Source organism: Streptomyces sp. NPDC029169, from assembly GCF_055563935.1.
Map to the genome: position 1 here is coordinate 1 of NZ_JBVHXA010000015.1, position 57,671 is coordinate 57,671.

Below are 57,671 nucleotides of genomic sequence, written 5' to 3' on the forward strand. Positions count from 1 at the left end.
CCCCCCCCCCCCCCCCCCCCCCCCCCCCCCCCCCCCCCCCCCCCCCCCCCCCCCCCCCCCCCCCCCCCCCCCCCCCCCCCCCCCCCCCCCCCCGCGCCGGTTCCCGGCCGTCCTGGGTGCTGATCGTGCCCGCCGTGCTCGCGGCCGCCCTCGCCGTCCTGCCGCTCGGCTATCTCGCCGTCCGCGCCCTGGAGCACGGCCCCGCCTACGCCTGGGACGTCATCGCCGACGAGCGCACCGGCGAACTCCTGCTGCGCAGCCTCGGCCTCACCGCCGCGGTCGTCGCGGCCTGTCTGGTGATCGGTGTCTCGCTCGCCTGGCTCACGGTCCGCACGGCCCTGCCGGGTGCCCGTGCCTGGTCCGTCCTCGTCACCCTGCCGCTGGCCGTGCCGAGTTACGTCACCGCGTTCGCCTGGCTGTCCGCCGCGCCGTCGCTGGCCGGTTTCACCGGCTCGGCCCTGGCGCTCACCCTCGTGAGCTTCCCGTACGTGTACCTGCCGGTCGCCGCCGCCCTGCGCGGTACCGACCCCGGGCACGAGGAGGTCGCCCGCTCGCTCGGGCGCGGGCCGCTGCGCACTTTCCTGAGCGTCACCCTGCCCCAGCTGCGGCCCGCCGCGGCGGGCGGCGGCCTGCTCGTCGCGCTCTACGTGCTCTCCGACTTCGGCGCGGTGTCCCTCATGCGGTACGACACCTTCACCCGCGGCATCTACACGTCCTACCGAGCCAGCTTCGACCGCACCCCGGCCGCCGCCCTCAGCGCCGTCCTGGTCCTCATGACCGTCCTGCTCGTCGCCGCCGAGACCCGCACCCGCGGCCGCGCCGACTACGCCCGTACGGGAACGGGAACCGCCCGGCGAGCCGTCCCCGCCGTCCTCGGACGGCTGAAGCCGCTCGCCCTCGCCTGGTGCGGCGCGATCGTCGCCGTGGCCGTCGGCTTCCCCCTCGCCACCCTCGCGTACTGGCTCGCCGTCGGCTCCTCCGCCACCTGGGACCCGGCCACGCTCACCACCACCGCGCTGACCACCCTCGGCGTCGCCGCCGCGGGCGCCGCCCTCACCACCCTGCTCGCGCTGCCGGTCGGCGTCATCGCGGCCCGCCACCGGGGCCGCCTCGCCCACCTGCTCGAACAGGCGGCGTACGCGGGCCACGCAGTCCCCGGGATCACCGTCGCGCTTGCCCTGGTCTTCTTCGCCGTGCGTTACGCCCGGCCGCTGTACCAGGAGACCCCGCTCCTCATCTGCGCGTACGCGGTGCTCTTCCTGCCGGTCGCGGTGGCCGCGACGCGCGCCGCCGTCCTCCAGTCGCCGCCGGTCCTGGACGACGTGGCCCGCTCTTTGGGCCGTACGCCCTTCGGCGTGCTGCGCGAGGTCACCCTGCCGCTCGCGGCCCCCGGCGTCGCGGCCGGCGCGGCGCTCACCTTCGTGGTCTGCATGAAGGAGCTCCCGGCCACGCTGCTCCTGCGCCCGACGGGCATGGACACCCTCGCCACCCGGCTGTGGACGGAGACCGGCACCGGCTCGTTCGCGGCGGCGGCCCCCTACGCCGCCGCGCTGATCCTGCTCGCCGCCGTCCCCTCGTACCTCCTCGGAAGGCACCGCACATGAGCGACCCGGACTCGGACATGGGAGCCCAGGACATGAACGACCTTCAGATCAGTGGCGTGGTCAAGGCGTACGGCCCCGGTGCGCCGGTCCTCGACGGTCTCGACCTCGCCGTCCCCGGAGGCTCCCTCGCCGCCGTCCTCGGCCCCTCCGGCTGCGGAAAGACCACGCTGCTCCGGGTCATCGCCGGCTTCCTGAAGGCCGACGCCGGCACGGTCACCGTCGCGGGCCGCGTCCTCGGCGGCCCCGGCGTCCACCTGCCGCCCGAGCGGCGGCGCATCGGCATCGTCCCGCAGGAGGGCGCGCTCTTCCCCCACCTGAGCGCGGCCCGCAACATCGCCTTCGGCCTGACGGATCTCGACCGGGCCGCCAAGCGCGCCCGCGTGGCCGAGATGCTGGAGCTGATCGGACTCCCCGGATACGGCGACCGCATGCCCCGCGAGCTCTCCGGCGGCCAGCAGCAGCGCGTCGCCCTGGCCCGCGCCCTCGCCCCGCGGCCCCATCTCGTGCTGCTCGACGAGCCGTTCAGCGCCCTCGACAGCGGTCTGCGCGGGACGGTACGGGCCGAGGTCCGCGCCGTGCTCAAGGAGAGCGGCGCGACCGCCCTCCTCGTCACCCACGACCAGCAGGAGGCGCTCTCCACCGCCGACATCGTCGCCGTCCTCCGCGACGGGCGCGTCGCCCAGTGCGCCACCCCGGAGGAGCTCTACCAGCGGCCCGCCGACCCCTGGCTCGCCTCCTTCGTCGGCGACGCCGTCATCCTCCCCGGCACCGCCGACCAGGACATCGCCACCACCGCGCTCGGCCGCATCCGCCTCGCCGCAGCGCCGGAGGGCGTGCGCGACGGCGTCGTGCTGCTCCGCCCCGAACAACTCCAGCTCGCCGAACCGGACTCCGCCGACACCGACGCCGAAGGCGTCGTGACGGATATCCGCTTCTTCGGTCACGACGCCATGGTGACGGTGGCCGTCGACGGCCTGGGCGGGACGGTCGACATCCGCACCCCGAGCCCGCTCCGGGTGGCCCCGGGGCGCAGGGTCGGCATCCGCCTGTCGGGTGAGGCCACTCTGCACAGGCCGCCCATCGGCTGACCGGAGGGGGCCCCGGATCAAAGGGCCACGGTGGTCGCCTCGGTGGCCTTGACGCTCGTCCAGACGGGCGTCCCGTCGGCGAGGCCGAGTTCGGCCGCCGCCTGCGGGGTGATCTCGGCGACGAGGTCGGGTGCCTCGTCGGAGGTGATCAGCACGCGCAGTCGGCTGCCGCTCGCCGTGATCTCCCGTACGGTGCCGGGCCAGACGTTACGGGGGCTCCCGCCCGGCCTCTCGCGGTGGACGGAGACGGCCTCGGGCGCGATGACGGCGAGGGCCTCCGTGCCGGGCGGGAGCGGGTCGGCGACGACCAGGGTGCCGCCGGCCGCGAGCGCGAGTCCGTCGGCGGTGGCGGTGCCGGGCCAGGCGTTGCGGCCGAGCATCCGCGCGACCCAGGGGGAGCGCGGGTGGCGGGCGACCTCGGCGGGGGAGTCCTCCTGGAGCGCCCGGCCCTCGTCGAGGACGAGGACGCGGTCCGCGAGGGAGACGGCCTCGACGGGGTCGTGGGTGACGATCAGACAGACGCCGCCGAAGCCCTGGAGGTGGCTGCGCAGCGTGTGCCGGACATGGGCGCGCGTGGTCTGGTCGAGCGCGGCGAGCGGCTCGTCGAGGACGAGCAGCCGGGGGCGGGCCGCGAGCGCGCGGGCGAGCGCGACGCGCTGGGCCTGGCCGCCCGAGAGCTGGGCGGGGCGGCGGTGGGACAGCTGCCCGACGCCGAGCCGGTCGAGCCACTGCTGCGCCGCGCGCCGGGCCTCGCCCCGGGGGACCCCCTGGACGCGCTGCCCGTACGCGGTGTTGGCGAGGGCCGTCATATGGGGGAAGAGCGCGCCGTCCTGGGGGACCCAGGCCACGTGTCGGCGGTGCGGCGGAAGCCCGGTGACGTCGGTGCCGCCGAGGCGGAGCGCGGCATGGGCGCGGGGGGTGAGGCCGAGGAGTGCCCGCAGGAGGGTCGTCTTTCCCGCGCCGTTGGGTCCGACGACGGCGATGGTGGTGCCGGGCTCGGCGGCCAGCGTGAGCCGGGTGAAGCCGGTGACCTCGGCGTCCAGCGACCATTCCTCCCGGGGCACCTCCGGGGCGACCTCGGCGGGGGCCGCGTCCGGCAGGGCCTGATCCACCGTCGGCCGGCTCCGCTGAGCGCGTTCGGCGGGTACACCGGTCCAGCGCCCGCGCAGCGCGATGAGCACCGCCATGGCGATGACGAGCAGCAGCAGGGAGACGGAGGTCGCCGCCTCCGGCTCCTCCTGGAGCAGCAGGTACACCTGGAGCGGCAGCGTCTGCGTGGTGCCGGGCAGGTTCCCCGCGAAGGTGATCGTCGCGCCGAACTCGCCGAGCGCCCGCGCCCAGGTGAGGGCGGCTCCGGCGATCAGCCCGGGGGCGACCATCGGCAGCGTGACGGTGAAGAAGACCCGTACCGGAGACGCGCCGAGCGAGGCCGCCGTCTCCTCGTACCGGGGCCGCAGCCCGCCCAGCGCGCCTTCCAGGCTGATGACGAGGAAGGGCATGGAGACGAAGGTCGCCGCGAGGACCGCTCCCGAGGTGTGGAACGGGAAGGTGATGCCGAACGTCGACTCCAGCCACGGCCCGAGGAGCCCGCGGCGGCCGAACGCGAGGAGCAGCGCCACCCCGCCGACCGTGGGCGGCAGCACCATCGGCAGGAGCACGAGCGAGCGCACCACGGCCTTGCCCGGGAAGGACACCCGGGCCAGCAGCCAGGCCAGCGGCACACCCAGGACCAGGGAGAGCCCCAGCGACCAGAACGACACCACCAGCGAGAGCCGCAGGGCCTCGACGGTCCCGGGTGAGCCGAGATGGTCCGTCAGTTCGCCCCACTGGGTGCGGGCGAGGATGCCGACCAGCGGCAGTACCAGGAAGGCCACGGCCAGCAGCGCGGGAATCGCCAGAGCGAGGGGCGCGCGGGGGCCCCACGTGCGGCTGCCGGTTCGTTTCATCGGTGGATCCCTGCGGTTCGAGTACGGGGGTGGGGGCTGTCCATGCCCCCCGGAACGGACAGTCCCCACCCCCTGGTTTCCGGGCTACGGCTTCTGGAAGCCGGCGTCCTGGAGGATCTTCTGGGCCTCGGGAGTGGACAGCCACGCGACGAACGCGGCGGCGGCCTCGGCGTTCTTGGACCCCTTGAGCGTGGCCGCCGGGTACTGGGCGATCGCGTTCTGGGCGTCGGGGATCTCGACGGCGTCGACCTTGTCCGGGGCCGTCGCGGCGTCCGTCCGGTAGACGAGCCCGGCGTCGGCCTCGCCCAGCTCGACCTTGCTCAGCACGCCGCGGACGTTGGGCTCCTGGGAGACCGGCTTCACCGTGATCCCCTGGGCGTCGAGGATCTGCCTGCTGTACTTGCCGGCCGGCACCTCGGGCGCCGCGAGGACGACCTTGAGGCGGGTGTCCGCAAGGTCCTTCAGCTCGTCGACCTTGTGCGGGTTGCCCTCGCCGGTCGCGATGACGAGCCGGTTCCTGGCGATGACGGCCGGTGTGCCGGTGTCGGCCCGCACCTTGTCCATGCTCTTGGTGTCGGCGGTGACCAGCGCGTCGGCCGGCGAGCCCTGGGCGACCTGCGCGACGAGCTCCTGGGAGCCGGCGAAGGAGAACGTGATCTTCGTGCCGGGGTGCGCCTTCTCGTAGGCGGCGCCTGCGATCTTGAACACGTTGGTCAGCGACGCGGCGGCCAGGACCGTGAGGTCGGTCCGGGAGGCACTCGCCCTCGTGACTCCGGCGTCCTTCGCCGTCCCGTCCTCGCCGCAGGCGGCAAGAGGGACGAGCAGAGCGGCCGTCACGACGGCAGCGGAGGCCCGGCGTCCGGTGAGGGTGACCTTGCGGGACATGGGGATGGGGCTCCTTCGGTGAGGACGAGCCGCGCCGGTGACGGACGCCGCCGCTCGGGGTGCGTGAGGGTCAGTGGTCAGGTGCGGTCGATGTGCACGCTGGTCGACTTCACGCGGGCGGTGGCCTGCATGCCGACTTCCAGTCCCAGCTCTTCCACGGCCTCGCGGGTGAGCAGCGAGACCAGCCGGTGCGGGCCCGCCTGGATGTCGACCTGGGCCGCGACGTCGCCGAGCTTGATCGCCGTGACGATGCCGGGGAACGCGTTGCGCGCCGAGGTGTAGGACGCCTCGTCCTCGCCGGTGCCGCTCTGGGCGATCTCCACGGAGAAGGCGGCCAGGTCGCGGCCGTCGATGAGACGGCGACCGCTCTCGTCGCGGTGGGTCGCGACGCGCCCGGCGTCGGCCCAGCGCCGCGCGGTGTCGGAGCTGACGCCGAGCAGACGGGCCGCCTGCCCGATGGTGTAGGACTGCATATGCGACAACGTAGAGCGCTCAGGCTCGCATCTGCAACAACTCCGTACGGCACTCCATGGTGAATGCGAGGTCGTATGGAGGAAGGCACAAGGACAGGCCTGGCGCATTACCGCCCCTCCTCGGCCACGTGCAAGGGTTTCGACGAGGAAATCCCGGTCCACGCACTAGACTTTCGGGCTGTTTGGCGCTGGACCGGAACAACCTGGGCAGACCCGGGCTCCGCCCGGCGACCCGGACGTTCCGGGAACGAGACGCGAGGGCCGATGGCAGCCACACCTGAGCGCGGCGAACTCACCCTGCTCGACGACGGGGACACGCCCGAGGGGTCCGGCAAGGCGGCGCGGTTCTCCGCCGGCCCCGCCGCCCCGACACGCACCCTCGTCGACATCCTCGACGCGTCCGTCCGCGCGTACCCCGACGAGCTCGCCCTGGACGACGGCGCCACCCAGCTGACCTACCGCGCACTGGCCGCCGAGGTCGAGCGCCGGCGGCGCGCCCTCGCCGCCGCGGGAGTGGGGCTCGGCGACCGGGTCGGCGTACGCGTGCCGTCCGGGACCAACGAGCTGTACGTCGGCATCCTCGCCGTCCTCGCCGCAGGCGCCGCCTACGTGCCCGTCGACGCCGAGGACCCCGACGAGCGGGCCGAGCTCGTCTTCGGCGAGGCACAGGTGCGCGCGGTCCTCGGCGCCGGACAGACCATCGACGTCCCCCGGCCCCCCGAGCCCGGCCACGCCCCCGCCGCACGCCCCGGGCCCGAGCACGACGCGTGGATCATCTTCACCTCCGGCTCCACCGGCACACCCAAGGGCGTCGCGGTCAGCCACCGCAGCGCCGCCGCCTTCGTGGACGCCGAGGCCGCGCTCTTCCTCGCCGACGAACCGATCGGACCCGGCGACCGGGTCATGGCCGGACTGTCCGTCGCCTTCGACGCCTCCTGCGAGGAGATGTGGCTGGCCTGGCGCTACGGCGCCTGCCTCGTGCCCGTCCCCCGCTCCCAGGTCCGCAGCGGCGCCGACCTCGGCCCCTGGCTGGTCGAGCAGGAGATCACCGTGGTCTCCACCGTGCCCACCCTGGCCGCGCTCTGGGAGCCCGAGGCACTCAACGAGGTCAGGCTGCTGATCTTCGGCGGCGAAGCCTGCCCGCCCGAGCTGACCCAGCGCCTGGTCACCGAGGGCCGCGAGGTCTGGAACACGTACGGCCCCACCGAGGCCACGGTCGTCGCCTGTGCCTCGCTCCTGACCGGTGAGGAACCGATTCGCATCGGTCTCCCCCTGAACGGCTGGGAACTGGCCGTGGTCGACGAGTCCGGCGAACCCGTGCCCATGGGCGGCAGCGGCCAGCTCGTGATCGGCGGCGTCGGCCTGGCCCGCTACCTCGACCCCGAGAAGGACGCCGAGAAGTACGCCCCGCTCGCATCCCTCGGCTGGCAGCGCGCCTATCGCAGCGGCGACCTCGTCCGCGCCGAACCGGAGGGCCTGGTCTTCCTCGGCCGCGCCGACGAACAGATCAAGCTCGGCGGCCGGCGCATCGAGCTGGGCGAGGTCGACGCGGCACTCCAGGCCCTGCCCGGCGTCGCCGGCGCGGCCGCCGCCGTCCGCACGGCGCGCAGCGGCAACCAGCTCCTGGTCGGCTACCTCGTCACCCAGGAGGGCTGGGACCACGCGGCGGCGGTCGAGCGGCTGCGCGCCGAGCTGCCCGCGGCCCTCGTGCCCCTCCTCGCGCCGGTCGACGACCTGCCGACCCGTACCTCCGGCAAGGTCGACCGCGGCGCACTGCCCTGGCCCCTGCCCGACCTGGAGACCAGCGGCCCCGCCGAGCAGCTGTACGGCACCGAGGCCTGGCTCGCCGAGCAGTGGACCGAGACCCTCGGCGTGGCCGTCACCAGCCCCGCCGACGACTTCTTCGCGATCGGCGGCAACAGCCTCGCCGCCGCCCAGCTCACCACCCGGCTGCGCACCCGCTACCCGAGCGCGGCCGTGGTCGACATCTACCAGCAGCCCACCCTGCGCAAGCTGGCCCGGCGCCTGGAGAAGTCCGTACAGGACGACGGCGCGGCGCGCACCGTCGCGCCGGTCCCGCTCCGGTCCCAGGTGACGCAGTCGCTGATCCTGCTCCCGCTCTTCACCCTGGTCGGCCTGCGCTGGACGGTGGCCCTGCTGGCCCTGGGCAACGTCCTGCACCGGTTCGGGCCCTACCCATGGGCGCCCACCGCCTCGTGGTGGCTCGTCGCCGCCGGCGCCGTCCTGCTCCACAGCCCGCCGGGCCGGCTGGCGATCGCGGCCGGCGGCGCACGCCTGCTGCTGCGCGGGGTCAAGCCGGGACGACATCCGCGCGGCGGAAGCGTGCACCTGAGGCTCTGGACGGCCGAACGGCTCGCCGAGTGCGTCGGCGCGACCTCCCTCACCGGTTCCTGGCTGCAGCGCTACGCACGGGCCCTCGGCGCCAAGGTCGGCCCCGAGGTCGACCTGCACTCCCTGCCGCCCGTGACCGGCATGCTCAAGCTCGGCCGCGGCTGCGCCGTGGAGTCCGAGGTGGACCTCTCCGGACACTGGCTGGACGGGGACCGGCTCGAGATCGGCCCGGTCAAGGTCGGTGCGGGCGCGGTCGTCGGCACCCGCAGCATGCTCTTCCCGGGCGCGCGGGTCGGCAAGCGGGCCGAGGTGGCCCCCGGATCCGCCGTGGCCGGACAGATCCCGACCGGACAGCGCTGGGCCGGAGCGCCCGCCGTCAAACTCGGCAAGGCCAAGCGCAACTGGCCGCCGGAGCGCCCGCCGCGCGCCGTCCACTGGCGCGCCGTGTACGGCGCCACCGGCTTCTGCCTCACGGCCCTGCCCGTGCTCGCCGCCCTGCCCGCGCTGCTCGTGGCCGGCCTGTTCGTACCCGCCGACGCCGGCCTGGCCGAGGCCCTGCACGGAGCGCTCCTCGCCGTGGTCCCCGGGGCGCTCGCCTTCGGATTCGCGTACGCGCTGCTTCTGCTCGTCCCGGTACGGCTGCTCAGCCTCGGGCTGCGGACCGGGAACCACCCGACGCACAGCCGCGTCGGCTGGCAGGCCTGGACGGTCACCCAGCTGATGGACCTCTCCCGGCAGACCCTCTTCCCGCTGTACGCGGGGCTGATCACGCCCGTGTGGCTGCGGCTGCTCGGCATGAGGATCGGCCGGGGCGCGGAGGTGTCAACGGTGCTCGCGCTGCCGAGCCTGACGAGCGTGGGCGACGGCGCGTTCCTCGCCGACGACACCCTGACCGCCCCCTACGAACTGGGCGGCGGCTGGATGCGCATCGGACACTCCGAGATCGGCCGCCGGGCGTTCCTCGGCAACTCCGGAATGACCGCGCCGGGCCGCAGCGTGCCCGACGACGGTCTGGTCGGCGTGCTCTCCGCCACCCCGAAGAAGGCCAAGAAGGGCAGCTCGTACCTGGGCCTGCCGCCGGTCAAGCTGCCGCGGTCGGCTGCCGACGGCGACCGGAGCCGCACCTACGACCCGCCCGCGCGGCTGCTGTGGGCGCGAGGCCTGGTGGAGCTGTGCCGGCTCGTCCCGGTGTTCTGCTCGGCCGCGCTGGCCGTCCTGACCACGGCGGCGCTCTGCGCGCTGACCGCCACCAGCGGGCTGGGGACCGGAGGAGTCGCACTGCTGTCCGGAGCGGTCCTGCTCGCCGCCGGTGCGACCGCCGCGGTGGTCTCCGTGGCCGCGAAGTGGCTCCTTGTGGGCCGGCACCGTACGGGACAGCACCCGCTGTGGAGCGGCTTCGTCTGGCGCAACGAGCTGGCCGACACCTTCGTCGAGGTCCTGGCCGTGCCCTGGCTCGCCGGATCGGTGCCCGGGACGCCGCTCCTCGCCCTGTGGCTGCGCGGCCTCGGGGCCCGGATCGGCCGGGGCGTGTGGTGCGAGAGCTACTGGCTGCCCGAAATGGACCTGGTGACCCTGGGCGACGCGGTCAGCGTGAACCGCGGCTGTGTGCTGCAGACACACCTCTTCCACGACCGGATCTTGAGGACGGATACTGTGGTCCTCCGCGAGGGCGCCACCCTGGGCCCGGGCGGAATCGTTCTGCCCGGAAGCACGGTCGGGGCCCGCAGCACACTGGGTCCCTCCTCTCTCGTGATGGCCGGGGAATCCGTCCCCGCCGACACCCGCTGGCTGGGCAATCCGATCGAGGCGTGGCGGTCCTGAAAGGGCCACGGCGTACGAGCAACAGGGCAGGGAGCGGAAGCGGCAGTGAGCGGCCAGAGGACGACGGCGTCGGACCCGTACTTTCCGGCCAACGGCGATCCCCGTTACCGCGTGCACCGGTACGAACTCGCTCTGGACTACCGCCCCGGCCCCAACCGGCTGACCGGCACCGCCCGCCTCAGCGCGATCGCCGGCCGGGCCCCGCTCACCGAGTTCGCCCTCAACCTGGCCGAGTTCAAGACAGGCCGGGTCCAGGTGAACGGCCGCGCGCCGCACTACACCCACCGGGGCGGCAAGTTGCGCATCCGGCCGGCCAAGCCGCTGCCCGCCGGCGCGGCCTTCACCGTGGAGGTGCACTGGTCGGGCAACCCCAAGCCGGTCCGCAGCCCCTGGGGCGGCCTCGGCTGGGAGGAGCTGACCGACGGCGCGCTCGTCGCGAGCCAGCCCGTCGGCGCGCCCTCCTGGTACCCGTGCAACGACCGGCCCGCCGACAAGGCCTCGTACCACATCTCGGTCAACACCCCCTCCGCCTACACGGTGGTGGCCGGCGGCCGGCTGCTCACCCGGACGACCAAGGCCTCCACGACCACCTGGGTGTACGAGCAGTCCGCGCCGACCTCCAGCTATCTGGTCGGCCTGTCCATCGGCATGTACCAGACCGTCCTGCTCGGCGATCCCGGGCTCGGCGGTGTCCCGCAGAGCGCCCATGTACCGGCGCATCTGCTGCCCCGGTTCTCCCGGGACTTCGCCCGGCAGCCCGCGATGATGCGGCTCTTCGAGGAGCTGTTCGGCCCTTACCCCCTCGGCGAGTACACGGTCGTCGTCGCCGACGAGGAACTGGATGTCCCCGTGGAGGCCCAGGGGCTCTCCCTCTTCGGCACCAACCACGTGGACGGCGTACGGGGTTCGGAGCGGCTCATCGCTCATGAGCTCGCCCACCAGTGGTTCGGCAACAGCGTGACCATCGCCGACTGGCGGCACATCTGGCTGAACGAGGGCTTCGCCAAGTACGCCGAATGGCTCTGGTCGGAGCGCTCCGGCGGCCGCACCGCGCACGACCTCGCGGCCGCCGCGCACCGGCTGCTCGCCGCGCAGCCGCAGGATCTGGTCCTGGCCGACCCGGGCCGCAAGCTGATGTTCGACGACCGCCTGTACCAGCGCGGTGGCCTCGTCGTCCACGCGATCCGCTGCGCGCTGGGTGACTCCGCCTTCTTCCGCATGCTGCGCGGCTGGGGGACCGTCCACCGGCACGGCGTGGTCACCACCATGGGCTTCACCGCCCACGCGGCCCGCTACGCGACCGAGCCGCTGGACGACCTCCTCAGGTCCTGGCTGTACGAGCCCTCCCTCCCCCCGCTCCCCTCCCCGACCGACCGCCCCGCGATCCCGGCCCGCCCCGAGTACCCGCCGGCGAACGCCTGATCCCGGAGCGCCGTCCTCTCGCGCGTCCGAGGGGTCACCTCCCGGGATCGCCCTCGGACGCCCCCATCCGCGCCTCGATCCGGTGCCGGACGATCGTCGTCAGCACCCCCAGACGCGTGGACACGGCCGGGACCGGGGGCACCGGGTCCTCGATCCGCCGGGCGGCCTCCGGCAGCTGCGCGAGGTCGGCCTCGAAGCGGGCGCGGGCGGCGTCCAGGGAGTCCGGCGGCTCCGTGCGGAGGCCGCCGCGCATCACGGTCCGCAGCAGCGGCTCCGTTCCCTCGGGCGGCTCCTCGTTCGCCAGACCGATGACATCGCGGAGGCCGGGGCCTCGGAACACCTGCTTCGGGCCCGGCGCCGTCGCCTTTCCCTCCGAGAACTTCATGATGGGCGTCCCGTCGTACTCGACCAGCTTGTACGCCGCGTCCAGGTACGGGGCGTCCGCCGCCACGCCGACCTTCGTACCGACCGCGAAGACGTCGATCGGCGCCCCGTCCCGTACGAGTGCGGCGACGGCGTACTCGTCGAGCCCGCCGCTCACGATGATCTTCACGTCCCGCAGCCCCGCCGCGTCCAGCTGTGCGCGCGCCCGGTGGGCGAGCGCGCGCAGGTCACCGCTGTCGAGACGGATGGCGCACCCCGGACCGCGCTCCAGGTCGCCCAGGACGCGCGCGGCCGTCGCGACCCCGCGATCGGTGTCGTAGGTGTCGACCAGGAAGGTGACCGGGCCGGGGTGCGTGCGGGCGAAGGCCCGGAAGGCGTCCTCTTCGGACGGGAACGACTGGACGTACGAGTGGGCCATGGTGCCCGAGGCGGGAATGCCGTACCGGACCGCCGCGGCCACGTTGCTCGTCCCGGCGAAGCCGACCAGCGCGCCGAGCCGCGCCGCCTGCATGCCCGCCTCGGGCCCGTGGTTCCGGCGTAGCGAGAAGTCCACCAGGGGCCGTCCGGCGGCGGCGACCACACACCGCGCCGCCTTGGCGGCGACGGCCGTCTGGTGGCAGAGCAGTGAGAGCAGGTACGTCTCCACGAGCTGGGCCTGCGGGAGCGGCGCGGTGACCTCAAGGAGCGGCTCACCGGCGAAGACCAGCCGCCCTTCCGGGACAGCGCGGACGGTGCCGTCGAAGACGAGCCCGTGGAGCGGTTCGAGCTCCTCGACAGGCCGCCCCAGCGCCTCGGCGAACTCCTGGACGTCGGAACGCCCCACCAGGAAGCGGGAGAGGTGGTCGAGGGCGGGTTCGAGCCCCGCGGCGACGAGGAATCCTCGGCCCGGGGGAAGCTCGCGGACGAAGAGGCTGAACGTGGCCGGTGCCCGCATGTCCTCCCGTAGGTACGAGAGCGCCATCGTGACCTCGTACAGGTCGGTGGTGGTCACCTGGGACATGCTTCGATCATGCGCGGCCGGCCGGCGCCCCGCACGGGGGCGGCCGGCCGCGCGCCCGCGGTCAGGTGATCGTCCACCGTTGCAGGGCCGAGCCGGTGTCCGGCTGCTGGGTCACCCGGGCGCCGTTCGCCGTCGACGCGGTGGTCAGCAGCAGGCCGCTGCGCACCGAGGCGACGGTGTACGCGCCGGTCGGCTGCCGCGCGACGGTCCAGCGCTGGTTGGCGCCGCCCGTGCAGGTCCACTGGATCACCCGCGCCCCGGCCGCCGTGGAGCCGCCGTCGACGTCGGCGCAGAGCCCCGACTCGGCGTTGACCAGCTCGTACGAGCCGTCCGGCTGCCGGGTGAACCGCCAGCTCTGGTTGGCGCCGCCGTTGACGGCGTAGGTGATCAGCTGCGTGCCCGCGGTCGAGCTGTGGTCCGGGTTGTCGAGCGCCTTGCCGCCCGTGACCAGGGTGCGGACACCGTCCAGGGAGCCGGGCGCCTCGCCCACCGGAGTGAGCGTGAGGGTCTGCTCCGCCGCGGTGCGTGCCCCGCCGACACCGCTGCCGGAGGTGTCGGTCCAGGAGCGGGCGGGGGTGGTCTCGGCGGGCCTGCCGGAGTCGGCGGACATGCCGATCACCAGCCCGCTGTAGCGGTTCACCAGCCGGTACGTCCCGGTCGCCGTGCCCGTGGCGGTGGTGCCGGGGATCACGAACCACTGCCGGCCCACCGCCGTCCCGCCCGCCCCGGCCGGGGTGACGGTCGGCCTGGTGCCCCAGGCGCGGCTGCCCGTGACGGCGGAGTCGACCCCCAGGAGCCCGCCGGTGGCGGCGTTCGCGACACGATATGAACCGTCGCCGAGCGAGGTGAAGATCCACGACTCCAGGGCGGCCCCGGTGCCGGCCGGCAGCGAGGTGGTGGTGGAACCGCCGGAGACCTGGGCGAGGACGCGTCCGCCTCCGGAGGAGATGCGATACGTCCGGCTCGGGTCGACGGGAGCGGCTGGAGCGGACGTACCGATCGTGATGTCGACGTACTCGCCGGACGAGCCGCCCGAGCATCCGAAGGAGCAGTACGAGCGGAAGTTCCTGCCGACGATCGCGGAGCTGGTCCGGCTCGTGCTGTCCAGGAACCAGCGGTACCACGAGGCGTTGGTGTAGGTGCCGGTGTCCCCGATCAGCCGCCACTGCTGCTTCGACAGGTCGTCGGTGGCATAGAACTGCTGGGATGCCTTGCCGCTCTGGTCGACGGCCTGCGGCTCGCCGATGTACAGCCCCAGATGGGCGTTGTACGTGATGTCCATGACGAACAGGGGAGAGGTGGGCGGCATCAGGCCGGCCGCGACCTGTTGGCTCACGGTGCCGGCGTTCGCCGGGTCGTACTCGTCGGAGACCGGGGTGTAGCCGGTCGTACTGGAGGCGTCGACGGGCACCATGTTGCTCTCGCGGCCGCCCACGCCTGGCTCGGTCCAGGCGCCGTCGTACCACTTCCGCCACGAACCGGGCGCCATCTTGCCGGATATCGGCGCCCGGGCCACGTGCGCGTGGAAGGCCTTCCAGCCGCCGCCCTTCTCCACGATCCGGGAGCCGTAGTAGACGTAGAAGTACCCGGACGCGGTGTCGACGAAGAGGCGCGGATCGCCGTCCCCGTAGTGGTACGTCTGCTGCGGGAAGGCGGCCGTGTCGCCCCGCTTGGTGCTGAACGGCGAGGTGATGACATGGGACTTGATGGTCCATGTCCGGCCCTGGTCGGTGGAGACCGCGTAGTCGATGCCGTCGTAGTGGACGCCGTCGCCGAAGGGCTGCGGGGTGAACTCGTTGTGCACCAGGCCGTACCAGGCGCCGGTGTCCGGGTCGACCCACACCCCCGCCAGGTCGCAGAAGTTCTTCTGGGAGTACCCCGAGCCGGCCGGCGGTGCGGTGGCCTCCAGGCCCGTCGGGCTGTTGTTGCACCGCCACGTGGTGTCGTTGTTCCTGTCGGCGGAGTTGGCCGGGTTGACGGCGTCGCTGATCGCGCTCGACCGGGTTGCCGTGTCGAAGTTCGTCCCGGTGAAGAAGTTCCACTGGCGGGGCTGGGTCGTGCCGTAGAGCGCATGGGCCTGCTGGAAGTAGAAGGTGCCGTCCTTGTCGAGGTAGGACGCGGCCGGGGTGTCGTCCGGGTGGGTCCAGGAACCCTTCGCGCCGACGGTGACGGTGTAGGTGGCGGCGGGAGCGGCTTCGGCCGGCGGTGCCGCCGACGCGCCACCGCCACCGGTGACCAGGGCGAGGACGACGGCGGCAAGCGTCGTGACCAGTACGGTTCTTCGAGCGAGCATGAGCACTCCTCCCCGGGACCGCGCGCGCCGCGGCGGCCCCTGGCGTGGAATCGGGCGTACCGCAGCATTCACGCCCGCGTCGGCCGGGCCCATGGACGGGCGGGTGGGAGGGCTTGGACTTTGGAGTCGTTCAGGGGGCGGGGGCGGTCAGCCACCTACGGGTCCACCGCGTTGCGGGGAAGGGGTCGCGCTCACGCGCGCGTGGACGGATTATTGAGAGTAGGAAGGGACGCGCGTCGATCGTACGCGTCCCGACGGCACGAGGAGGCAGACCATGACACGGACACTTGAGTGGACGGTCGGCCTGGAACTGGTCGAAGAGGACGGCAGGACCGAGGCCGAGGCGCATCTCGACACCGGCACGTCGACCCTCACCGGCCACGGCACCGCACGGTGCAACCCGTCGGACGTGGACGTACCGGCGATCGGTGACGAGCTCGCCGCGAGCCGGGCCATGAAGGACCTGGCAAGCAAGTTGATGCGCGAGGCCAACCGGGAGATGGAGGCGGTGGGCGCGGGGACCGTACCCCAGCACACCGGCCCCGGATACGGCTGGCCGGAGGCGGTCCAGTAATGGGACCGCCCCGCGTAACGGGCCCGCGGGCATCGCGCCGGCGGGCCCGGTCCCGTGTCACGCCCCGGGCGACCCGATGCCCCCGGTAGGGGCGACCGTGTCCCGGTCCTCCTCGGCGCCCTGGCTCTCGCCCTCGCCCTCGCCCTCGTCCTCGTCCTCGTACGCCAGCCGGTCCACGACCTCCACGACGCCGTCCACGCTCTCGCAGAGCCGCAGGAAGACCGGCGCGAGGCTCCGGCGCTCCAGCGTGCCGCTGAGCGTCACCCGGCCCTCGTCGACGTCGACGTGGAGCGACGCGGGGGAGAGGCCGAGGATGCGGATGACCACGTCCTCCAGGATCTCCTCCTGGATCGAGCGGTCGCGGCGCAGGAACAGCTGGAGCAGATCGCTCCGGCTGAGCACCCCGATGAGCTGCCCGCCCGAGTCCACCACCGGAAGCCGCTTCACCCGGTGCCGCTCCATCAGGCGCGCCGCCTCCACCGCCGTCCAGGACGGCCTGGCGACTACCACGGGGCTGGACATCATCGCCTCGGCGGTGCTGGGGCCGTCCTTGGCGGTGTGGCGGCGGAGCAGATCCGCCTCGGACACCACGCCGACCGGCCGGTTGGCCTCGTCGACCACGGGCACGGCGGTGATGCCGTACTCGTCGAGCAACCGCGCGATCTCCTTGAACGACGTCCCCGGCTGCACGGCCACCGCGGTCGGCGTCATCAGGTCCGCGACACTGCGGTTCCGCATCGTCCGTCCCGTCCCTTCTCCCGCTTCTCCGCCCATGATCCCTCACCTGGCGGGAACGCTCGTGACGCGGATGTTCCGCTGCGCGTCGACGTACCCGACGCGACCGCCGAACCGGTCTTCGGCTGGTGGACGTAACCGTGCGTGCCGGCGCGGAGACGCGCCGTGACGGCCGTTCGCCGGCCTAGTGCAACGGGTCGAGCCGACGGCTTTGCCGTTGCTGTGCCAGTGGCCGAACGGGTACGCGGTACCCGTCACCCGGCACTGGTGCGTGAACTGCTTCCGGTCGTCGTCGCCCCAACTGGCCCATGGGGTTTGCCTGGTTCACTCCAGGTCCAGGATCTCCCGCAGGGCAGCGACCGCGTGGGCCCGGTGGTCGTCGAGCCAGCGCACGGCGGCCTCCTCGTCGCCGTTGCGTACCGCCGAGATGACCGCGCGGTGCTCGCGCACGGCCAGCTCCCGGTTCGGTACCTCCGTGTAGTACAGCGAGCGGTACGCGTCGGTGGCGTCCCACAGGGTCGTGATGAGCCGGACAAGGCGCGGCATCCCGGACGCCTCGATCAGGGTGAAGTGGAAACGGCGGTTGGCCGCGGCCATCGCCGTCACGTCACCGGCGTCGGCCGCCCGCTCCACCTCCCGCTGGATCTTCTCCAGGGAGGCGAGCAGCCCGTCCTCGCCGCGGCGGACACCCATGCGGACCGCCTCCGTCTCCAGCAGCTGCCGGATCCGGTAGATCTCCTCCAGGTCCGCGAGGGAGAGTTCGGCGACGAAGTAGCCCCGGTGGATGTGGTGGACGACGAGACCCTCGCCCTCCAGGATCTTCAGGGCCTCCCGCAGGGGCACGCGGCTGACGTCGAGCCGGGCGGCGAGCGCGTCCTGGCGGATCTGCCCGCCGGGCCGCAGTTCTCCGGCCGTGATCGCGCGCCGCAGCTCCTGAAGGACGAACTGCTGGGCGGTCTGCGGCCGCCCCTTCTGCACCGCGCTGCTCATCGACTGTGACCCTTCCGTCGTTGATTCGGTGATGTCGTCGACGGCGTCTCTTCCGTCGTTGCCGCTCGGCCCGCGCCTGTGCGGGTCCTGGCACTGATCCGTATATCTTCCTACGGCGTGCCGGGCGCCCGTCCCAGCTCGGTCAGCAGGGACGCCGTGTGCTCCCCGAGCCGCGGGGGAGCGGCGCGATAGGAGGGTGGGGTGACGCCGAGCGTGATCGGGTTGACGACCTGGCCCGGTCCGGCCGCGGCGACGGGGACGCGGGGTGCGAGGCCCAGCCGGTCGGCGAGGCCGAAGGCCGCGGCGAGATCGTTGATCGGACCGCAGGGCACTCCGGCGCCGGTCAGCTCCTCGAACCAGCTGTCGGCGCTCCGTTCGGCGAGGGGACCCGCCAGCGCCGCGACCAGTTCCTCGCGGTGGGCGACGCGGGCGGTGTTGGTGGCGAAGCGGGGGTCGTCGGCGAGACCGGGCAGGCCGAGGCGTGCGCAGAGCGTGCGGAACTGGCGGTCGTTGCCCACCGCGAGGACGAGCGGCCTGTCCTTCGCCTCGAAAACCTCGTACGGAGCGATGCTCGGATGCCGGTTGCCCATGGCCCGCGGGACGACACCGGCGCCGAGGTGGGCGGCCGACTGGTTGGTGAGGGCGGACAGGAGCGAGGAGAGCAGGGAGACCTCGACCCGCTGGCCCTCGCCCGTCCGCTCCCGGTGCCGCAGCGCGGCGAGGACGCCCATGCCCGCGTGGAGGCCGGTGATCACGTCGACGAGCGCGACGCCCGCCTTCGTCCCCTGCCCGCCGGGCTCGCCGGTCACGCTCATCAGCCCGCCCATGGCCTGGACGAGAAGGTCGTAGCCGGGCAGATGGGCGCCCTCGGCGGCGCCGAAGCCGGTCACCGAGCAGTAGACGAGGCCGGGGTTGGACGCGCGGACGGCCTCGTAACCGAGCCCGAGCTTCTCCATCGTGCCCGGCCGGAAGTTCTCCACGAGGACGTCGGCGCGATCGACGATCGCCCGGGCCGTGTCCAGGTCCGCGGGGTCGGTCAGATCCAGGGCGACGGAGCGCTTGTTCCGGTTCACCCCGAGGAAGTAGGTGGCCTCGCCGTCGGCGAAGGGCGGACCCCAGGCCCGGGTGTCGTCACCGGTGCCCGGTCGCTCGATCTTGATGACATCGGCACCGAGGTCGGCCAGGAGCATCGTCATGTACGGCCCGGCGAGAACGCGCCCGAAATCGGCCACGACGATCCCGGACAGGGCACCCGGGGCTGGCGTCACCTGCTGATCTGCGCGCATCCGCTCTCCTTCGCCGGCGGTCGGATCCAGCTGGAACGTACGCATCGGAGATCAGATATTCAATACTGGATCCAAAATCCGATCTCCCGCTACGCTTCGGCACGCCGAGTAGCCGCACCAGCCTGGAGGCCGTCAGTGAAGCCGTCCCCGCAGTCGCCGAACGCGTCGAAGTCGACCCCCGTCCACCCCTTTGATCTGCTGGTGATCGACGGCCTGTTGACCGACGAGGAGCGGGAGATCCGCCGCACCGTTCGCGCCATGGCGGACAAGGAACTGCGCCCCCACGTCGCCGAATGGTTCGAGCGGGGCGCCATCCCCGCCCGCGAACTCGCCCGGCAGCTCGGCGGTATCGGCGTCCTCGGCATGCACCTGGAGGGCTACGGCTGCGCGGGCACCAACGCCGTCGCGTACGGCCTGGCCTGCCTGGAACTGGAGGCCGTCGACTCGGGTCTGCGCAGCCTGGTCTCCGTGCAGGGCTCCCTCGCGATGTACGCGATCTGGAAGTACGGCTCCGAGGAGCAGAAGCAGCAGTGGCTGCCCGGGATGGCGGCCGGCGAGTACATCGGCTGCTTCGGCCTCACCGAGCCGGACGCCGGATCGGATCCCGGAGCCATGCGCACCCGCGCCCGGCGCGACGGCGACGACTGGGTGCTGGGCGGCACGAAGATGTGGATCACCAACGGCTCGGTCGCCGACGTGGCCGTCGTCTGGGCCCGTACCGACGAAGGCGTCCGCGGCTTCCTGGTGCCCGCGGGCACCCCCGGCTTCAGCGCCCCCGAGATCAAGCAGAAGCTGTCGCTGCGGGCGAGCGTGACCAGCGAACTGGTCCTGGAGGACGTACGGCTGCCCGCCGATGCGATGCTGCCCGCGGCCCGCGGACTGTCCGGCCCGCTCGGCTGCCTCAACGAGGCGCGCTTCGGGATCGTGTTCGGCGCGCTCGGCGCCGCCCGCGACTGTCTGGAGACCGCGATCGCGTACGCCGGAGACCGGATCGTCTTCGAACGGTCCCTCGCCTCCTACCAGCTGACCCAGCAGAAGCTCGCGGACATGTCCCTGGAGCTCGGCAAGGGCATGCTGCTCGCCCTCCACCTGGGGCGCCTCAAGGACGCGGGCACCCTCGCGCCCGAGCAGGTCAGTGTGGGCAAGCTGAACAACGTACGGGAGGCCATCGCCATCGCCCGCGAGTGCCGCACCATCCTCGGCGCGAACGGCATCACCCTGGAGTACCCGGTGATGCGTCACGCCAACAACCTGGAGTCGGTCCTCACCTACGAGGGCACCAGCGAGGTCCACTCCTTGGTCATCGGCAAGGCCCTCACGGGCGAGCAGGCCTTCCGCTGACCCGCTGCGGCCATCCGGTCTAGCCAGCCGTCACCTTGGCGAGGAACGCGTCCAGGTTCGTCGTCGTCCGCTCGATCCGCTGCTCCACCGTCAGTGACTCCTCGTGGCGGCCGGCCCGGAGCCTGGGCTGGCGCTTGCCGCGGACGTACAGGGAACAGGCAAGGTCGGAGCAGATGTAGATGCCGACCGTGTTTCCCTCGCGTCCGCGGCTGCCGGCGAGCGGCGCCGCGAGCAGCGTCACGCCCGACGAGGCGTGCCCCGTCAGGCAGACCTGGCACAGGCTGGACTTGACCGCGCTGGTGCGGCTCGTGGCGGGCACCCGCAGGGTGATGCCGAGCGGACCGTCCTCGCGGGGGACGACGAGATGGGCGCGCAGCGGCGCGCCGGGGTCGACCCAGCCGAGGAAGTCGAGGTCCTGCCAAGGGAGTTCGGCGAAGTCCAGCGGGAGCTTGAGTCTGCTTGCCTCGCCCTTCGTGCAGTTCACGAACGACGAGCGGATCTGTTGGTCGGTGAGAGGTTCCACTTGGTGGACCGTACACACATGGAAGGGGCCGGGCATCCGGATTTCCGCCGGGCCGGAGCCCGGAAGACCGCGCCCGACGCGTCAGAGGACGGGCTGCGCGTCCGAGGCGCTGCCCGCCGCCTGCGGGCTCTCCGGCGAGGCCGTTCCGTCCGTCGCGGGTTCCGACGGCGGGCTCGGCGAATCGGGTGAGGCAGGCGACTTCGGGGCCGGCGGGGACGGAGGGGAGTCCGAGGGGCATACCGGCGGCGTGACGCCTCCATGGGGCGTCGGCGTCTCGTCACCCGTCACCGTCACACACGGCACCGGAGAGGTCGGCGGGGACTCCGACTTCGGGGACTCGGTCAACTTCGAGACGGAGGGCGACGGGGGAGCGGTCGGCGGGGTCGTCGGCTTGTCCTGCCGCCCCGTGTCGCCCGGCTCGCGGGCGAACCAGCCGTCGTCCTCGGGGTCGTACACGACGAAGATGTTCACGACGGTCACCGAGGGCGCCACGACGACCACCTGGGAGGGCTGGTAGCCGGCCCACCGGGTGCCCGTCGTCTTCGGGGACTTCTGGGCGACCGGCGGGGTCAGCGGATTGCCGCAGGCGCAGCGCACCCGGGGCACACCCCGGTCGTCGACCAGGACGGCCGTACCGGCCTGGAGGACCGCCTGGTACGACGTGGCGGAGCCGCCACGGAAGCCGTGGTTGGTCACCCGGGTGTCGACCCGGAGCTGAAGCGGGGTCAGGGACCGCAGATATCTGGGCACTCCGTTCGCCGAGATGCCGAGCACCGAGGCGAAGGCCGCGTTCTTGGCAGGCTGGTCGGCCAGAAAGCGCACCTGCTGCTCGACGTCGCAGCTCGCCACGTTCCGCGTTCCGCCGTACAGGCCCGCCGCCGAACCGGTCACGCTGCGCGTGGCGGAGGTGGCGTCCGTGGTCCGGGTCGGGCTGGGCAGCGGGGTGGGCGACTGCGAGGCGTCGGCGGCGCGGGCCGTCGACTTGGTGAAGGGGTCGGGGCCGGTGGCCGAGGCGTTCTGCAGGAACACCTCGCCGCCGCCGGAGCCACCGCCGCCGCCATTGCCGTCCGGACGGGTGAGGACGACCGCCAGGGCCACGGCCGCGACCAGGACGGCCGTGACCGAGGCGACCTTGGGGACGGAACGCCACCAGGGGCCGCCTCCACCGCCTTCACCCGCACCGCCGCCTCCGCCCGCACCACCGCCACCGCCACCGCCACCGCCACCGCCGCCGGAAGGCGGCCCGGGCGGCGGTGGGGGACCGGCTTTCCCGGGGCTGGTGCTCGGGCCCGAGAGGGGGCCCGAAGGCGGACCTGAGGGGGGAACCGAGGGGCGGCCGGACGGCGGTTGGGACGTCACGTTTTTCCCTTTCTTCCGTTCCGGGCCCATTGTGTGCGCGGAACGGGCGCCGCCCGCAAGCGGACGTCAGCCGTCGGTACTAGCGTGGTGACCGTGAGTAGTCCGCTCCCCACCACGTCCCGCCCGGCCTCCGACGCCCAGCAGCTCGCCCGCCATTGGGGCGAGGCTCTGGCCGCCGTCCTCGCCGGTTTCCTCGCGATGGCCGTCGTCGCCGCGCTCGGCCTCTGGGCCGCGGGCGCCGCCGACCTGCCCGGCGGCTTCGTGAACGTCGTCGCCGCGGTCGTCGTCATGGCGGCAGGAGGGCAGATCGACCTCTCCGGCGATGCGGGCGCGCTCGCCGGTACGAACGCCGAACTCACCGCCATGCCCCTCACCGTCACCCTGGTGGGCGCACTGGTCACCGGCTTCTGCTTCCTTCTCCCGCTGCGCCACCACGCCGTCGCCCGGACCCGGGACCTCCTCGCCCGCGCCGCCCGCACCGTCCTGCTCTGGCTGGCCGCGCTCGCCGGGCTCTCCGCCCTCGCGCGCCACGACTTTCCCGTTTCGATCGGCGGCGGCGAGAGCCAGGACACGATCTCCGACCTCTTCGGCGAACTCCTCGAAGCGGCGAACCCCACCGTCGGATTCCGCACCGAGGTGGGACCCACGCTGTTCTTCGGGCTGCTTTGGATCCTCGGCGTGCTGCTGATGGCCCTGCTGGTCTCGCGCAGGACCCCGCTCCCGCCCCGGCTCGTCCGCTACCACGAGGCCGTACGGCCGGCCGCCTCCGCCATGCTGCTCCTGCTCCTCGCGTACGTCCTCGTCGGCCTGGTCATCGGGATCGTCGTCGCGGCCTCCAGGGGCCACGCGGCCGACACGCTCGCCGTGATCCTGCTCGGCCTGCCGAACGTCAGCTGGCTCGCTCTCGGCGTCGGTATCGGAGGCTCCTGGGAGGGCACCGTCGAAGGGCCGTTCGGGCTGCCGATGCCCCAGATCCTCGACTCGGTGCTGCGCACGGACACCGCGGGCCTCTCCACCGTGGACCTGTCCTCCCTCGCCTCGTACGACTCCCGGGCCTGGTGGCTGCTGCCCGTGGCGGCCGTGCTCGTCCTGGCGGTCGCCTTCGTGGCCGCGGTCCGTTCGCCGGCCCGTACGCGGCTCTGGCAGCACGCCCTCCACCTGGGCGTCGCCTTCGCCCTGACCATGCTGGTCGTCGCCCCCGTCACGCTCGTCGAGGCGCGCTTCGGGCTCTCCATCCTCGGCATCGGTGAACTCGAGTCCCTCGGCGGCCAGGTCGTGCTGCGCCCCCACGTCTGGAAGACCGCCGGGTTCGCCCTGCTCTGGGGGCTCGTCGCGGGCTTCCTCGGCGGGCTGCTCGCCTCCCGCGTCCACCGCCGCGGTGAAGCGGAGACCTCTCCGCAGCCGGCCCCCAAGGGCTAGAAGCACGGAAGCGCTACGACCAGGTGGCGGACGGCTCGCGGAAGACCGGGCGCGCCCATGCCGGCGGTGGCGGCGGCGGGGTCGGCGGCTCGGGACGGACGGGGCCGCCACCGCCGCCCGGACCGGGACCGCCCCGCTCCAGGGCCGCGCGCAGCGCCGCGACGAACTCCAGACACGTCCCGTACCGTTCCTCCGGAGCCTTCGCCAGCGCCTTCGCGAGGACCTCGTCCGCCGCCTCGGGAAGCTCCGGACGTTCGGCGGACGGCGGGGGCGGCGGGTCGTACTGATGGGCCCAGAGCAGGGCCATGTCGTCGTCGCGGCGGAACGGGGGCACGCCGGTGAGCGTCTCGTAGACCACGCACGCCAGGCTGTACACATCGCACCGGCCGTCCACCGGCTTGCCCGAGATCTGCTCGGGCGCCACGTAGTCGAGCGTGCCCACGAACTGCCCGACCGTCGTCAGACCGGTCAGCGACAGGGACTTCTTCGTGAGCCCGAAGTCCGTGAGGTAGACATGCTCCGGATGGTCGCGGTCGGTGCCCTCGTCGACCAGGATGTTGCCCGGCTTCACGTCCCGGTGCACCAGGTCGTGGGCGTGCGCGGCGTCCAGTGCCGAGGCCACCTGTACGGCGATCCGGCCCGCCTTCTCCGGCGCCAGGGCGCCCTCGCGGTCGAGGAGCGCGCGCAGGTCCTGCCCGGGGACGAAGCGCATCGCGATGTACAGGACGCCTTCCGTCTCGCCGGCCTCGAAGACCGGCACGATGTGCGGATGGTCGATCGCGGCCGCCACGCGCGACTCGTGCGCGAACCGCTTGCGGAAGGTGTCGTTGCGGGCCAGCTCGGGCGCCAGCAGTTTCAACGCCACCGTCCGCTCCAGCCGCAGGTCACGTGCCCGGTACACGACCGCCATCCCGCCGCGGCCGACCTCCGCCTCGACGACGTAGCCCGCGATCTGCCTGCCGACGAGCCCCGACTCCCGGCCGGCGGGCAGATCGGGGTCCCGCGCCGCGTCGGCCATCAGCCCTCACCCGGCAGATGCGCCGGGTCCACGACCCGGGTGGGCGGCGGGCCGGTGGGGCCTTCCCGGTCTCCCGGTCGTCCGTCCTCCTCGTCGAGGCGTGGCACCACCCGCGTCGGCTCGTGCCCTGCCGCCGCCGTCCCGCCCTCCGGTACGGCGGAGGATGCCGAGGGACCGGCCGCGGCGGCGTACGTGCTCAGTGCCGTCCCGTCGCAGTACACCCAGCGTTCGTGCTCCGCGTCGTACAACCACAGCGATTCGCCGTCGACCACCATCCCCACCCGCAGCCCGTGCGTCCGGCGCCGGAACGTGTCCCGGTCGGTCCGGCCGGCCGCCAGCTCCTCGGCCGCGCGCCGGTAGCGGCCGAGCGACTCCTCCGCGCGGGCGATCAGCGGCCGGGGGTCGGCGGTCCTGGCGAGCGGCTGACGGGCATCCGGCGGATCCACGGGTACGGAGACGAGCAGCCGGGCGTCGACCCAGGCGGTCCAGCCGTTGGAGCAGAGGACCTGCCCCCAGTCACCGACCCGCTCCGTGAGCTGCACGGGCAGGAACGCGTCGAGCGGCACGGTCGGCAGGCCGGGATCGGGAGCCTCCCAGGTGGGCAGACCGTGGCGCGGCACGACATGCGTCGGCCGGAAGTCCGGTAGCGCGTCCGGGACCGGGGGAGTGACCGGGATGCCCATGGGCCGCCTGCCTTCACTGGTCCGGATATTGGATATCTGATCCTGGATACCTGATCTTGGATCATGGATATTGGATCCGATATTCGGCCGACCGACGCCGGCCGGCGGACATCGGCTACTTCCGCATGATCACCGGCTCGTGCCGCCGCAACAGCCTCGCCACGACGAAGCCGAGGACGAGGCAGAGCGCGACCAGCATCCCCATGTCGACCAGCCACGCGCTCAGCGTGTGGTCCATCAGAGGATCCGCCGTCTTCTCGCTCGGCGCGATCCTGCCGATGTCGATGGTCGCCCCCATCGCGGCGAACGCCCAGCGCGACGGCACCAGCCACGCCAGCTGTTCGAGGACCGGTGTCCCGTGGACGGTGAGCAGCGCGCCGCAGAACACCACCTGGACGATGGCGAGGAGGACGAGCAGCGGCATCGTCACCTCCTCCTTGCGCACCAGGGCGGAGACGAACAGCCCGAGCATCATCGCCGTGAAGGAGAGCAGGGCCACGGCCAGCGTGAGTTCCACCAGCGGCGGCAGGAACACGCCCTCGCCGTCCGGGACGTTCAGCGGCACGCCGATCAGCGCGACGAGCGTGAGGACCACCGCCTGGACGACCGTGATCGTGCCCAGCACCACGACCTTCGACATCAGATACGCGGAGCGGGACAGGCCGACGGCTCTCTCCCGTCGGTAGATCGTGCGTTCCTTCACCAGCTCCCGCACCGCGTTGGCGGCCCCCGTCAGCACGCCGCCGACACACAGGATCAGCAGCACGTTCAGCGTCGACTCGGGGTTGAGACTGCCCTCCGAGAGCGCCCGGGCCATCGCTCCCATCACGAACGGCAGGGCGATCATGATGGCCAGGAAGGTCCGGTCCGCGGCCAGGGCCGCCGTGTAGCGCCGCACGAGGGTACGCAGCTGGGACCCCCAGCTCTGCGCCTTGCGCGGCGGCGGGGGCTCGGGCACGACCCCGGAGACGGGCAGTCCCGGCCGCTGCATCGCGTCGGCGATGTACCGGCGGTGGAAGCGCGACGACCGGTACTGCCCCGCCCAGTCGCGGCCGCGGTCGGTCTCGAAGGCCTCGAACGCCTCCGGCCACTGGGCGAAGCCGAAGAAGTCCAGCGAGTCGTCCGGCGGTCCGTAGTAGGCCACGCGACCGCCGGGCGCCAGGACGAGCAGCCGGTCGCAGACGTCCAGGCTCAGCACGCTGTGCGTGACGACGATGACCGTACGGCCGTCGTCGGCGAGTCCGCGCAGCATGTGCATCACCGAGCGGTCCATCCCGGGGTCGAGACCCGAGGTCGGCTCGTCCAGGAAGAGCAGCGACGGCTTGGTGAGGAGTTCGAGCGCCACACTGACCCGCTTGCGCTGGCCGCCCGAAAGACTGTGGATGGGCTGCTCCGCCCGCTCGACGAGGCCGAGTTCACCGATCACCTCGTCCACCCGGGCCCGGCGCTCGCCGGCCGCCGTGTCCTCAGGGAAGCGCAGCTCGGCGGCGTAGGTGAGGGCCCGCCGCACGGTGAGCTGGAGGTGGAGGATGTCGTCCTGCGGTACGAGACCGATGCGCTGGCGCAGCTCCGCGTAGTCGCGGTAGAGGTCCCGGCCGTCGTAGAGGACGGTTCCCTGGTCGGCCGGGCGCTGACCGGTGAGCGCACCGAGCAGCGTCGACTTGCCCGCGCCGGACGGACCGACCACCGCCAGCAGGGTCTTCTGCCCGACGGGGAAGGACACGTCCTCCAGGAGGGTCTTGCGTCCGTGGTCGACCGTGACCGCGAGATCCTGCACGTCGAGGGAGATCTCGCCGGTGTCCGTGAACTCGACGAGCTGTCCGCCGATGAGGCAGAACGCGGCGTGCCCGATACCGACGATGTCGTCCGGGGTGACGCGGGCACTGGTGACGGGACGGCCGTTGAGGAAGGTGCCGTTGTGGCTGCCGAGGTCCTGGATCCAGTACGTGCCGTCGGGGTGCACCCGCAGTTCGGCGTGGCGCCGGGAGACGACCAGATCGTCGACGATCAGGTCGTTGTCCGGCCCGCGGCCGATGCGTACGGTCCGAGTCGGCAGCGGCCGCACGGAGGTGGGCTGCCGGAAGGTGCCGGTCGCGGCCGGATGGGAGACCGAGGACGGCCGGGGCGGGGTCCGCGGCGGCGCGGGAGGCGGCGGCTCGGGGGCCGGTACGGGCCGGGGCGTGGGAGGCGGCGGCTCGGGGGCCGGTTCGGGTGGAGGAACAGGGGCCCCGGGCCCTGGCCCGGGCTCCCGTACGGGCTCGGCCGCGGGAGCCTCGGGAGGTTCAGTCTTGACGGCCTCGGGTGCGGGAGGTTCGGGCGCCGGGGCTTCGGGTACGGGTGGCTCCGGCTCGGGAGCCTCAGCTGCGGGAGGTTCGGGCCGGAGCTCCTCGGGCGGGGCAGCTTCGCGCCGGAACGCCTCGGGTACGGCTGGTTCCGGCCTGGGAGCCTCGGGTGCGGGAGCTTCGCGCCGGAGCGCCTCAGGCGCGGCGGGCTCGGGCGCGGCTGGCGCGGCCGCGGCGGGCTCGGGCGCCGGGCCCGCGTCCGTCGGGCCCGCATCTGCCGGGCCTTCGTCCGCTGGGGCTAGGGGCCGAGCCGTGGTCGGGGCGGCGCCGAAGAGGACGGCGCGCGGGCCGTTTCCGGGATGCCCGAACCGTATGACCGTACCCGGACCGACCTCGCGCACGGCGATGCGGCGGCTGTCCGCGTAGGTCCCGTTCGTGCTGCCCTCGTCCTCAAGCGTCCAGTGGTCGCCGACGGCCCGCAGCACCGCGTGGTGCCAGGACGTGCGGTCGTCCTCGAGGACGACGTCGCTGGTGGGGTCGCGCCCGATGCGGTAGACCCGGCTCGGACTCATCACGGTCGCGTCCCCTGCGATCTCGAGCACGAGCTCGGGCGCGGCGGGCGCGACGGGCCGCTCTCCCATGCGTGAATTTTATCGTCCGGGGCTGATCCGTGCCTGCGAGAGCCGTCGGTATCGTGGGCGCCGCCAGCGCGACCGAAGGAGGGCCCACCCGTGCCGAAAGGTGTCACCAGGCGTCGGCCCCGCACCCGGGCAGCGCTGCTCAAGGCCGCCCTGGAGACCTTCGCCGAGCACGGATTCCACGCGACGACCATCGAGCAGATCTGCGAACGCGCCGGCTACACGCGCGGCGCCTACTACTCGAACTTCGCCAGCAAGGAAGAGCTCTTCCTTGCCCTCTTCGACGAGCACAGCGAACGGACCGTACGACGGCTCGCGGAGGCCGTCGACAGCCTCGCCGACGAGGAGTACACCCTGGAGCGGCTCGCCGAACTCGCCTCCCGGATCGAGCCGGACGAGCGGGACTGGTACCTCGTCACCACCGAGTTCACCCTGCACGCCATCCGCGACCGGCAGGCGGCATGGGTGCTCGCCCGGCACGACGCCCGGCTGCGGGCCGAGATCGCCCGGGGTGTCGAGGCCGTACTGCGCCGGGCCGGACGTGAACTGACCGTCGACGCGGACCGGTTCGCCCGGATGCTGATCGCCCTGCGCGAGGGCGGACTCGCGCAGAGCTATGTCGAACCGGAGGAACTTCCGCCGGGCACGCTGGAACGGGACTTCCTGGCCCCGCTGTTGGCGGCGACGACGCGGGAGCTGGGCGACGACCGGTAGGCCGGTCCTGGAACCAGCCAGTTGCGGTGCGGGGATGCCGGTGGCTACCGTCAGGCCAGAAAGCGCTTGCTATCTCTACCGCCTCCAAGGGAGCCGACCTCGTGCCGATCGCGGACGTCCTGATCTACACCCGCACGACGGGCTACCGCCACGACTCGATCCCTGCGGCCGCGAAGGCCCTGGTGGAGCTGGCAGGGGCGGCGGGGTACGGGGCCGAGGTGACCGAGGATCCGGCGGTCTTCACGCCGGAGCGGCTCGGGCGGTGCGCGGCGGTGGTCTTCCTCTCGACGACGGGGCCGGTCCTGAGCACGTCCGGCCGCGCCGCCTTCGAGGCGTACGTCGTGGGGGGCGGGGGCTTCCTCGCGATCCACGCAGCGGCCAACGCGGAGCCGGACTGGCCGTTCTACGGCGAGCTGCTCGGCACACGCTTCGACGGGCACCCGGAGATCCAGCCGGGCGTGGTGTGCGTGGACGTGCCCGACCACCCCGGGACCGCCGCGCTGCCGGGCCGGTGGGCATGGACGGACGAGTGGTACAACTTCACGTCGAACCCCCGGGACAAGGGGGTACGGGTCCTGGCCCGCGCGGACGAGTCCACGTACCGGGGCGGGACGCTGGGTGCGGACCACCCGCTGGTGTGGTGCCGCGAGGCCGGCGACGGCCGGGTCTTCTTCACGGCGCTGGGGCACGCGGAGGAGGCGTATGGGGACGAGACGTTCAGGGGGCATCTGGCGGGGGCGCTGCGGTGGGTGACAGGCGGGTAGCCCTCATCCCCGCGCCCGCGCCCGCCGTCACCCCCGCGCCCGCACCTCCCGTCACCCCCGCGCCCCCTCCCCGATTGCGGAGGGCGTCCGGGCGCGGGAGGGTGCGTGTGGGGCGGACGGGCAGGAGGAGGCCACATGGCGATCGCCACCGTGAATCCCGCCACGGGCGAGACGCTGCGCACCTATGACGCGCACGGGCACGACGAGGTCGAGCGGCGGATCGGCGCCGCGTACGAGGCGTTCCGGCAGTACCGCACCACGTCCTTCGCCGAGCGCGCCCGACTGATGCGCCGCGCCGCGGATCTCCTCGACGAGGACGCCGAGGACGTCGCCCGCACGATGACCACCGAGATGGGCAAGACGATCACGGCCGCCCGCGCCGAGGCCGCCAAGTGCGCCAAGGCCATGCGCTGGTACGCCGACAACGCCGAGGCCCTGCTCGCCGACGAGCACCCCGCCGCGGCCGACGTACGGGACTCCGGCGCCGACGCCGCCCGCGTCCACTACCGCCCCCTGGGCCCGATCCTGGCCGTCATGCCCTGGAACTTCCCCCTCTGGCAGGTGATCCGGTTCGCCGCGCCCGCCCTCATGGCGGGGAACACCGGCCTCCTCAAGCACGCCTCCAACGTGCCCAGGACCGCCCTCTACCTCGGCGATCTCTTCCGGCGCGCCGGCTTCCCCGAAGGCTGCTTCCAGACCCTGCTCATCGGGTCCGGCGCCGTCGAGTCCGTCCTGCGCGACCGCCGTGTGGCCGCCGCGACCCTCACCGGCAGCGAGCCCGCCGGACGCTCGGTCGCCGCCATCGCGGGCGACGAGGTGAAGAAAACGGTCCTGGAACTCGGCGGCAGCGACCCGTACATCGTCATGCCCTCCGCCGATGTCCCCCGCGCCGTCAAGACCGCCGTCACCGCGCGCGTGCAGAACAACGGCCAGTCCTGCATCGCGGCCAAGCGCTTCATCGTCCACGGCGACGTCTACGACGACTTCGCCGAACGGTTCACCGCCGCCATGACCGCCCTGACCGTCGGCGACCCCCTCGACGAGTCCACCGACGTCGGCCCGCTCGCCACCGAACAGGGCCGCGCCGACCTGGAGGAACTCGTCGACGACGCCGTACAGAAGGGCGCCACGGTCCTCTGCGGTGGATCCCGCCCCGAGGACCGCCCGCGCGGCTGGTTCTACCAGCCGACCGTGCTGACCGGCATCACCCCCGAGATGCGCATCCACCAGGAGGAGGCCTTCGGTCCGGTCGCCACGCTCTACCCGGTGACCGACATCGAAGAGGCCGTGGCCGTCGCCAACGACTCGCCGTTCGGACTCAGTTCGAACGTCTGGACCCGTAGCGACGAGGACATCGCCTTCTTCGTACGGGACTTGGAGACCGGAGGCGTCTTCGTCAACGGCATGACGGCCTCGCACCCGGCCCTCCCCTTCGGCGGCGTGAAGCGCTCCGGCTACGGCCGCGAGCTCTCCGGGCACGGCATCCGCGAGTTCTGCAACGCGACCACCGTATGGCAGCGCACGTGACCACCGGGGCAGCGCAGCGCACGTGACCTAGCGCTCCCTGCCCCGGCCCCGCTCCCTGCCCCGCTCCCTGCCCCGGTCCCGTGTCCACGCCAGCAGCTCGTCCGCCGGCCAGGTGTTGATCACCCGCTCCGTCGGCACCCCGCACTCCTCCGCCCGCGCGCACCCGAAGATCTGCCACTCCAACTGCCCCGGCGCGTGCGCGTCCGTGTCCACCGCGAACCAGACGCCCGCCGCCACCGCCTGCCGCAGCAGCCGGCGCGGCGGATCGAGCCGCTCCGGGCGGCTGTTGATCTCCACTGCCGTCCCCGACTCGGCACACGCCGCGAAGACCCGCTCCGCGTCGAAGGCCGACTCCGGCCGCAGCCGGCCCCCGCCGACCAGCCGCCCCGTGCAGTGACCGAGGATGTCCATCAGCGGGTTGCGTACGGCCTTCACCATCCGCCGCGTCATCGCCGGCGCGTCCATCCGCAGCTTCGAGTGCACCGAAGCGACCACCACGTCAAGGCGGGAGAGCAGCTCCGGCTCCTGGTCCAGCGAACCGTCCTCCAGGATGTCGCACTCGATCCCGGTGAGGAGACGGAACGGCGCCCACTCCTCGTTCAGCCGTGCCACCACGTCCAGTTGCTCACGCAGCCGATCCGGCGACAGCCCGCGCGCGACCTTCAGACTCGGCGAGTGGTCGGTCAGGACGGCCCACTCGTGGCCGATCCGCGCCGCCGTCCGGCCCATGTCCTCGATCGTGCTGCCGCCGTCCGACCACTCCGAGTGCAGATGGCAGTCGCCCCGCAACGCCGCCCGCAGCGTCTCCCCGCCGCTGGCCTCCGGTACGGAGATCTCGGCCTCCAGACGTTCCAGATACTCCGGCACCCGCCCCTGGAGGGCCTCCCGGATCACCGCGGCCGTCTTCGGCCCGATGCCCTTGACCGACTCCAAGGTGCCCGCCACCGCGCGCCGCTCCGCCTCGCCGACCGCCATGGCCGCGACGGCGGCGGAGGCCGTACGGAACGCCCGTACCCGGTACGTCGGCGCCTGCGAGCGTTCCAGCAGGAAGGCGATCCGGTCCAGCGCCGCCACGGGGTCCATACCCGCTCCTCACTCTCACCCTCGGCCGGACGGAGCGGGGGCTGCCGCCGCGTGCACCGGGCCGATCTCGCACCACACCGCCTTGCCCTCGCCGCGCGGCTCCACACCCCAGCGCGAGGAGAGCGCGTCGAGCAGGAGCAGGCCGCGGCCCGAGGTCGCCGCCTCGCCCGGCGTCCGCCTGCGGGGCCAGGCGGACGACCGGTCCTGCACCGTCAGCCGTACCCGACGCACCGGCTCCGGGAGCACCTCCAGCGTGAGCACCGCGCCGCCCTCGGTGTGCAGCAGCACATTGACGAGCAGCTCGCCCGTCAACAGCTCGGCGTCGTCGGCCAGTTCGGGCATGCTCCAGTCCCGCAGGGCCCGACCCACAGCGGCCCGCGCGTCCGAGAGCCCCTGCGGATCGGCCTGGTGGACGTACTGGTGGATGCGGGGCGCACGCGGGGTGCCGGGGTCCGGACTCCGCCGCAGCACGAGCAGGGCCACGTCGTCCCCCGCGCCCCACCGCTCCCACAGCTGCTCCGACAGATGGTCCGCGAGCGCCTCCGCCTGCGGCGGACCGCTGCTAATCGCCCCCGACAGCGCCTCGAGACCGGAATCGATGTCCGAGCCCGGCTGCTCGACCAGACCGTCCGTGCACAGCACCAGCGTCTCGCCCGGCACGAGGTCGAGCCGGGTCTCCGGGAACTCCTCGTCCCCGAACACCGTCGCCAGACCGAGCGGCAGCCCGCCCCGGAGCTTCGGCTGCCCGACCCGGCCGTCCGTGTGCCGGATGAGCGGACCCAGATGACCGGCGCGCACCGCGCGGACGGTCCCGGTGCCCAGGTCGACCTGCGCGTAGGTGCAGGTCGCGAAGCGGTTGGTGTCGAGCTCGGCGAGGAAGCGGGAGGCCCGTGCCAGTACGGTCGAGGGCGCGTGACCCTCACCCGCGTACGCCCGCAGCGCGATCCGCAACTGGCCCATGATCGCGGCCGCGTGGGTGTCGTGCCCCTGGACGTCCCCGACGACGACCCCGACCCGGCCACGGGGCAGCGAGATCACGTCGTACCAGTCGCCGCCGACCTGCCGCCCGCTCCACGCCGCGTGGTAGCGGACCGCGATCTCACCGCCGGAGATCGCCGGGATGCGGCGCGGCAGCATCGTCTCCTGCAGCCCGGTCGCCAGCTCCCGTTCCTCGTCGAAGAGGATGGCGCGCTGCAGGGACTGCGCGACGATCGCGGCGAGCCCGAGCAGCAGGTTGCGCTCGTCGGCGTTGAACGACGAGCGGCGCCGGTAGAACAGTGCCATCCCGCCGAGCGAACGCGCCTGGGCGACGAGCGGCAGATAGCAGGCGGAGGTGAACTTCAGCCGCTCGAGGTACGGCGCCAGCTCCGGGAAGTCCCGCCCGAGCGAGGGGAACGAGGACACGAACCGCGGCCGCCCGCTCAGGACCGTCTCGGCCAGCGGCAGGCCGCGGTCGAGCCGGCGCGAACGGAAGTCGTTCAGGGCGTCCAGCGACTCCCCGCTGAGCGCGATGACGTTGAGCGAGCCGTTCTCCACCAGGCCGAGCGCGAGCCCGTCCGCGCCGAGCCGGGCGAGCCCGCCGGGGCCGGTCATGGCCGCCGTCACGTCGTCGACCGTGACGGCCCGCGACAGCGCGTGCGTGGTCCGCTCGACGATGCTCGTCTGGACCTCGCGGCGCTTCTCCAGCTCCAGTACGAACGCGGAGTGGGTGACCTCGGCGGTGGTGTCGCGGACGATGCCGACGATCCGGTGGGCCCGCCCGTCCGGCGTCCTCAGGATGCGTGCCTGGACATGTGTCCACTGGGGTGCTCCGTCGTCCCCCTCGATCCGGAACTGCGCGGTGTACGAGGTCTCGCCGCTGGTGATCGCCGCCCGGACCACCGCGTCGAGCCGGGTGCGCTCCGCGGGGTCGAGGCGCTGCACGAGCGTGGCGGGGCGTCCGTCGAAAGCGCCCGGTTCCAGCCCGAAGACCAGCAGCCCGGCCTCGTCGACGTCGATGGTGCCCGTGTCGAGGTCCCAGTCGAAGCTGCCGGTCCGATTCATGGCGAGCCGCTCGGTGGGCCCGATCTCGCCACTGCGCGTGCGCCGGTCGTCATCGGTCATCCTCACCATTGTCGAACCCGCACCCCTTGGACGCCATGGCGGCGACACACCGCGTGCACGAGTTGTGACCCAGCAGAGGGGAGGGGCCCTCGGCGAGCGGCCCGGATGCGGTCCCGCGAACCGGACACGAGAATGGCCGGTACCGGAAGAACTAGTAGGAGGCGGCATGAACGCTGAGTCCGACAAGACATCTCCGGGGGAGCGCCCGACGCCCGACCGCCTCTTGCATGCCGGGTCGGAGGGCGAATACACGGCCGAGGACCTGGTCCTCGCCTCAGGCCGTGACGTGAATCCGAAGAACCTCGCGTGGGCCGAGCGCCGCATGGCGGCGAAGGGACGCGCCTCCCTGGACGAGCTCCTGCCCTGATCCGCCCGCCGGATCCCCATGCCAGACCGCCTTGGCCCGGACCTTCCCCCCACCGGGCCAAGGCGGAACACGACGGCCCCCGCCCGGGGCCGTCGTGGGGCTTCCCCATTTATGGAACACGTTCTACCGTGGCCGCCGTCGCGCGCACGGTACCCAGGACGACGCCGCCACGGGAGGCCCCATGCACCTCGAGTACACGCCCGCCCAGCTCCGTCTGCGCGAGGAGCTGCGCGCGTACTTCGCCGCCCTCGTGCCGGACGACGTCCACGCGCGCTACGCCGACCCTGCCGCGCAGAAGCGCTTCTACCGCGAGACCGTACGCAGGCTCGGCACCGACGGCTGGCTCGGCGTGGGGTGGCCCGTCGAGTACGGCGGGCGCGGGCTGAGCCCCATGGAGCAGTTCATCTTCTTCGACGAGGCCGCCCAGGCCGGCGTCCCGCTGCCGCTGATGGCCCTGAACACCGTCGGTCCGACGATCATGCAGTTCGGTACGGACGAGCAGAAGGCGTACTTCCTGCCGAAGATCCTCTCCGGCGAGATCGACTTCGCCATCGGTTACAGCGAGCCCGACGCCGGCACCGACCTCGCCGCCCTCAGGACCCGCGCGGTCAGGGACGGCGACGCGTACGTCGTGAACGGGCAGAAGATCTGGACGACGAACGGCGACACCGCCGACTGGGTCTGGCTCGCCGTCCGCACCGACCCGGACGCCCCCGCCCACAAGGGCATCACGATGCTCCTCGTGCCGACGAGCGACCCCGGCTACTCCTGCACCCTCATCAACACCCTCGCCTCGCACGACACCACCGCGAGCTACTACGAGAACATCCGCGTCCCTGTCTCTCGCCGCGTCGGCGAGGAGAACAAGGGCTGGCGGCTCATCACCAACCAGCTCAACCACGAGCGCGTGACCCTCGCCGCCCACGGCACGATGGCGATCCGCGCCCTCCACGACGTCCAGCGCTGGGCCGCCGACACCAAGCTCGCCGACGGCCGCCGCGTGATCGACCTCGGCTGGGTACGCCGGAGCCTGGCCCGCACGCACACCAGGCTCGACGCGATGAAACTCCTCAACTGGCAGATGGTGAACGCCGTCCAGCACGGCACCCTGACCCCCCAGGACGCCTCCGCCGTCAAGGTCTACGGCTCCGAGGCCCGCCGCGACGCCTACGCCTGGCTCATGGAGGTCGTCGGCTCGGCCGGCGCGCTCAAGGAGGGCTCCGCGGGCACGGTCCTCCACGGCGAACTCGAACGCGGCTACCGCTCGGCCGTCATCTTCACCTTCGGCGGCGGCAACAACGAGATCCAGCGGGAGATCATCTCCTGGATCGGCCTCGGAATGCCCCGCGTCCGCCGCTGAGACTCGTCCCCTATGCGCCGCGGTTCCCTTCCCGGGGGCGCCCGTGGTCGGCGGCGTAGGCCGCGAAGACCCGGTCGGGTGAGCCTTCCGTGCGAAGGAAGCGGTCGTCGAGGACGACGGCCAGGTCCTCCAGCGCCGTGCGCAGCACCGCCGCGGACAACCGGACATCCGGATGGCGCGCAGCTGCGGCCTGCTCGGCCAGACCGACCGCGTAGTCGAGGTGACCGGGCAGAGAGGTGTGCTCGTCGCCGTCGTAGAAGTAGTAGGACTCGGCGTACTGCATGAAGTCGACCGTGACGATCGAGAAGGCCGACGCGAGACCGTCCAGGAGAGCGGCGCCCCCGTCTGAGTCGAGGGCCTGGGAGGTGGCCCGGCTGCGGCGGACGTGGGAGAGCCGCAGGGCCAGGGCCCTGCGGCGGGCCAGAGCCGGGTAGATGCCGAGGATCCAGGCGACGGTCGCCGACAGCAGGACGAAGCCCACGAGGGCCTCCATGGGGGCGAGGACACGAAGCCACCCCGAGGTCGGCGCGATGTCTCCCAGTCCGAGTGTGGCCAGGGTGACCAGGGAGATGTAGAGCGCGTCCAGCGGGCCTGCGTGCTCGGAGGGGACGAGCGCCGCCGCGTACGAGAAGTCGTCCGGCATGTGGGGCCAGTAGATGAGCGCCCATCCCACGGCGACGGTCAGTGCCCAGGAGGCGAGGACGGTCACCATGCCCAGCGGGCCCGCGAGACCCGCCGGCCGCCACCACACGCCCAGGCGCGCGGAGAGCCACCACATGAACATCATCACCAGTCTGCTCAGACCTCCGTGGCGCGTCGGGTGCCAGAGCGTGTGGAACACGTCCCGGAGGATGAACAACACCAGGACGGCGCCCGCGAGCGTCGGAAGCCACGTCATTCCGGCACCCTTCCCGCTGTGCCGGGCGGACTCCCGCGTCCCACCCCCGATCTCAGCCTGGTGGCGGCGCCCCGCACGCTCGCACGGCCGCGCCGGTCCTGCGCCCGGGTCCGAAGAACACGGTCGCTTCGGTGGACGGCGGCGCGTCACACTGTGCGGGACCACCGCACGAACGGAGATTCGATGTCCGGCGCGACCGATCCGACCGACCAGACCCACGCCACCGATCCCGGCGCCCCGACGCATCCGGAGTACCCGGTGCGGACGAAGCGGCTGAGTCTGCGTCCCGTACGGCTGGACGACCTCGAGGCGATCTACGCCTACCGTTCGTTGCCCGAGGTCGCGCTCTATCTGCCGCACGAGCCGCACACCCGGGACATGACCACGGCAGACCTGGAGCGCCTGGTCTCAGGGGAGTCGCTCGCCACGCCCGGTGACTGGCTCGGGCTGGCAACGGCGGTCACCGCGTTCCTCTCGGCGTTCACCCACCGCGCCGGCGAGCTGGACGCGGCACGCGCGGTCCTCGCGCCCGAGGCCGTGATCGAGTACGTCGATCAGGACGGGCACGTCGAACGGATGACGGTGGAGGAGTTTCTGGCGCCCCGTCACACGCTCCTGAACGGAGCCGAGTTGACCGACTTCGAGGAGTTCGAGGTCAGCTTCTCGACCGTCGTCACCGCCGGACGCGCCCTGCGGAGCTCGCTCTACTACAAGCACGGCGTCCGCGACGGCGTCCCCTTCACCGGGTGGGGACGCAAGCACAGCCTGCTGACGAAGGCGAAGGCGAAGGACAGGGGCGACTGGCTCATCGAGTCCGTCACGTGGACCGACGACCCCGTCGTCCAGGGCTGAGCCCGGCTCTTACGTCCCCAGGGCCCGCGCGAGCAGCGCCCGACGGTTGTGGCAGGAGGTCTTGGCGAACACCGACTTGAGGTGGTCCTGCACCGTGTGCTCCGACAGGAACATCGCCCGGGCCACCGCGTGACTGTCGCCTCCCTCCGCGAGATGGCGCAGCAGCTCGCCCTCACGATCACTGAGTCCGTACGCCCTGCCGAACACGTCGAGTCGCTCGGCGGGCGTCGTCTCCTCGATGGTGACCGCGATATCGCGCCCGGCCGCAGGCTCCGCCCCGCCGATCCGGGCCGCCCGCAGCGTGACCCACAGACCGTCCGCGACATGGACGCGGGCCCGCGGGACGTTCTCGTCGACACCGGCCTCCCGGGCGAGGAGCTGCGCGGCGACGTTGTACGCACCGGCCGGTACGGGCGGCAGACCCTGCTCGGGCGGTACCAGCCGGGCGAGATACGCGTGGGCCTCGGGGGTCTGGCCCCTGACCTGGAGGTCGGGGGAGAGCAGCAGCACGAGCGGTCCCGGCCGGGCGGCGCCCGGTGGGCGTGCCACGAACGTCTCGGCTTGTGCACGCCGCAGGGCCTCGGTGACGGGCGCGGTGATCCCGTCGAGATACGCGATCTCCGGCGCGCCGAACTCCTCCCCGTACCGCCAGAGGTCGAGGAACCCCCAGCAGCCGAACCGGTCCGTGAACACTGCCGAGGCCACGTCCCGTACGCCGTGCGGGCGGAGCACCTCGTCCCACAACGGACCGCGCGACGAGGGCTCGTGGCCGCTCAGCGCGGCGGCGCCGCGCAGCGTCGTCCAGCGATTCGTCCGGGTCAGGTACTTCAGCCGGATCAGCCGGGGAAGCTCCGGCAGGACGGGGACATGCGCCACCGGCGCGCAGCCGATGGAGGTCTCGGGGTCGGTCAGCAGAAAGGCGAACGCGTCGAAGCCCAGGGTGGCGCGCAGCTCCCTCAGCAGCCGCCCGCGCAGTCGGCGGGAGTCTCCACCGGCCGCGCAGAGCCGGACGACGCGCTCGCGGGACCGTGCGTACGCGACGGGAAGAGCCATGAGCGGAGGCTACGGCGCCGTACCCCACATATCTGGGATATGGGGCGCGGGCACCGCAGACCAGCATGGAGGGAGACAGCGGCAGCGGACCGAGGAGGAGTGATGATCACCCTGCACATCGAGCACCCGGTCACCGACTTCGGCGTATGGAAGACGGCCTTCGACCGCTTCGCCCCCGCGCGGCGCGACGCGGGCGTCCTGCGGCATCACATCCGGCGCCCGGTCGACGATCCCGCGTACGTCGTGGTGGACCTCGGCTTCTCGACCACGGAGGAGGCCGAGCGGTTCCTCGGCTTCCTCACCACCCAGGTGTGGTCCGTCCCGGCCAACTCCCCCGCCCTGGCCGGAAGGCCGGCCACACGCATCCTGACCACGGCCGAAGAGCTCTGACAGACTGGGCCCCCCTGGACGATCATCAAGAGTGACAAGGAGCCGCGCAGTTGAGCGTCAGTGTCGCAGGACAGATAGACATCGCCGGACCGGTGGGGAAGCTTCTCCACCGGCGCCCGCTCCAGAACAGCACAGTCATGCAGTCGTTCGGCATCGACCCGGTGTCCGACGACATCTTCGTGCTCCAGATCATGGAGGGCGGAATCCAGCTCCCCGGCGAGTCCACGGCGCCGGACTGGGCCACGCGGAGCGCGCAGGGCGACCTGTGCGTCACCCGGCTCTCCGCGTCCGGCTCGATCACCGGGCACATGTACCTGCGCGGCTTCGGACACGGCGTCAACGTCGGCGTGGAGAACCGCGCCGGGGCGATCTGGCTGTGGACCGAGACGGCGTCGATACCCAACAGCAAGAACCAGGGCTTCGGCTCGGCCGTGACCAGCTTCGAGTTCCGCTCAGGCACGGTCATCGACCACGGCTCCTCGCTGCACACCCAGCCGTACAGCCCCGACCCGGCGGCCCGCTTCATCACCCCCACCATCGACCGCAGCACCAACGAGCTCGTCCTGCGCTTCTCCCTCGACGGCGGGCCGCACTACGAGCGGTACGACCTGGCCAAGGCGGCCGCCGGTGAATGGGTGGCCATTCAGCAGATCACCCCGGCCCTCCCTGCCGGCGTCTTCCAGGGGTACGCCTCCCACAGCGGCGTCCTCTACACGCTCCAGGGCCAGGCCCTGTCCGCGGTCGCCCTGCCAGGCGACACGTACATCACGGCGTTCGAGTGGGCCACCGGCGCCATGCTGGACCGGCAGCACATCACCGCCGGTCCCGGCCTGGAGCACCGCGAGGCCGAGGGCATGACCGTCTCCGTACGGAACGGTGTGCCGCACCTCCACTTCGGTTTCGCCACCGAGGACCCCGGCCCGCGCACCTGCACCATCATGTCGCTGTCCGCGGCCCCCGAGGTCGACGGCGTGAAGGTGCTCACCGACTGGCAGCCGATCACCCTCGCCGCCGGGGTCACCGTCGACCAGAACGCCCCCAAGGGGCGGCTCATCAGCATCGCCGGAACGACGACGCTGCAGCTCAGCGGCGGAGTCAGGGGCAGCTTCGACGGCGACGCGGTCATCGGCACCCTGCCCGACGCGCTGACCCCCAGCATGGTCTGCCGCGCCAACGTTCCCCGGAACAGCAACGGCGGCTACTGCGTCGCCCGTGTCGAGGCAGGCAACGACCGCGAACTGCGGCTCTATGGCGGCCGCACCACCAACGTCATCACCTGGGTGCAGCTGGACAGCTTCAGCGCCGTCTGGCGCTGACCCCCAGCTGACCCCCACCCCCCTTCTCCCACTCATCTCTTCTGGCCAAGGAGCCCATTCGTCATGTCCCAGTCCTTCAACCGCCGCAGCATCCTCGGCGCCGCCCTCGCCATGCCCGCCGCCGCGGCCGCCGGCAACCTGATCGCCGCCACGCCCGCCGCCGCGGCCGGCGTCGTGGCCCAGGCCTGGACCGACCTCGTCCTGGAGCCGGGCATCACCGCCCAGGCCGGTGCCACTCCGCAGGTGCGCCTCATCACGATCGCCGACACCACGTTCCTCCAGGCCCGTGGCGCGATCACCTGCAACCTCGTCGCCGACGCCAGGATCGCCACCCTGCCGGCCGGGTTCACGGCGCCCACCTGGTACGTGCGCGCCGCGACGCCCCGCAACAACAGCCAGGGCATCAACGCCTGCCGCTTCGAGATCAACACCGCCGGATCCGTGAGCATTTACGGCGCCAACAGCGGCAACCCGATCACGTGGGCACAGTTCGACTCGATCCAGGCGATCTGGCGATAGCGGATCCGGCACCCGTAGCCTGAACGGTATGAGGCAGGACGCCGACCCCGGGCTCTTCGGTCCCGACTCCGTCACCTGGCAGCTGCACGGCGACCCGGTGATGTGGATCGCCGGGGTCCGCGCCCTGTACCTCCAGGCACTCCACCCCGTCGCCGTCCGCGGCGTCATGATCAACAGTGACTTCAGGCGCGACGCCTGGGGCCGGCTCCTGCGCACGGCGAACTTCGTCGGCACGATCAGCTACGGCACCACCGACGCCGCCGAGGCGGCCGGCGCCCGCGTGCGGAGGATCCACCGCCTCCTCGGCGTCGACGACCCCGAGCTGCTGCTCTGGGTGCACTGCGCCGAGGTCGACTCGTACGTCTCGGTCGTCCGCCGCTCGGGCATCCCCCTCACCGACGCCCAGGCCGACCGCTACATCGACGAACACCGCGCCTCCGCCCGGCTCGTCGGGCTCGACCCGCGCACCGTGCCCGCCACCGCCGGCGAACTCGCCGCCTACTTCGACGCCGTACGACCCCGGCTCGCCGCCGGCGAGGACGCCCACACCGTCGACGCCTTCCTGCGCCGCCCGCCCGTCAGGCCCGCGCTCGCACCGGCGCGCGAGATCGTCTGGCGGCGCGTGGCCTCCCTCGCGTACAACTCCCTGCCTCCCTACGCCCACGAGCTCTACGGCCGGCCCGCGCCGCCGCCCGACACCGTCACGTATCAGCTCACCGCCACCGGCAATCTGCTGCGCTCCATCCCGGCCAGGCTCCGCTGGCGGCTGCCGCCAGGTCACATTCTGAAAGCGATGGCCCGTCTCGGCCCCGACGCGCGCCCCGCGCCGTACAGACTCCGCAGTCAGGCGGCCATACTGGACCGGCCGGGGAGGGCGCGGAGTATCGACGGGGGCGACAGCACGAGATGGCGGAAACCAGGCTGATCCAGGGCCGGTACCGGCTGCACGAGGTGATCGGGCGCGGCGGCATGGGCGAGGTGTGGCGGGCCACCGACGAGTCGCTCGGCCGCGGGGTCGCGGTCAAGTGCCTCAAGCCGCTGGGTCCCCAGCGGGACCCCCAGTTCGTGACGGTGCTGCGGGAGCGGTTCCGGCGCGAGGCCCGGGTCGCCGCCTCACTCCAGCACCGCGGGGTCACCGTCGTCCATGACTTCGGCGAGTCCGACGGGGTGCTCTTCCTCGTCATGGAGCTCCTGGAGGGGCACAACCTCAGCCAGCTCCTGGAGGAGAACAAGCAGCACCCGCTGCCGGTGCAGGACGTCGTGGACATCGCCGAACAGGTCGCCGACGCCCTCGCCTACACCCACCGCCAGGGGATCGTCCACCGCGACCTCAAGCCCGCCAACATCATGCGGCTCGGCGACGGCGCCGTGAAGATCTGCGACTTCGGCATCGCGCGCCTCGGCGCCGACATCGGCTTCACCTCCAAGCTCACGGGCACCGGCATCGCCATGGGCACCCCGCACTACATGTCGCCGGAGCAGATCAGCGGCGGCGAGATCGACCACCGCAGTGACCTGTACTCACTCGGCTGCGTGCTGTACGAGATCGCCACCGGCGCCCCGCCGTTCGACCTGGAGGACAACTGGGCCGTCCTCGTCGGCCATCGCGACACCCCGCCCGAACCGCTGCGGACGCACCGCGCCGAACTGCCCGACTACCTGGACCGGATCGTCCTCGATCTGCTCGCCAAGACGCCCGAGGAGCGGCCCACCGACGCGAACGACCTGCGCCGCCGGATCGTCTCCGCCCGCACCGGACTCACCGGACCGGGGCCCGTGGCGCCTCCCGTACGGCTGCCCGAGGCGGCCCCGCACCGACTCCCGTCCTGGGCCCGGGGGATGACCACCGGCCACCGGGTCACCGCCGGCTCCCTCGCGCTGCGCACCGTGGCGTACGACCCGGCCGCCGAGCTCACGGGGGAGTGGACGAGCCCCTCGCGGGTGATCCCCCAGCGGACCGCCGAGCGCGCGGAGCGTGCCACTCCGCCGCCGGAACTCCACGCCCAGGCCGCCGCGCCGCCGGAACTCCGCGCCCGGGCCGCCGCGCCGCCGGAACTCCTCGCCGTGCTCGCCAGCCGGCACAGGGCGGGGCTCAGCCTCGGCCGGCTCGGCCGCTGGGACGAGGCGGAGGACGTGCACCGGTCCGTCGTCGAGGACCGCGGCCGTGTCCTCGGGCCGGACCACCCCGACACCCTCGCCAGCCGGTACGAACTCGGCTTCACGCTCAGCAGGCTCGCCCGGCCGGCCGACGCCCTGCGCGAGTTCGGCCGCGTGGCCGAGGCGCGCGAGCGGGTCCTCGGCGCGGACCACCCCGACACGCTGGCCGCGCGCCAGGAGACCGCGTACGTCCTCGGCCGTCTCGGGCGGCACGTCGAGGCGCACCAGGTGTACGCGGAGGTACTCGCCTCGCGCGAGCGCACCATGGGCCCGGACCACCCCGACACCCTGCGCTGCCGCCACAACCTGGCCTTCAACCTGGGCCGCCTCGGCCGCCTCGACGAGTCGTACCGGATGGCCACGGAGGTGGCCGAGGCACGCGCCCGGCTGCTTGGCGAGGAGCATCCCGACACCCTGGTGACGCGGTACGAAGTGGCGTACACCCTCGGACAGTCGGGGCGCTGGACGGAGGCGCTCGCCGCCTACCGCGAGGTCGCGACGGCCCGTGGCACCGTCCTCGGCCCTGACCACCCCGACACCCTCGCCGCCCGCTACGAGGTGGGCATCTGCCTGGGCCGGCTCGGCCGGAGCGCCGAGGCCCTGGAGCTCTACCGCGACCTGGTCGAGGCCCGCACCCGGGCGCTCGGCCCCGACGACCCCGAGACGCTGCGCGCCCGCCACGGCCTCGGCGTCAGCCTCGGCCGCCTCTCCCGCTGGGAGGAGGCCGTCGAGGAGGCCCGCGCCGTGTGCGCGATCCGCGAACGCGTCCTCGGCGCCGACCACCCGGACACGCTCGTCAGCCGCCGCGAGATCGCCGTCGGCCTCGGCTGGCTGGCCCGCTGGCAGGACGCCCTCGCGGTCTACCGCCAGGTCGCCGAGGCCCGCGAGCGCACCCTCGGCGCCGACCACCCCGACACCCTCGGCAGCCGCCACGACGAGGCCCACTGCCTCGAACAGCTCGGCCGCGACGCGGAGGCCGTCGAGCTGTACCGCCGGGTGGCCGCCCTGCGCCGCGAGCGGCCCGGTCACGACGGGTAGCCGAACACGCGCTGGACACGGGGTTCCACGGGCGATCTTCGCGTGCTAGCAAGAGACATGACCGCACAGCGCTCGTACGACGCCGTCATCGTCGGCGGTGGCCACAACGGACTGGTCGCCGCCGCCTACCTGGCCCGCGCCGGACGCACCGTCCTCGTCCTGGAACGGCTCGGCTCCACCGGCGGGGCCGCCGTCTCCACCCGGCCCTTCGCCGGGGTCGACGCCCGGCTCTCCCGGTACTCCTATCTGGTCTCGCTGCTGCCGCCGAAGATCGTGCGCGAGCTGGGGCTGCGGTTCGCGGTGCGGAAACGGTCCATCTCCTCGTACACGCCGAAGGGCGACGGAGGGCTGCTCGTCGGCGGCGGCGCCGATCGGACCCGCGCCTCCTTCGCGGCGCTCACCGGATCGGACCGCGAGTACGAGGCGTGGCAGGCGTTCTACGGCCGTACGGGACAGGTCGCCGAGCGCGTCTTCCCCACGCTCACGGAGCCGCTGCCGTCCCGCGAGGAACTCCACGCGCGCGTGGCCGACGAGACCGCCTGGCGGATGCTCTTCGAGCAGCCGATCGGCGCCGCCGTCGAGGAGACCTTCGCCGACGACCTGGTCCGGGGCGTCGTCCTGACCGACGCCCTGATCGGCACCTTCGCCGACGCCCACGATCCCTCGCTGCTCCAGAACCGCTGCTTCCTCTACCACGTCATCGGCGGCGGCACCGGCGACTGGGACGTCCCCGTCGGTGGCATGGGCGCCCTCACCGACGCCCTCGCCGACGCCGCCCGCACCGCGGGCGCGGAGATCCGCACCGGCCACGAGGCCGTCCGGATCGAGACCGACGGCCTCCGCGCCGAGGTCACGTACCGAACGTCGGAGGGCGAGGGCGTGATCGCGGCAGAGCACGTACTTGTCAACGCCTCGCCCCAGGCCCTCGCCGAGCTCCTCGGCGAGACGCCTCCGCCGCCCGCCGAAGGCGCCCAGCTCAAGGTGAACATGCTGCTCACCCGGCTGCCCCGGCTGCGGGACCGGTCCGTCGACCCGCGCGAGGCGTTCGCCGGAACCTTCCACATCGCCGAGGGCTACGGCCAGTTGGCCACCGCCTACGCCGAGGCGGCCGCCGGCCGGCTGCCCAGCGCCCCGCCCTCCGAGATCTACTGCCACTCGCTGACCGACCCCAGCATCCTCGGCCCCGAGCTCGCCGCGCGCGGCTACCAGACCCTCACCCTCTTCGGACTGCACACCCCCGCCCGGCTGTTCACCGCCGACAACGACACCGCCCGCGCCGCCCTCCTCAAGGCGACCCTCGCCGAACTCGACGCCGTCCTCGACGAGCCGATCGCCGACTGTCTCGCCCTCGACGCCGAGGGCGAGCCCTGCATCGAGGCGAAGACGCCGCTCGACCTCGAACGCGATCTCCGGCTGCCCGGCGGGCACATCTTCCACCGCGACCTCTCCTTCCCCTACGGGGAAGAGGGCACCGGCCGCTGGGGCGTCGAGACCGACCATGCCAACGTTCTGCTGTGCGGCGCAGGCGCCGTCCGGGGCGGCGGAGTCAGCGGGATCCCCGGACACAACGCGGCGATGGCGGCGCTGGGACGATGAGGAGGGGGCGCCGCCCTGCTCCCCGCCAGCGGCGTGAAGCTCACCTGTGGCCGCGCTTAAGAAAACCTCGATGGACCCCGATGCACGACGTACGGAAGATTCTCTTCGGGGATCTTGGGCGCGAACCCGTGCCCGTACCCCATACGTCACAGGACACGCACGTCGGGAGCCAAGGCATTGAAGGCGCTGGTCAAGCAGAAGGCGGAGCCGGGACTCTGGCTCATGGACGTGCCGGAGCCGCAGATCGGCGCCGGAGACGTACTGATCAAGGTCAAGCGGACCGGTATCTGCGGGACCGACCTGCACATCCGCTCCTGGGACGGCTGGGCGCAGAGGACCATCGCCACACCGCTGACCCTCGGCCACGAGTTCGTCGGCGAGGTCGTCGAGACAGGCCGTGACGTCGTGGACATCGCGGTCGGCGACCTGGTCAGCGGCGAGGGCCACCTGGTCTGCGGCAAGTGCCGCAACTGCCTGGCCGGCCGCCGCCACCTGTGCCGCGCGACCGTCGGCCTCGGCGTCGGGCGCGACGGCGCGTTCGCCGAGTACGTCGCCCTGCCCGCGTCCAACGTGTGGGTGCACCGGGTGCCGGTCGACCTCGACGTCGCCGCGATCTTCGACCCGTTCGGCAACGCCGTGCACACCGCGCTCTCCTTCCCTCTCGTCGGCGAGGACGTGCTGGTCACCGGCGCGGGCCCGATCGGCATCATGGCGGCGGCGGTCGCCAAGCACGCCGGCGCGCGCAACGTGGTCATCACCGACGTCAGCGAGGAGCGCCTCGACCTCGCCCGCAAGGCCGGCGTCTCGCTCGCGCTGAACGTCGCCGAGCAGACGATCGCCGACGGCCAGCGCACGCTCGGCCTCAAGGAGGGCTTCGACGTCGGCCTGGAGATGTCGGGCAACCCGCGCGCGATGCGCGACATGGTCGCGAACATGACCAACGGCGGCAAGATCGCCATGCTGGGCCTGCCCGCGGAGGACTTCGCCGTCGACTGGGCGAAGATCGTCACGTCGATGATCACCATCAAGGGCATCTACGGGCGCGAGATGTTCGAGACCTGGTACGCGATGTCGGTCCTCCTGGAGGGCGGCCTCGACCTCGCCCCGGTGATCACCGGCCGCTACGCGTACACGGACTTCGAAGCCGCCTTCGACGACGCCGCGTCCGGCAAGGGCGGCAAGATCATCCTCGACTGGACCACCTCTTTCTAGGGCTCGGTTCCACCAGCTCGCCTGACCCCCGAAGGAACCCACCATGTTCGACTCCGTACGCGACGACCTCCGCACCACCCTCGACGAGATCCGTGCCGCCGGACTGCACAAGCCCGAGCGCGTGATCGGCACCCCCCAGTCCGCGACCGTCGCCGTCATCGCCGGCGGGCAGCCCGGTGAGGTGCTCAACTTCTGCGCCAACAACTACCTCGGGCTCGCCGACCACCCCGAGGTGATCGCCTCCGCCCACGAGGCGCTCGACCGCTGGGGCTACGGCATGGCGTCCGTGCGCTTCATCTGCGGTACGCAGGAGGTGCACAAGGAGCTGGAGGCCCGGCTGTCCTCCTTCCTCGGCCAGGAGGACACGATCCTCTACTCCTCCTGCTTCGACGCCAACGGCGGCGTCTTCGAGACGCTGCTCGGCCCCGAGGACGCCGTCATCTCCGACGCCCTCAACCACGCCTCCATCATCGACGGCATCCGCCTCTCCAAGGCCCGCCGCTTCCGCTACGCCAACCGCGACATGGCCGACCTGGAGCAGCAGCTCAAGGAGGCCGGCGAGGGCGGCGCCCGCCGCAAGCTGATCGTCACCGACGGCGTCTTCTCCATGGACGGATACGTCGCCCCGCTCGACGAGATCTGCGACCTGGCCGAGCGCTACGACGCCATGGTCATGGTCGACGACTCGCACGCCGTCGGCTTCGTCGGCCCCGGCGGCCGCGGCACCCCCGAGCTGCACGGCGTCATGGACCGCGTCGACATCATCACCGGCACCCTCGGCAAGGCCCTCGGCGGCGCCTCCGGCGGCTACGTCGCCGCCCGCGCCGAGATCGTCGCCCTGCTGCGCCAGCGCTCCCGCCCGTACCTCTTCTCCAACACCCTCGCCCCGGTCATCACCGCCGCCTCCCTCAAGGTCCTCGACCTGCTCGAGTCGGCCGGCGACCTGCGCGACCGGCTGCGCGCCAACACCGAGCTGTTCCGCACCCGCATGACCGCGGAGGGCTTCGACATCCTCGCGGGCGACCACGCCATCGCCCCCGTGATGATCGGCGACGCGTCCGAGGCAGGCCGCATGGCGGAGCTGCTCCTGGAGCGCGGCGTCTACGTGATCGGCTTCTCGTACCCCGTCGTGCCGCAGGGCCAGGCCCGGATCCGCGTCCAGCTCTCGGCGGCCCATTCATCCGATGATGTGAACCGGGCTGTGGACGCGTTCGTCGACGCGCGCGCCGCCCTGCGAGACTAGGGGAATGATCGAAGCGCGGCGGCTGCACATCCTCCGGGCGGTGGCCGACCACCGCACCGTCACGGCGGCTGCCGCCGCGCTCTATCTCACCCCCTCCGCCGTCTCGCAGCAGCTCGCCGCCCTGGAGCAGGAGACCGGCCACCGGCTGGTCGAGCGCAACGCCCGTGGGGCGCGGCTCACCCCGGCCGGCGAGATCCTGCTCAGCCACGCCAACGCGGTCCTCGCCCAGCTGGAGCGCGCCGAGTCCGAACTCGCCGCGTACGGATCGGGCGAGGCGGGGACGGTCACGGTCGCGGCCTTCGCCACCGGTATCGGCCTCGTCGTCGCCCCGGCGATCACCGGCCTCGCCCGGACCTCGCCCGGCATTCGGGTACGGGTACGGGACGCGGAGGGCGACGAGAGCCTGCTGATGGTCCTGGACCGCCAGGTCGACGTCGCCGTGGCCGTCGAGTACCGCGGCGCGCCCGGCGAGGACGACGCCCGGCTCACCCGCGTACCGCTGTACGCGGAGCCCTTCGACGCCGTCCTGCCGCTCGGGCACCCGCTCGCCGACGGCGGGCAGGTCGCCCTGGCCGATCTCGCCAAGGACGCCTGGATCGGCCAGTCCGCCGGCAACCCCTGCCATGACGTGACGGTCCTGGCCTGCGAGTACGCCGGCTTCGCACCCCGCCTCGAGCACTCCTCCGACGACTTCAGCGCCGTGGTCGCGCTCGCCTCCGCCGGCGCGGGTGTCGCGCTCGTACCGCGCTCAGCGCTGCGCGGCACGGCACTCGACGAGGTGGCGATCCGCCCGGTGGACGGCGTGGCCCCCACCCGCCGCGTCTTCGCCGCCGTACGCCGGGGGGCCGAGGACCACCCCCTGATCAGCCCGGTCCTCGCGGCCCTGCGGACGGCGGCGGAGCCGGGCGGCTGAGCGGACGGCCGGACCTCTGGCGCGTCCGTCCCCGGGCTGCCCATGATGGAGGGGGTGCCGGATCTCCTCAGGAGGCGCGCCATGGCCGTCACCGAAGGCACTGTGCCGTTCCGCGGATTCCACACCTGGTACCAGATCGTGGGCGAACCGGCCCGGACGGACGGGAAACTTCCGCTGCTCGTGATCAACGGCGGCCCGGGCTGCCCGCACGACTACCTGCAGGACCTCGCCGCCCTGGCCGAGAGCGATGGGCGGACCGTCGTCTTCTACGACCAGTTCGGCTGTGGCAGGTCCGCGCACGCGGACGACCCCGCCCTGTGGGTGATGGACACCTTCGTGGACGAGGTCGCCGCCCTGCGCGAGGCCCTTGGACTTGACCCGGTGCACCTGCTCGGCCACTCCTGGGGCACTCAGGTGGCCCTGGAGTACCTGCTTCGAAAGCCCGGCGGCGTGGCCGGAGTGGTCCTCGCCGACCCCCTTGCCAGCGCCGCCCTCTACGAGGCCGAGGCGCGTCGCCTGAAGGAATCCCTCTCGGAGGACGTGCGGGAGGTCCTCGACCGGAACGAAGCGGCGGGCACCACCGAGACCGAGGAGTACCTCGAAGCCCTGAAGGCCTTCTACGGCCGCTGGCTCTGCCGGCTCGACCCGTGGCCCGACCACCTCATGCGCTCGTTCGAGAACTGGAACGGGGAGGTGTACGAGACGATGTGGGGTACCGAGTGGAACGTCACCGGCAACCAGAAGGACTGGGACGTCACCGACCGCCTCGGCGAACTGGATCTGCCGGTGCTCGTCCTCTCCGGACGCTACGACGTGACGACCCCGAAGGTGGTCCGCCCCATCGCCGAGGGCATCCCGGGTGCCCGGTGGGTCCTCTTCGAGGAAAGCGCCCATGTGCCTTCGGCCGAGGAGCCGGAACGCTTCCGCCAGGTGGTCGAGTCGTTCCTGAGCTCGGTGGAGAACCGGGGTACGTGAGCGGTCATTCTGCCGAGCGCGTCCAGCCCACCGCCTCGATCCGGGAGGCGTCCGCAGAACGCGCGTCGTCGAACAGACGGCGCCCCGAGCCGTCCAGGAGCCGTACGGAATCGACGTACACCCCGCGCCCCACATAGCGCTGGTCCGTCGTGTACCGCCAGCGAAGCCTCGCCCCGCCCGGCGAGGACCAGGCCGACAGGTCCGCCGCCGCCTCGTGCCAGACGCGTCCCGACCAGCCGCTCACCGCTCCCGCCGGGTGAAGCTGCGGCTCCTGACCCTTGCGTACGGTGGTGAACGGCACCGGCCCCCAGGTCGCGCCGCCGTCCGTGGAGGCTTCCAGGCGGGCGGCGTCCACGTTCGGCTCGGTGTCCCACCACAGACCGCACTCCAGCCGGGCCGCGCCCGGAACCGGCGGCAGGGTCAGCGTCGTGCTCGTGGCGCTCGCCATGCCCGAGAACCATGAGGTGCGACCCCGCTCCGGGCGGACGGGGACCGCGCGGGCGAGGTTGTTCGAGGCGGCGACGCGGGGCGCCGAGCCGGAGCGCCAGGAACGGACCGGGTGGACCGAGTTGCCGAGGACGATGAGGAACGCGTCGGTGGAAGGGTCCAGGACCAGGCTGGTGCCGGTGAAGCCGGTGTGCCCCGCCGAGTGCGGGGTCGCCATCGCGCCCATGTACCAGTGCTGGTAGAGCTCGAAGCCGAGGCCGTGCTCGTCGCCTGGGAACGCGGTGTTGAAGTCGGTGAACATCAGCCCCACCGACTCGGGGGCCAGGATCCGCGTGTCGCCGTACGCCCCGCCGTTGAGCAGGGTGCGCGCGAGGACCGCGAGGTCCCACGCGCAGGAGAACACGCCCGCGTGCCCGGCGACCCCGCCCAGGCTGAACGCGTTCTCGTCGTGGACCTCGCCCCACACCATGCCCCGGTCGAGGCCCGACCAGGGGAGCCGGGCGTCCTCCGTGGCCGCGATCTTCGGCCGCCAGGAGAGCGGGGGATTGAAACGCGTGCGGTGCATCCCGAGTGGAGCAGTGATCTCGCTTCGGAGCAGTGCGTCCAGACCGCGACCGGTGATCTCCTCCAGGACCAGCTGGAGCGAGATGAGATTCAGATCGGAGTACAGATAGCGGGTCCCGGGCGGGTTCGCCGGCGCCTCGTTCCACAGCAGCCGCAGCTTCCCTTCCCGCGTCGGCTCCTTGAACAGCGGGATCCAGGAGCGGAACCCGGAGGTGTGCGTGAGCAGCTGACGGACCGTGATGTCCTGCTTCCCGCCGCCCCCGAACTCCGGCAGATACGCCGTGACCCTCGCCTCGAGCTCCAGCGCCCCGCGCTCGATCTGCTGCACCGCCAGGATCGAGGTGAAGAGCTTCGAGACGGAGGCCAGGTCGAAGACCGTGTCCTCGGCCATCGGGATCTGCCGGTCCGCCGGCAGTTCGACACCCGTGCCCGTCGTCTCGTCGTACGCCGCGTACCGCACCGCCCTCCCGATCGGCCGGTGCAGGGCGACCGTCCCGCCCCGCCCGGCGAGCAGCACCGCTCCCGCGTACCACGGGTGGAGGGGGGAGGGGCCAAGGAACCTCTCGGCGTCGGTGACCAGCCGGTCCAGGTGCTCGGCCAGCAGCCCGGCCCGCTCGGCGGACCCGTGCCGCAGAGTGGTCCGTCCGCCCCGGGGCACGGAGGCCGCGGCGGCTGCCCCCGGAATCGAGCCGACCATCACCGCACCTCCCAGGGCGAGAAGCCGTCCGCCGAACGCCCGGCGACCGATTCCCCGGCCCGCCGCACTCCCTGCCGATTCCTCCGTCATCCCTACCCTCTCCCACGCCACTGAAAGAATCCTTCGGCCACACGCGCGGCGCCTGAAACTTTCTTACCGGGGTGAGGGCGGGTCAAGGAAGCGGGCGGCGAGGCAAAGAATCTGACACTGCATCAGAAAATCTCTTCCCTCGGCCGATCCGCTGCGGCATCCTGCCGCCCATGAAGACGGAGCTGAGCCAAAAACTGGGGATCGAGCACGCCATCTTCGGCTTCACGCCCTTCCCCGCGGTGGCCGCCGCCATCACCAGAGCCGGCGGATTCGGCGTCCTCGGCGCGGTGCGCTACACCGCCCCCGACGACCTCGCCCGCGACCTCGACTGGATGCAGGACCACACCGACGGACTGCCGTACGGCCTCGACGTCGTCATGCCCGCGAAGAAGGTCGAGGGGGTGAGCGAGGCCGACGTCGAGGCGATGATCCCCGCGGAGCACCGCGAGTTCGTGCGGACGACCCTCGCCAAGCACGGCGTCCCCGAACTCGCCGAGGGCGAGGCCTCCGGCTGGCGCATCACCGGCTGGATGGAGCAGGTCGCCCGCAACCAGCTCGACGTCGCCTTCGACTACCCCATCAGGCTCCTCGCCAACGCCCTCGGCTCCCCGCCCGTCGACGTGGTCCAGCGCGCCCACGACCATGACGTCCTCGTCGCCGCGCTCGCCGGCAGCGCCCGGCACGCCCGCCACCACGCCGAGGCCGGCATCGACATCGTCGTCGCCCAGGGCTACGAGGCCGGCGGCCACACCGGCGAGATCGCCTCCATGGTCCTCACGCCCGAGGTCGTCGACGCCGTCTCCCCGCTCCCCGTCCTCGCCGCGGGCGGCATCGGCAGCGGCGAACAGATCGCCGCCGGGCTCGCCCTTGGCGCCCAGGGCGTCTGGCTCGGCTCCCTCTGGCTCACCACCACCGAGGCCGAACTCCACTCCCGCGCGCTGACCGCCAAGCTCCTCGCCGCGGGCTCGGGCGACACCGTCCGCTCGCGCGCCCTCACGGGCAAGCCCGCGCGCCAGCTGCGCACCGAGTGGACCGACGCCTGGGACGACCCGGACGGCCCCGGCACCCTCCCCATGCCCCTCCAGGGACTGCTGGTCGCCGAGGCCGTCTCCCGTATCCAGAAGTACGAGGTCGAGCCGCTGCTCGGCACGCCCGTCGGGCAGATCGTCGGCCGGATGAACTCCGAACGCAGCGTCCAGCAGGTCTTCGACGAGCTCACCCGAGGCTTCGAGCGGGCCGTGGACCGCATCAACCGCATCGCGGGAAGGAGTTCATGATGGGTGACCTCAACGTGAACGGCTTCTGGTCCCAGGCCGCCGCCGACCCCTCCCGTACGGTCCTCGTCGCTCCCGACGGCGAGGAGTGGACCGCCGGGCGCCTGCACGCCGACGTCAACCGGCTGGTCCACGGGCTGCGCGCGGCGGGCCTGGAGCGCGGTGACGCCTTCGCCGTCGTCCTGCCCAACGGTGTCGAGTTCCTCACCGCCCATCTCGCCGCCACCCAGGCCGGGTTCTACCTCGTGCCCGTCAACCACCACCTGGTCGGCCCCGAGATCGCCTGGATCGTCACCGACTCCGGGGCCAAGGTGCTCATCGCCCACGAGCGGTTCGCCGCCGCCGCGACCGCCGCCGCCGACGAGGCCGGGCTGCCCGCCACCCACCGGCACTCCGTCGGCGAGATCCCCGGCTTCCGCCCGTACGCCGAACTCCTCGACGGCTTCCCGGAGTCCGCCCCCCAGGACCGCACCCTCGGCTGGGTCATGAACTACACCTCCGGCACCACCGGCCGGCCGCGCGGCATCCGCCGCCCGCTGCCCGGCAAGCTCCCCGAGGAGACCTACCTCGGCGGCTTCCTCGGCATCTTCGGGATCCGGCCCTTCGACGGCAACGTGCATCTCGTCTGCTCGCCGCTCTACCACACGGCAGTCCTCCAGTTCGCGAGCGCGGCCCTGCACATCGGCCATCCGCTCGTCCTCATGGACAAGTGGACCCCCGAGGAGATGCTGCGGCTCATCGACACCCACGCCTGCACCCACACCCACATGGTCCCGACCCAGTTCCACCGGCTCCTCTCCCTCCCGGAGGACGTACGGGCCCGGTACGACGTCTCGTCGATGCGGCACGCCATCCACGGCGCCGCGCCCTGCCCCGACCACGTCAAGCGGGCGATGATCGACTGGTGGGGGAGCTGCGTGGAGGAGTACTACGCGGCGAGCGAGGGTGGCGGCGCGTTCGCCACCGCCGAGGACTGGCTGAAGAAGCCGGGAACGGTCGGAAAGGCCTGGCCCATCAGTGAGCTCGCCGTCTTCGACGACGACGGCAACAGGCTCCCGCCCGGCGAACTCGGCACCGTCTACATGAAGATGACCACGGGCGGCTTCGCGTACCACAAGGACCAGGAGAAGACCGCGAAGAACCGGATCGGCGACTTTTTCACGGTCGGCGACCTGGGGGTCCTCGACGAGGACGGCTATCTCTTCCTCCGTGACCGGAAGATCGACATGATCATCTCGGGCGGGGTGAACATCTACCCCGCCGAGATCGAGTCGGCCCTCCTCACCCACCCGGCGGTCGCCGACGCCGCAGCCTTCGGCATCCCGCACGCCGACTGGGGCGAGGAGGTCAAGGCGGTCGTCGAACCGGCCGAGGGCCACGAGCCGGGAGAGGCCCTCGCCGCCGCCATACTGGCGCACTGCGCGGAGCGCCTGGCCGGCTACAAGTGCCCCAAGACGGTCGACTTCATCGCCACGATGCCCCGCGACCCCAACGGCAAGCTCTACAAGCGACGCCTGCGCGAGCCGTACTGGGAGGGCCGGGAGCGGCAGCTCTGAGCCGCCTGTGGCAGCATGCGGATCATGAGTCCGGGTACGACAGGCCTGATCCGGCGGTGGACGACGTGGGGACCGGTCGTGGCGGGTGTCGCCCTTGGGCTCGCCTGGGGCCGTGGGCTGCCCGGCTTCGCCGTCGGCATCATCGCGGTCCTCCTGTTCGCCGCGGTCCTGGCCGCCGTCCACCACGCCGAGGTCGTCGCCCACCGCGTCGGCGAACCCTTCGGCTCCCTCGTCCTCGCCGTCGCCGTCACGGTCATCGAGGTCGGGCTGATCGTCACCCTCATGGCGGGCGGCGGCGGGAAGGCGTCCACCTACGCCCGCGACACCGTCTTCGCGGCCGTCATGATCACCTGCAACGGCATCGTCGGCCTTTCGCTGCTGGTCGGCGCGCTGCGCCACCGCGTCGCGGTCTTCAACGCCGAGGGCTCCGGCGGCGCCCTCGCCACCGTGTGCACGCTCGCGACCATGACTCTGGTCCTGCCGACCTTCACCACGAGCAGGCCCGGCCCCGAGTTCTCCGGTGCGCAGCTCGCGTTCGCCGCCGTCGCCTCGCTCTGTCTGTACGGGGTGTTCGTCGCCGTCCAGACCTTCCGGCACCGCGACTACTTCCTGCCGGTGCCGACCGAGGGCAAGGAGGGCCGGCAGTCCGAGGCCGAGCACGCCGAACCGCCGACCGACCGCGAGACCTGGGCCAGCCTCGGACTCCTGGTCCTGGCGCTCGTCGCCGTCGTCGGCCTGGCCAAGATCGTCTCGCCCACCATCGAGGACGGCGTCGAGTCCGCCGGACTGCCCAAGGCCGTCGTCGGCGTGATCATCGCCCTGATGGTCCTCCTCCCCGAGACGCTCGCCGCCGTGCGCGCCGCCGGACGCGACCGGATGCAGACCAGCCTCAACCTCGCCTACGGCTCCGCGATCGCCAGCATCGGCCTGACGATTCCGGCGATCGCGCTCGCCTCGATCTGGCTGTCCGGGCCCCTGGTCCTCGGCGTCGGGGCGCTGCACATGGTCCTGCTGGTGCTCACCGCCGTCGTGAGCGCCCTGACCGTGGTGCCCGGACGGGCCACCCTGCTCCAGGGCGGCGTCCATCTCTCGATCTTCGCCGCCTTCGTGTTCCTGTCGTTCAGTCCCTGAGTCGGCGGCCGCCGCGGCGGGGAGCGAGGCGGTGACGGTGGCGAGGGCGGCCCGAAGGTATGCGGCTGGTCCGGTACTTGACCCGCCGCACCTGGCCGTCGAGGATCCCGCCATGGAACGACTCCTGAGCCGCACCGTCGACGGCGTCCTACGCATGAGTGCCCAGCGCACCCCCGAGCGGATCGCCGTGCGGTACGCGGACCGCGCCTGGACCTACGCCGAGCTGGACGCGGCCGTCACCACCGCCGCCGCCGTGCTGAGGGAGCGGTACGGGCTCGCGGAGCGTTCGCGCGTCGCGACCTACGCCCACAACTCGGACGCGTATCTCATCGCCTTCCTGGCCTGCTCCCGCGCGGACCTGATCCACGTCCCGGTCAACCACCACCTCACGGGCGAGGACCTCGACTACATCCTGCGCCAGTCGGGGAGTTCACTCGTCCTCGCCGACCCGGGTCTCGCCGACCACGTCCCCGCCGACCTGGCCGTACGGGCCCTGCGGGACACCGAGGACTCGTTCCTCAGCGCGCTCGCCGAGCCCGGCACGTACGACACCGACCGCGACGCCCGCGAGTACGTCCAACTGCTCTACACCTCGGGGACGACGGCGCTTCCCAAGGGCGCCCGGATGACGCACCGCGCCCTGGTCCACGAGTACGCCAGCGCCATCGAGGCCCTCGACCTGCGCGCCGACGACAAACCGGTCCACTCGCTGCCGCTCTACCACTCCGCGCAGATGCACGTCTTCCTGCTGCCGTACCTCGCGGTCGGCGCCGAGAACACCATCGTCGACGGGCCCGACCCGAAGGTCCTCTTCGACCTGATCGAGGCGGGCCGCGCCGACAGCCTCTTCGCCCCGCCGACCGTGTGGATCGGACTGTCGAACCACCCGGAGTTCGCGAGCCGCGACCTCTCCGGCCTGCGCAAGGCGTACTACGGCGCCTCGATCATGCCCGTGCCCGTCCTGGAGCGGCTGCGCGAGCGGCTCCCCGGGCTGCGCTTCTACAACTGCTTCGGTCAGTCCGAGATCGGCCCGCTCGCCACCGTCCTCGGCCCGGACGAGCACGAGGGCCGCATGGACTCGTGCGGCAGGCCCGTTCGCCACGTCGAGGCCAAGGTCGTCGACGAGAACGGCGACGAGGTCCCGGACGGCACGCCCGGCGAAATCGTCTACCGCTCACCGCAGTTGTGCGACGGCTACTGGGACAAGCCCGAGGAGACCAAGGCAGCCTTCCGCGGCGGCTGGTTCCGCTCCGGCGACCTCGCGGTGCGCGACGCCGAGGGCTACTACACCGTCGTGGACCGCGTGAAGGACGTCATCAACTCCGGGGGAGTCCTGGTCGCCTCCCGCCAGGTCGAGGACGCCCTCTACACCCACCCCGCCGTCGCCGAGGTCGCCGTCGTGGGCCTCCCCGACGACCGCTGGATCGAGGCGATCACGGCCGTGGTCGTCCCCCGCTCCGACATCACCGAGACCGAACTCCTCGCCCACGCACGCGAGAAGCTCGCCCACTTCAAGGCTCCGAAGAGGATCCTCTTCGTGGACGAGCTGCCGCGCAACGCGAGCGGGAAGATTCTCAAGCGGGAACTGAGAGACCGCTTCGCAACTTCATGACGTCAGCCCGCACGTTCCTCGGCCACGGAGAGGATGTTCCCCTCGCTGTCCTTGAACCAGGCGCCCCGCAGGGTCTCCGACTCGGCGACTCCGTCGACCGTCTT

General features: G+C 72.5%; 46 protein-coding genes (1 of these 46 running past the window's edge). 27 read left to right on the top strand and 19 right to left on the bottom strand.

Annotated features, from left to right (window positions below; translation table 11 throughout):
• Positions 1–125: 125 nt before the first annotated feature.
• Together ACZ4VI_RS25150 and ACZ4VI_RS25155 are read left to right on the top strand one after the other, a co-directional pair.
• Positions 126–1,604 (top strand): ABC transporter permease, encoded by a 1,479-nt coding sequence (locus ACZ4VI_RS25150; RefSeq protein WP_468002617.1) that lies wholly within the window; start codon positions 126–128, stop codon positions 1,602–1,604.
• Between the two features lie 32 nt (positions 1,605–1,636).
• Positions 1,637–2,692 carry an ABC transporter ATP-binding protein gene (locus ACZ4VI_RS25155; protein WP_468002978.1) on the top strand — a complete coding sequence of 352 codons (1,056 nt, stop codon included), beginning with the start codon at positions 1,637–1,639 and terminating at the stop codon, positions 2,690–2,692.
• Between the two features lie 17 nt (positions 2,693–2,709).
• On the opposite strand, the gene ACZ4VI_RS25160 is transcribed toward ACZ4VI_RS25155, so the two are convergent.
• The 3 genes from ACZ4VI_RS25160 to ACZ4VI_RS25170 form a co-directional block, all read right to left on the bottom strand.
• Positions 2,710–4,638, bottom strand: a complete 1,929-nt coding sequence (locus tag ACZ4VI_RS25160) for an ABC transporter permease (RefSeq protein WP_468002619.1) — start codon at positions 4,636–4,638, stop codon at positions 2,710–2,712.
• 84 nt (positions 4,639–4,722) lie between these two features.
• Complete coding sequence (modA, locus tag ACZ4VI_RS25165; protein ID WP_468002621.1) at positions 4,723–5,523, bottom strand: molybdate ABC transporter substrate-binding protein; 801 nt, start codon at positions 5,521–5,523, stop codon at positions 4,723–4,725.
• A 77-nt stretch (positions 5,524–5,600) separates the two neighbouring features.
• Positions 5,601–5,996: a TOBE domain-containing protein gene (locus tag ACZ4VI_RS25170; RefSeq protein WP_468002623.1), complete on the bottom strand. Its 396-nt coding sequence runs from the start codon at positions 5,994–5,996 to the stop codon at positions 5,601–5,603.
• Positions 5,997–6,260: 264 nt separating this feature from the next.
• On the opposite strand from ACZ4VI_RS25170, the gene ACZ4VI_RS25175 reads away from it, so the two are divergent.
• Together ACZ4VI_RS25175 and ACZ4VI_RS25180 are read left to right on the top strand one after the other, a co-directional pair.
• On the top strand, positions 6,261–10,169 hold the full coding sequence (locus ACZ4VI_RS25175; RefSeq protein WP_468002625.1) for a Pls/PosA family non-ribosomal peptide synthetase: 3,909 nt from the start codon (positions 6,261–6,263) through the stop codon (positions 10,167–10,169).
• A gap of 45 nt (positions 10,170–10,214) precedes the next feature.
• A complete protein-coding gene (locus tag ACZ4VI_RS25180) occupies positions 10,215–11,591 on the top strand; it encodes a M1 family metallopeptidase (protein ID WP_468002627.1) in 1,377 nt (458 codons plus the stop codon).
• Between the two features lie 34 nt (positions 11,592–11,625).
• Here the strand turns inward: ACZ4VI_RS25180 and ACZ4VI_RS25185 are convergent, their stop codons facing one another.
• A complete protein-coding gene (locus ACZ4VI_RS25185; protein ID WP_468002629.1) occupies positions 11,626–12,975 on the bottom strand; it encodes a nicotinate phosphoribosyltransferase in 1,350 nt (449 codons plus the stop codon).
• 61 nt (positions 12,976–13,036) lie between these two features.
• Positions 13,037–15,268: an RICIN domain-containing protein gene (locus tag ACZ4VI_RS25190; protein WP_468002631.1), complete on the bottom strand. Its 2,232-nt coding sequence runs from the start codon at positions 15,266–15,268 to the stop codon at positions 13,037–13,039.
• Between the two features lie 274 nt (positions 15,269–15,542).
• Between ACZ4VI_RS25190 and ACZ4VI_RS25195 the strand changes: the two genes are divergently transcribed.
• Entirely contained in the window at positions 15,543–15,842 is a 300-nt protein-coding gene (locus ACZ4VI_RS25195; protein WP_468002633.1) for a DUF1876 domain-containing protein, read from the top strand.
• Between the two features lie 57 nt (positions 15,843–15,899).
• Here the strand turns inward: ACZ4VI_RS25195 and ACZ4VI_RS25200 are convergent, their stop codons facing one another.
• The 3 genes from ACZ4VI_RS25200 to ACZ4VI_RS25210 all read right to left on the bottom strand — a co-directional run bounded on the left by ACZ4VI_RS25200 (position 15,900) and on the right by ACZ4VI_RS25210 (position 18,853).
• A complete protein-coding gene (locus ACZ4VI_RS25200; protein ID WP_468002635.1) occupies positions 15,900–16,580 on the bottom strand; it encodes a CBS domain-containing protein in 681 nt (226 codons plus the stop codon).
• A gap of 321 nt (positions 16,581–16,901) precedes the next feature.
• A complete protein-coding gene (locus ACZ4VI_RS25205; RefSeq protein WP_468002637.1) occupies positions 16,902–17,567 on the bottom strand; it encodes a GntR family transcriptional regulator in 666 nt (221 codons plus the stop codon).
• Positions 17,568–17,677: 110 nt separating this feature from the next.
• Positions 17,678–18,853, bottom strand: coding sequence for a CaiB/BaiF CoA transferase family protein (locus ACZ4VI_RS25210; RefSeq protein ID WP_468002639.1), 1,176 nt, complete (start codon positions 18,851–18,853; stop codon positions 17,678–17,680).
• Positions 18,854–18,988: 135 nt separating this feature from the next.
• On the opposite strand from ACZ4VI_RS25210, the gene ACZ4VI_RS25215 reads away from it, so the two are divergent.
• On the top strand, positions 18,989–20,194 hold the full coding sequence (locus ACZ4VI_RS25215) for an acyl-CoA dehydrogenase family protein (RefSeq protein ID WP_468002641.1): 1,206 nt from the start codon (positions 18,989–18,991) through the stop codon (positions 20,192–20,194).
• Positions 20,195–20,213: 19 nt separating this feature from the next.
• On the opposite strand, the gene ACZ4VI_RS25220 is transcribed toward ACZ4VI_RS25215, so the two are convergent.
• Both ACZ4VI_RS25220 and ACZ4VI_RS25225 read right to left on the bottom strand, forming a co-directional pair.
• Positions 20,214–20,753 (bottom strand): FBP domain-containing protein, encoded by a 540-nt coding sequence (locus ACZ4VI_RS25220; RefSeq protein ID WP_468002643.1) that lies wholly within the window; start codon positions 20,751–20,753, stop codon positions 20,214–20,216.
• Between the two features lie 45 nt (positions 20,754–20,798).
• A complete protein-coding gene (locus tag ACZ4VI_RS25225; protein WP_468002644.1) occupies positions 20,799–22,076 on the bottom strand; it encodes a DUF6777 domain-containing protein in 1,278 nt (425 codons plus the stop codon).
• Between the two features lie 84 nt (positions 22,077–22,160).
• Here ACZ4VI_RS25225 and ACZ4VI_RS25230 point away from each other — a divergent pair, with 84 nt between their 5' ends.
• Entirely contained in the window at positions 22,161–23,495 is a 1,335-nt protein-coding gene (locus ACZ4VI_RS25230) for a streptophobe family protein (RefSeq protein WP_468002646.1), read from the top strand.
• Between the two features lie 13 nt (positions 23,496–23,508).
• Here the strand turns inward: ACZ4VI_RS25230 and ACZ4VI_RS25235 are convergent, their stop codons facing one another.
• From ACZ4VI_RS25235 to ACZ4VI_RS25245, 3 genes are all read right to left on the bottom strand, one after another.
• Positions 23,509–24,513 carry a serine/threonine-protein kinase gene (locus ACZ4VI_RS25235; RefSeq protein ID WP_468002647.1) on the bottom strand — a complete coding sequence of 335 codons (1,005 nt, stop codon included), beginning with the start codon at positions 24,511–24,513 and terminating at the stop codon, positions 23,509–23,511.
• Positions 24,513–25,196 carry an SH3 domain-containing protein gene (locus tag ACZ4VI_RS25240; protein ID WP_468002649.1) on the bottom strand — a complete coding sequence of 228 codons (684 nt, stop codon included), beginning with the start codon at positions 25,194–25,196 and terminating at the stop codon, positions 24,513–24,515. Before ACZ4VI_RS25240 ends, ACZ4VI_RS25235 begins: the two co-directional genes overlap by 1 nt.
• 115 nt (positions 25,197–25,311) lie before the next feature.
• Positions 25,312–28,119: an FHA domain-containing protein gene (locus ACZ4VI_RS25245; RefSeq protein ID WP_468002650.1), complete on the bottom strand. Its 2,808-nt coding sequence runs from the start codon at positions 28,117–28,119 to the stop codon at positions 25,312–25,314.
• 90 nt (positions 28,120–28,209) lie between these two features.
• Here ACZ4VI_RS25245 and ACZ4VI_RS25250 point away from each other — a divergent pair, with 90 nt between their 5' ends.
• The 3 genes from ACZ4VI_RS25250 (at position 28,210) to ACZ4VI_RS25260 (ending at position 31,121) form a co-directional block, all read left to right on the top strand.
• Entirely contained in the window at positions 28,210–28,830 is a 621-nt protein-coding gene (locus ACZ4VI_RS25250; RefSeq protein ID WP_468002652.1) for a TetR/AcrR family transcriptional regulator, read from the top strand.
• Between the two features lie 101 nt (positions 28,831–28,931).
• Positions 28,932–29,594 carry a ThuA domain-containing protein gene (locus ACZ4VI_RS25255; RefSeq protein WP_468002654.1) on the top strand — a complete coding sequence of 221 codons (663 nt, stop codon included), beginning with the start codon at positions 28,932–28,934 and terminating at the stop codon, positions 29,592–29,594.
• Positions 29,595–29,729: 135 nt separating this feature from the next.
• A complete protein-coding gene (locus ACZ4VI_RS25260) occupies positions 29,730–31,121 on the top strand; it encodes an NADP-dependent succinic semialdehyde dehydrogenase (RefSeq protein ID WP_468002656.1) in 1,392 nt (463 codons plus the stop codon).
• A gap of 27 nt (positions 31,122–31,148) precedes the next feature.
• Here the strand turns inward: ACZ4VI_RS25260 and ACZ4VI_RS25265 are convergent, their stop codons facing one another.
• Entirely contained in the window at positions 31,149–32,204 is a 1,056-nt protein-coding gene (locus ACZ4VI_RS25265) for a PHP domain-containing protein (protein WP_468002658.1), read from the bottom strand.
• Positions 32,205–32,219: 15 nt separating this feature from the next.
• Complete coding sequence (locus tag ACZ4VI_RS25270; RefSeq protein ID WP_468002660.1) at positions 32,220–34,307, bottom strand: SpoIIE family protein phosphatase; 2,088 nt, start codon at positions 34,305–34,307, stop codon at positions 32,220–32,222.
• Positions 34,308–34,473: 166 nt separating this feature from the next.
• On the opposite strand from ACZ4VI_RS25270, the gene ACZ4VI_RS25275 reads away from it, so the two are divergent.
• The gene (locus ACZ4VI_RS25275; protein ID WP_468002662.1) at positions 34,474–34,674 is read left to right on the top strand and encodes a hypothetical protein; all 201 of its coding nucleotides are present in this window, start codon (positions 34,474–34,476) and stop codon (positions 34,672–34,674) included.
• Positions 34,675–34,855: 181 nt separating this feature from the next.
• Entirely contained in the window at positions 34,856–36,034 is a 1,179-nt protein-coding gene (locus ACZ4VI_RS25280; protein ID WP_468002664.1) for an acyl-CoA dehydrogenase family protein, read from the top strand.
• Positions 36,035–36,044: 10 nt separating this feature from the next.
• On the opposite strand, the gene ACZ4VI_RS25285 is transcribed toward ACZ4VI_RS25280, so the two are convergent.
• Positions 36,045–36,932, bottom strand: a complete 888-nt coding sequence (locus ACZ4VI_RS25285; RefSeq protein ID WP_468002666.1) for a potassium channel family protein — start codon at positions 36,930–36,932, stop codon at positions 36,045–36,047.
• Positions 36,933–37,115: 183 nt separating this feature from the next.
• Between ACZ4VI_RS25285 and ACZ4VI_RS25290 the strand changes: the two genes are divergently transcribed.
• Positions 37,116–37,784, top strand: coding sequence for a GNAT family N-acetyltransferase (locus ACZ4VI_RS25290; protein ID WP_468002667.1), 669 nt, complete (start codon positions 37,116–37,118; stop codon positions 37,782–37,784).
• Between the two features lie 9 nt (positions 37,785–37,793).
• Here the strand turns inward: ACZ4VI_RS25290 and ACZ4VI_RS25295 are convergent, their stop codons facing one another.
• Positions 37,794–38,837 (bottom strand): helix-turn-helix transcriptional regulator, encoded by a 1,044-nt coding sequence (locus tag ACZ4VI_RS25295; RefSeq protein WP_468002669.1) that lies wholly within the window; start codon positions 38,835–38,837, stop codon positions 37,794–37,796.
• 102 nt (positions 38,838–38,939) lie between these two features.
• Between ACZ4VI_RS25295 and ACZ4VI_RS25300 the strand changes: the two genes are divergently transcribed.
• The 10 genes from ACZ4VI_RS25300 to ACZ4VI_RS25345 all read left to right on the top strand — a co-directional run bounded on the left by ACZ4VI_RS25300 (position 38,940) and on the right by ACZ4VI_RS25345 (position 50,196).
• Positions 38,940–39,227, top strand: coding sequence for a hypothetical protein (locus ACZ4VI_RS25300; RefSeq protein WP_468002671.1), 288 nt, complete (start codon positions 38,940–38,942; stop codon positions 39,225–39,227).
• Positions 39,228–39,277: 50 nt separating this feature from the next.
• Positions 39,278–40,543: a phage baseplate protein gene (locus ACZ4VI_RS25305; protein WP_468002673.1), complete on the top strand. Its 1,266-nt coding sequence runs from the start codon at positions 39,278–39,280 to the stop codon at positions 40,541–40,543.
• 63 nt (positions 40,544–40,606) lie between these two features.
• On the top strand, positions 40,607–41,062 hold the full coding sequence (locus ACZ4VI_RS25310; RefSeq protein ID WP_468002675.1) for a hypothetical protein: 456 nt from the start codon (positions 40,607–40,609) through the stop codon (positions 41,060–41,062).
• Between the two features lie 28 nt (positions 41,063–41,090).
• Positions 41,091–41,987, top strand: a complete 897-nt coding sequence (locus tag ACZ4VI_RS25315) for an oxygenase MpaB family protein (RefSeq protein ID WP_468002676.1) — start codon at positions 41,091–41,093, stop codon at positions 41,985–41,987.
• On the top strand, positions 41,969–44,257 hold the full coding sequence (locus ACZ4VI_RS25320) for a serine/threonine-protein kinase (RefSeq protein WP_468002678.1): 2,289 nt from the start codon (positions 41,969–41,971) through the stop codon (positions 44,255–44,257). The genes ACZ4VI_RS25315 and ACZ4VI_RS25320 overlap by 19 nt, the downstream gene beginning before the upstream one ends.
• 57 nt (positions 44,258–44,314) lie before the next feature.
• On the top strand, positions 44,315–45,853 hold the full coding sequence (locus ACZ4VI_RS25325) for a phytoene desaturase family protein (protein ID WP_468002680.1): 1,539 nt from the start codon (positions 44,315–44,317) through the stop codon (positions 45,851–45,853).
• A gap of 177 nt (positions 45,854–46,030) precedes the next feature.
• Positions 46,031–47,065 carry an L-threonine 3-dehydrogenase gene (gene tdh / locus ACZ4VI_RS25330; RefSeq protein ID WP_468002682.1) on the top strand — a complete coding sequence of 345 codons (1,035 nt, stop codon included), beginning with the start codon at positions 46,031–46,033 and terminating at the stop codon, positions 47,063–47,065.
• A gap of 43 nt (positions 47,066–47,108) precedes the next feature.
• Entirely contained in the window at positions 47,109–48,308 is a 1,200-nt protein-coding gene (locus tag ACZ4VI_RS25335) for a glycine C-acetyltransferase (RefSeq protein ID WP_468002684.1), read from the top strand.
• A 4-nt stretch (positions 48,309–48,312) separates the two neighbouring features.
• Positions 48,313–49,221 (top strand): LysR family transcriptional regulator, encoded by a 909-nt coding sequence (locus tag ACZ4VI_RS25340; protein ID WP_468002686.1) that lies wholly within the window; start codon positions 48,313–48,315, stop codon positions 49,219–49,221.
• Positions 49,222–49,302: 81 nt separating this feature from the next.
• Positions 49,303–50,196, top strand: a complete 894-nt coding sequence (locus tag ACZ4VI_RS25345; RefSeq protein WP_468002688.1) for a proline iminopeptidase-family hydrolase — start codon at positions 49,303–49,305, stop codon at positions 50,194–50,196.
• Positions 50,197–50,200: 4 nt separating this feature from the next.
• Here the strand turns inward: ACZ4VI_RS25345 and ACZ4VI_RS25350 are convergent, their stop codons facing one another.
• The gene (locus ACZ4VI_RS25350; RefSeq protein ID WP_468002690.1) at positions 50,201–51,994 is read right to left on the bottom strand and encodes a serine hydrolase domain-containing protein; all 1,794 of its coding nucleotides are present in this window, start codon (positions 51,992–51,994) and stop codon (positions 50,201–50,203) included.
• 170 nt (positions 51,995–52,164) lie between these two features.
• Here ACZ4VI_RS25350 and ACZ4VI_RS25355 point away from each other — a divergent pair, with 170 nt between their 5' ends.
• The 4 genes from ACZ4VI_RS25355 to ACZ4VI_RS25370 all read left to right on the top strand — a co-directional run bounded on the left by ACZ4VI_RS25355 (position 52,165) and on the right by ACZ4VI_RS25370 (position 57,567).
• On the top strand, positions 52,165–53,271 hold the full coding sequence (locus tag ACZ4VI_RS25355; protein WP_468002692.1) for an NAD(P)H-dependent flavin oxidoreductase: 1,107 nt from the start codon (positions 52,165–52,167) through the stop codon (positions 53,269–53,271).
• Positions 53,271–54,824: an acyl-CoA synthetase gene (locus ACZ4VI_RS25360; RefSeq protein ID WP_468002694.1), complete on the top strand. Its 1,554-nt coding sequence runs from the start codon at positions 53,271–53,273 to the stop codon at positions 54,822–54,824. The genes ACZ4VI_RS25355 and ACZ4VI_RS25360 overlap by 1 nt, the downstream gene beginning before the upstream one ends.
• A 24-nt stretch (positions 54,825–54,848) precedes the next feature.
• Positions 54,849–55,955, top strand: a complete 1,107-nt coding sequence (locus tag ACZ4VI_RS25365; protein WP_468002696.1) for a calcium:cation antiporter — start codon at positions 54,849–54,851, stop codon at positions 55,953–55,955.
• 112 nt (positions 55,956–56,067) lie between these two features.
• The gene (locus ACZ4VI_RS25370) at positions 56,068–57,567 is read left to right on the top strand and encodes a fatty acyl-CoA synthetase (protein WP_468002698.1); all 1,500 of its coding nucleotides are present in this window, start codon (positions 56,068–56,070) and stop codon (positions 57,565–57,567) included.
• Positions 57,568–57,569: 2 nt separating this feature from the next.
• On the opposite strand, the gene ACZ4VI_RS25375 is transcribed toward ACZ4VI_RS25370, so the two are convergent.
• On the bottom strand, positions 57,570–57,671 hold the final stretch of the coding sequence (locus ACZ4VI_RS25375; protein ID WP_468002700.1) for a VOC family protein. Its footprint extends 279 nt past the window's final position; 102 of the gene's 381 nt are visible here — the last part of the coding sequence; its start codon lies off the right edge, out of view; it ends in the stop codon at positions 57,570–57,572.

Coding starts and splice junctions, on each gene's coding strand:
- ACZ4VI_RS25155 (WP_468002978.1), top strand. CDS start 1,637: ATGAACGACCTTCAGATCAGTGGCGTGGTCAAGGCGTACGGCCCCGGT.
- ACZ4VI_RS25160 (WP_468002619.1), bottom strand. CDS start 4,638: ATGAAACGAACCGGCAGCCGCACGTGGGGCCCCCGCGCGCCCCTCGCT.
- modA (WP_468002621.1), bottom strand. CDS start 5,523: ATGTCCCGCAAGGTCACCCTCACCGGACGCCGGGCCTCCGCTGCCGTC.
- ACZ4VI_RS25170 (WP_468002623.1), bottom strand. CDS start 5,996: ATGCAGTCCTACACCATCGGGCAGGCGGCCCGTCTGCTCGGCGTCAGC.
- ACZ4VI_RS25175 (WP_468002625.1), top strand. CDS start 6,261: ATGGCAGCCACACCTGAGCGCGGCGAACTCACCCTGCTCGACGACGGG.
- ACZ4VI_RS25185 (WP_468002629.1), bottom strand. CDS start 12,975: ATGTCCCAGGTGACCACCACCGACCTGTACGAGGTCACGATGGCGCTC.
- ACZ4VI_RS25190 (WP_468002631.1), bottom strand. CDS start 15,268: ATGCTCGCTCGAAGAACCGTACTGGTCACGACGCTTGCCGCCGTCGTC.
- ACZ4VI_RS25195 (WP_468002633.1), top strand. CDS start 15,543: ATGACACGGACACTTGAGTGGACGGTCGGCCTGGAACTGGTCGAAGAG.
- ACZ4VI_RS25200 (WP_468002635.1), bottom strand. CDS start 16,580: ATGCGGAACCGCAGTGTCGCGGACCTGATGACGCCGACCGCGGTGGCC.
- ACZ4VI_RS25205 (WP_468002637.1), bottom strand. CDS start 17,567: ATGAGCAGCGCGGTGCAGAAGGGGCGGCCGCAGACCGCCCAGCAGTTC.
- ACZ4VI_RS25210 (WP_468002639.1), bottom strand. CDS start 18,853: ATGCGCGCAGATCAGCAGGTGACGCCAGCCCCGGGTGCCCTGTCCGGG.
- ACZ4VI_RS25220 (WP_468002643.1), bottom strand. CDS start 20,753: ATGCCCGGCCCCTTCCATGTGTGTACGGTCCACCAAGTGGAACCTCTC.
- ACZ4VI_RS25235 (WP_468002647.1), bottom strand. CDS start 24,513: ATGGCCGACGCGGCGCGGGACCCCGATCTGCCCGCCGGCCGGGAGTCG.
- ACZ4VI_RS25240 (WP_468002649.1), bottom strand. CDS start 25,196: ATGGGCATCCCGGTCACTCCCCCGGTCCCGGACGCGCTACCGGACTTC.
- ACZ4VI_RS25245 (WP_468002650.1), bottom strand. CDS start 28,119: ATGGGAGAGCGGCCCGTCGCGCCCGCCGCGCCCGAGCTCGTGCTCGAG.
- ACZ4VI_RS25260 (WP_468002656.1), top strand. CDS start 29,730: ATGGCGATCGCCACCGTGAATCCCGCCACGGGCGAGACGCTGCGCACC.
- ACZ4VI_RS25265 (WP_468002658.1), bottom strand. CDS start 32,204: ATGGACCCCGTGGCGGCGCTGGACCGGATCGCCTTCCTGCTGGAACGC.
- ACZ4VI_RS25270 (WP_468002660.1), bottom strand. CDS start 34,307: ATGACCGATGACGACCGGCGCACGCGCAGTGGCGAGATCGGGCCCACC.
- ACZ4VI_RS25275 (WP_468002662.1), top strand. CDS start 34,474: ATGAACGCTGAGTCCGACAAGACATCTCCGGGGGAGCGCCCGACGCCC.
- ACZ4VI_RS25280 (WP_468002664.1), top strand. CDS start 34,856: ATGCACCTCGAGTACACGCCCGCCCAGCTCCGTCTGCGCGAGGAGCTG.
- ACZ4VI_RS25285 (WP_468002666.1), bottom strand. CDS start 36,932: ATGACGTGGCTTCCGACGCTCGCGGGCGCCGTCCTGGTGTTGTTCATC.
- ACZ4VI_RS25290 (WP_468002667.1), top strand. CDS start 37,116: ATGTCCGGCGCGACCGATCCGACCGACCAGACCCACGCCACCGATCCC.
- ACZ4VI_RS25295 (WP_468002669.1), bottom strand. CDS start 38,837: ATGGCTCTTCCCGTCGCGTACGCACGGTCCCGCGAGCGCGTCGTCCGG.
- ACZ4VI_RS25300 (WP_468002671.1), top strand. CDS start 38,940: ATGATCACCCTGCACATCGAGCACCCGGTCACCGACTTCGGCGTATGG.
- ACZ4VI_RS25310 (WP_468002675.1), top strand. CDS start 40,607: ATGTCCCAGTCCTTCAACCGCCGCAGCATCCTCGGCGCCGCCCTCGCC.
- ACZ4VI_RS25315 (WP_468002676.1), top strand. CDS start 41,091: ATGAGGCAGGACGCCGACCCCGGGCTCTTCGGTCCCGACTCCGTCACC.
- ACZ4VI_RS25320 (WP_468002678.1), top strand. CDS start 41,969: ATGGCGGAAACCAGGCTGATCCAGGGCCGGTACCGGCTGCACGAGGTG.
- ACZ4VI_RS25325 (WP_468002680.1), top strand. CDS start 44,315: ATGACCGCACAGCGCTCGTACGACGCCGTCATCGTCGGCGGTGGCCAC.
- ACZ4VI_RS25335 (WP_468002684.1), top strand. CDS start 47,109: ATGTTCGACTCCGTACGCGACGACCTCCGCACCACCCTCGACGAGATC.
- ACZ4VI_RS25340 (WP_468002686.1), top strand. CDS start 48,313: ATGATCGAAGCGCGGCGGCTGCACATCCTCCGGGCGGTGGCCGACCAC.
- ACZ4VI_RS25345 (WP_468002688.1), top strand. CDS start 49,303: ATGGCCGTCACCGAAGGCACTGTGCCGTTCCGCGGATTCCACACCTGG.
- ACZ4VI_RS25350 (WP_468002690.1), bottom strand. CDS start 51,994: ATGACGGAGGAATCGGCAGGGAGTGCGGCGGGCCGGGGAATCGGTCGC.
- ACZ4VI_RS25355 (WP_468002692.1), top strand. CDS start 52,165: ATGAAGACGGAGCTGAGCCAAAAACTGGGGATCGAGCACGCCATCTTC.
- ACZ4VI_RS25360 (WP_468002694.1), top strand. CDS start 53,271: ATGGGTGACCTCAACGTGAACGGCTTCTGGTCCCAGGCCGCCGCCGAC.
- ACZ4VI_RS25365 (WP_468002696.1), top strand. CDS start 54,849: ATGAGTCCGGGTACGACAGGCCTGATCCGGCGGTGGACGACGTGGGGA.
- ACZ4VI_RS25370 (WP_468002698.1), top strand. CDS start 56,068: ATGGAACGACTCCTGAGCCGCACCGTCGACGGCGTCCTACGCATGAGT.